At 65.7% G+C, this 57,671-nt stretch carries 48 protein-coding genes (1 of these 48 running past the window's edge); 13 read left to right on the top strand and 35 right to left on the bottom strand.

The features are described from left to right. Together Y887_RS03670 and gloA2 are read right to left on the bottom strand one after the other, a co-directional pair. A protein-coding gene (locus tag Y887_RS03670) for an ABC transporter ATP-binding protein (protein ID WP_046963061.1) crosses the window boundary here: on the bottom strand, positions 1-884 show its 5' portion. It extends 10 nt beyond the left edge of the window; the window shows 884 of its 894 coding nt (coding positions 1-884); it begins with the start codon at positions 882-884; its stop codon lies off the left edge, out of view. A gap of 151 nt (positions 885-1,035) precedes the next feature. Next, complete coding sequence (gene gloA2, locus Y887_RS03665; RefSeq protein WP_046963060.1) at positions 1,036-1,425, bottom strand: SMU1112c/YaeR family gloxylase I-like metalloprotein; 390 nt, start codon at positions 1,423-1,425, stop codon at positions 1,036-1,038. Between the two features lie 305 nt (positions 1,426-1,730). On the opposite strand from gloA2, the gene mmuP reads away from it, so the two are divergent. Both mmuP and mmuM read left to right on the top strand, forming a co-directional pair. Then, a complete protein-coding gene (mmuP, locus tag Y887_RS03660) occupies positions 1,731-3,128 on the top strand; it encodes an S-methylmethionine permease (RefSeq protein WP_046963096.1) in 1,398 nt (465 codons plus the stop codon). Continuing rightward, positions 3,125-4,087 carry a homocysteine S-methyltransferase gene (gene mmuM / locus Y887_RS03655; protein WP_046963059.1) on the top strand — a complete coding sequence of 321 codons (963 nt, stop codon included), beginning with the start codon at positions 3,125-3,127 and terminating at the stop codon, positions 4,085-4,087. Before mmuP ends, mmuM begins: the two co-directional genes overlap by 4 nt. A gap of 75 nt (positions 4,088-4,162) precedes the next feature. On the opposite strand, the gene Y887_RS03650 is transcribed toward mmuM, so the two are convergent. The 5 genes from Y887_RS03650 to Y887_RS03630 all read right to left on the bottom strand — a co-directional run bounded on the left by Y887_RS03650 (position 4,163) and on the right by Y887_RS03630 (position 11,269). Beyond that, positions 4,163-5,014, bottom strand: coding sequence for an APH(3') family aminoglycoside O-phosphotransferase (locus tag Y887_RS03650; RefSeq protein WP_046963058.1), 852 nt, complete (start codon positions 5,012-5,014; stop codon positions 4,163-4,165). Between the two features lie 104 nt (positions 5,015-5,118). Continuing rightward, complete coding sequence (locus Y887_RS03645) at positions 5,119-7,068, bottom strand: DUF885 domain-containing protein (RefSeq protein WP_046963057.1); 1,950 nt, start codon at positions 7,066-7,068, stop codon at positions 5,119-5,121. Positions 7,069-7,426: 358 nt separating this feature from the next. Then, positions 7,427-8,203, bottom strand: coding sequence for a queuosine precursor transporter (locus Y887_RS03640; RefSeq protein WP_046963056.1), 777 nt, complete (start codon positions 8,201-8,203; stop codon positions 7,427-7,429). A gap of 5 nt (positions 8,204-8,208) precedes the next feature. Next, entirely contained in the window at positions 8,209-8,883 is a 675-nt protein-coding gene (locus Y887_RS03635; protein WP_046963055.1) for a DUF502 domain-containing protein, read from the bottom strand. An 832-nt stretch (positions 8,884-9,715) separates the two neighbouring features. Beyond that, positions 9,716-11,269, bottom strand: a complete 1,554-nt coding sequence (locus Y887_RS03630; RefSeq protein ID WP_046963054.1) for an alginate export family protein — start codon at positions 11,267-11,269, stop codon at positions 9,716-9,718. Between the two features lie 377 nt (positions 11,270-11,646). Between Y887_RS03630 and Y887_RS03625 the strand changes: the two genes are divergently transcribed. Together Y887_RS03625 and Y887_RS03620 are read left to right on the top strand one after the other, a co-directional pair. Continuing rightward, on the top strand, positions 11,647-12,009 hold the full coding sequence (locus Y887_RS03625; protein ID WP_046963053.1) for a PadR family transcriptional regulator: 363 nt from the start codon (positions 11,647-11,649) through the stop codon (positions 12,007-12,009). Further along, on the top strand, positions 12,006-12,917 hold the full coding sequence (locus Y887_RS03620) for a sensor domain-containing protein (protein WP_046963052.1): 912 nt from the start codon (positions 12,006-12,008) through the stop codon (positions 12,915-12,917). The genes Y887_RS03625 and Y887_RS03620 overlap by 4 nt, the downstream gene beginning before the upstream one ends. A 184-nt stretch (positions 12,918-13,101) precedes the next feature. On the opposite strand, the gene Y887_RS03615 is transcribed toward Y887_RS03620, so the two are convergent. Both Y887_RS03615 and Y887_RS03610 read right to left on the bottom strand, forming a co-directional pair. Further along, positions 13,102-14,445: a polyhydroxyalkanoate depolymerase gene (locus tag Y887_RS03615; RefSeq protein WP_005993627.1), complete on the bottom strand. Its 1,344-nt coding sequence runs from the start codon at positions 14,443-14,445 to the stop codon at positions 13,102-13,104. Between the two features lie 545 nt (positions 14,446-14,990). Beyond that, positions 14,991-15,593: a methyltransferase gene (locus Y887_RS03610; RefSeq protein WP_084725917.1), complete on the bottom strand. Its 603-nt coding sequence runs from the start codon at positions 15,591-15,593 to the stop codon at positions 14,991-14,993. Positions 15,594-15,667: 74 nt separating this feature from the next. Here Y887_RS03610 and Y887_RS03605 point away from each other — a divergent pair, with 74 nt between their 5' ends. Further along, entirely contained in the window at positions 15,668-16,114 is a 447-nt protein-coding gene (locus tag Y887_RS03605; RefSeq protein ID WP_046963050.1) for a HemJ family protein, read from the top strand. 151 nt (positions 16,115-16,265) lie between these two features. Here the strand turns inward: Y887_RS03605 and Y887_RS03600 are convergent, their stop codons facing one another. From Y887_RS03600 to lpxD, 8 genes are all read right to left on the bottom strand, one after another. Then, positions 16,266-17,021 (bottom strand): tetratricopeptide repeat protein, encoded by a 756-nt coding sequence (locus Y887_RS03600; RefSeq protein WP_046963049.1) that lies wholly within the window; start codon positions 17,019-17,021, stop codon positions 16,266-16,268. 64 nt (positions 17,022-17,085) lie between these two features. Continuing rightward, the gene (locus tag Y887_RS03595; protein WP_046963048.1) at positions 17,086-18,045 is read right to left on the bottom strand and encodes an acetyl-CoA carboxylase carboxyltransferase subunit alpha; all 960 of its coding nucleotides are present in this window, start codon (positions 18,043-18,045) and stop codon (positions 17,086-17,088) included. A gap of 191 nt (positions 18,046-18,236) precedes the next feature. Then, positions 18,237-21,824 (bottom strand): DNA polymerase III subunit alpha, encoded by a 3,588-nt coding sequence (dnaE, locus tag Y887_RS03590; protein WP_046963047.1) that lies wholly within the window; start codon positions 21,822-21,824, stop codon positions 18,237-18,239. A gap of 348 nt (positions 21,825-22,172) precedes the next feature. After that, positions 22,173-22,910 carry a ribonuclease HII gene (rnhB, locus tag Y887_RS03585; protein ID WP_046963046.1) on the bottom strand — a complete coding sequence of 246 codons (738 nt, stop codon included), beginning with the start codon at positions 22,908-22,910 and terminating at the stop codon, positions 22,173-22,175. After that, on the bottom strand, positions 22,907-24,178 hold the full coding sequence (lpxB, locus tag Y887_RS03580) for a lipid-A-disaccharide synthase (protein ID WP_046963045.1): 1,272 nt from the start codon (positions 24,176-24,178) through the stop codon (positions 22,907-22,909). Before lpxB ends, rnhB begins: the two co-directional genes overlap by 4 nt. Positions 24,179-24,207: 29 nt before the next feature. Beyond that, positions 24,208-24,999, bottom strand: coding sequence for an acyl-ACP--UDP-N-acetylglucosamine O-acyltransferase (gene lpxA, locus Y887_RS03575; RefSeq protein WP_046963044.1), 792 nt, complete (start codon positions 24,997-24,999; stop codon positions 24,208-24,210). Positions 25,000-25,020: 21 nt separating this feature from the next. Next, the gene (fabZ, locus tag Y887_RS03570) at positions 25,021-25,482 is read right to left on the bottom strand and encodes a 3-hydroxyacyl-ACP dehydratase FabZ (RefSeq protein WP_046963043.1); all 462 of its coding nucleotides are present in this window, start codon (positions 25,480-25,482) and stop codon (positions 25,021-25,023) included. Beyond that, positions 25,479-26,492, bottom strand: a complete 1,014-nt coding sequence (gene lpxD, locus Y887_RS03565; protein ID WP_046963042.1) for a UDP-3-O-(3-hydroxymyristoyl)glucosamine N-acyltransferase — start codon at positions 26,490-26,492, stop codon at positions 25,479-25,481. The genes fabZ and lpxD overlap by 4 nt, the downstream gene beginning before the upstream one ends. Positions 26,493-26,619: 127 nt before the next feature. Here lpxD and Y887_RS03560 point away from each other — a divergent pair, with 127 nt between their 5' ends. Further along, positions 26,620-26,811 (top strand): hypothetical protein, encoded by a 192-nt coding sequence (locus Y887_RS03560; RefSeq protein WP_046963041.1) that lies wholly within the window; start codon positions 26,620-26,622, stop codon positions 26,809-26,811. A gap of 75 nt (positions 26,812-26,886) precedes the next feature. Here the strand turns inward: Y887_RS03560 and bamA are convergent, their stop codons facing one another. The 16 genes from bamA to Y887_RS03480 all read right to left on the bottom strand — a co-directional run bounded on the left by bamA (position 26,887) and on the right by Y887_RS03480 (position 44,854). Then, positions 26,887-29,253 carry an outer membrane protein assembly factor BamA gene (gene bamA / locus Y887_RS03555; protein ID WP_046963040.1) on the bottom strand — a complete coding sequence of 789 codons (2,367 nt, stop codon included), beginning with the start codon at positions 29,251-29,253 and terminating at the stop codon, positions 26,887-26,889. A gap of 83 nt (positions 29,254-29,336) precedes the next feature. Further along, entirely contained in the window at positions 29,337-30,683 is a 1,347-nt protein-coding gene (gene rseP, locus Y887_RS03550) for an RIP metalloprotease RseP (protein ID WP_046963039.1), read from the bottom strand. Between the two features lie 26 nt (positions 30,684-30,709). After that, a complete protein-coding gene (locus Y887_RS03545) occupies positions 30,710-31,900 on the bottom strand; it encodes a 1-deoxy-D-xylulose-5-phosphate reductoisomerase (protein ID WP_046963038.1) in 1,191 nt (396 codons plus the stop codon). Positions 31,901-31,902: 2 nt separating this feature from the next. Continuing rightward, entirely contained in the window at positions 31,903-32,730 is an 828-nt protein-coding gene (locus Y887_RS03540) for a phosphatidate cytidylyltransferase (protein ID WP_039423350.1), read from the bottom strand. Beyond that, positions 32,727-33,488, bottom strand: a complete 762-nt coding sequence (uppS, locus tag Y887_RS03535; RefSeq protein ID WP_046963037.1) for a polyprenyl diphosphate synthase — start codon at positions 33,486-33,488, stop codon at positions 32,727-32,729. The genes Y887_RS03540 and uppS overlap by 4 nt, the downstream gene beginning before the upstream one ends. A gap of 17 nt (positions 33,489-33,505) precedes the next feature. After that, entirely contained in the window at positions 33,506-34,063 is a 558-nt protein-coding gene (gene frr, locus Y887_RS03530) for a ribosome recycling factor (protein ID WP_046963036.1), read from the bottom strand. Between the two features lie 191 nt (positions 34,064-34,254). Next, positions 34,255-34,977, bottom strand: a complete 723-nt coding sequence (gene pyrH / locus Y887_RS03525) for a UMP kinase (RefSeq protein WP_046963035.1) — start codon at positions 34,975-34,977, stop codon at positions 34,255-34,257. 106 nt (positions 34,978-35,083) lie between these two features. After that, positions 35,084-36,607 (bottom strand): sensor domain-containing diguanylate cyclase, encoded by a 1,524-nt coding sequence (locus Y887_RS03520; RefSeq protein WP_046963034.1) that lies wholly within the window; start codon positions 36,605-36,607, stop codon positions 35,084-35,086. 282 nt (positions 36,608-36,889) lie between these two features. Continuing rightward, positions 36,890-37,768: a translation elongation factor Ts gene (gene tsf / locus Y887_RS03515; protein ID WP_046963033.1), complete on the bottom strand. Its 879-nt coding sequence runs from the start codon at positions 37,766-37,768 to the stop codon at positions 36,890-36,892. 170 nt (positions 37,769-37,938) lie between these two features. Continuing rightward, complete coding sequence (gene rpsB, locus Y887_RS03510) at positions 37,939-38,751, bottom strand: 30S ribosomal protein S2 (RefSeq protein ID WP_046963032.1); 813 nt, start codon at positions 38,749-38,751, stop codon at positions 37,939-37,941. A 321-nt stretch (positions 38,752-39,072) separates the two neighbouring features. Next, positions 39,073-39,780 carry a fimbrial biogenesis chaperone gene (locus tag Y887_RS03505; protein WP_046963031.1) on the bottom strand — a complete coding sequence of 236 codons (708 nt, stop codon included), beginning with the start codon at positions 39,778-39,780 and terminating at the stop codon, positions 39,073-39,075. Positions 39,781-39,782: 2 nt separating this feature from the next. Next, positions 39,783-40,109, bottom strand: a complete 327-nt coding sequence (locus Y887_RS03500; protein ID WP_046963030.1) for a hypothetical protein — start codon at positions 40,107-40,109, stop codon at positions 39,783-39,785. Between the two features lie 48 nt (positions 40,110-40,157). Beyond that, positions 40,158-41,192 carry a Csu type fimbrial protein gene (locus Y887_RS03495; protein WP_046963029.1) on the bottom strand — a complete coding sequence of 345 codons (1,035 nt, stop codon included), beginning with the start codon at positions 41,190-41,192 and terminating at the stop codon, positions 40,158-40,160. After that, positions 41,189-43,537 (bottom strand): fimbria/pilus outer membrane usher protein, encoded by a 2,349-nt coding sequence (locus Y887_RS03490; protein WP_046963028.1) that lies wholly within the window; start codon positions 43,535-43,537, stop codon positions 41,189-41,191. Before Y887_RS03490 ends, Y887_RS03495 begins: the two co-directional genes overlap by 4 nt. A gap of 16 nt (positions 43,538-43,553) precedes the next feature. Further along, positions 43,554-44,321: a fimbrial biogenesis chaperone gene (locus tag Y887_RS03485; RefSeq protein ID WP_046963095.1), complete on the bottom strand. Its 768-nt coding sequence runs from the start codon at positions 44,319-44,321 to the stop codon at positions 43,554-43,556. A gap of 8 nt (positions 44,322-44,329) precedes the next feature. Further along, positions 44,330-44,854: a Csu type fimbrial protein gene (locus tag Y887_RS03480; RefSeq protein ID WP_046963094.1), complete on the bottom strand. Its 525-nt coding sequence runs from the start codon at positions 44,852-44,854 to the stop codon at positions 44,330-44,332. Between the two features lie 318 nt (positions 44,855-45,172). On the opposite strand from Y887_RS03480, the gene map reads away from it, so the two are divergent. The 7 genes from map to asnB all read left to right on the top strand — a co-directional run bounded on the left by map (position 45,173) and on the right by asnB (position 53,792). Beyond that, entirely contained in the window at positions 45,173-45,949 is a 777-nt protein-coding gene (map, locus tag Y887_RS03475; protein ID WP_046963027.1) for a type I methionyl aminopeptidase, read from the top strand. Beyond that, positions 45,946-48,555, top strand: a complete 2,610-nt coding sequence (locus Y887_RS03470; RefSeq protein ID WP_046963026.1) for a [protein-PII] uridylyltransferase — start codon at positions 45,946-45,948, stop codon at positions 48,553-48,555. Before map ends, Y887_RS03470 begins: the two co-directional genes overlap by 4 nt. Before the next feature lie 18 nt (positions 48,556-48,573). Beyond that, entirely contained in the window at positions 48,574-49,737 is a 1,164-nt protein-coding gene (gene dapD, locus Y887_RS03465; RefSeq protein ID WP_046963025.1) for a 2,3,4,5-tetrahydropyridine-2,6-dicarboxylate N-succinyltransferase, read from the top strand. Next, positions 49,734-50,207 (top strand): pseudouridine synthase family protein, encoded by a 474-nt coding sequence (locus Y887_RS03460; protein WP_084725915.1) that lies wholly within the window; start codon positions 49,734-49,736, stop codon positions 50,205-50,207. The genes dapD and Y887_RS03460 overlap by 4 nt, the downstream gene beginning before the upstream one ends. Further along, positions 50,204-50,560 carry an arsenate reductase gene (locus Y887_RS03455; RefSeq protein ID WP_046963024.1) on the top strand — a complete coding sequence of 119 codons (357 nt, stop codon included), beginning with the start codon at positions 50,204-50,206 and terminating at the stop codon, positions 50,558-50,560. The genes Y887_RS03460 and Y887_RS03455 overlap by 4 nt, the downstream gene beginning before the upstream one ends. A 111-nt stretch (positions 50,561-50,671) precedes the next feature. Beyond that, positions 50,672-51,802, top strand: a complete 1,131-nt coding sequence (gene dapE, locus Y887_RS03450; protein WP_046963023.1) for a succinyl-diaminopimelate desuccinylase — start codon at positions 50,672-50,674, stop codon at positions 51,800-51,802. A gap of 295 nt (positions 51,803-52,097) precedes the next feature. After that, positions 52,098-53,792: an asparagine synthase B gene (gene asnB / locus Y887_RS03445; protein ID WP_046963022.1), complete on the top strand. Its 1,695-nt coding sequence runs from the start codon at positions 52,098-52,100 to the stop codon at positions 53,790-53,792. 67 nt (positions 53,793-53,859) lie between these two features. On the opposite strand, the gene hpaM is transcribed toward asnB, so the two are convergent. Then, the gene (gene hpaM, locus Y887_RS03440; RefSeq protein WP_046963021.1) at positions 53,860-54,912 is read right to left on the bottom strand and encodes a type III secretion-associated outer membrane-bound protein HpaM; all 1,053 of its coding nucleotides are present in this window, start codon (positions 54,910-54,912) and stop codon (positions 53,860-53,862) included. Positions 54,913-55,190: 278 nt separating this feature from the next. Continuing rightward, a complete protein-coding gene (locus tag Y887_RS03435) occupies positions 55,191-57,335 on the bottom strand; it encodes a TonB-dependent siderophore receptor (RefSeq protein WP_046963020.1) in 2,145 nt (714 codons plus the stop codon). Between the last annotated feature and the right edge of the window lie 336 nt (positions 57,336-57,671).

Genomic DNA, 57,671 nt, shown 5'->3' with positions numbered 1-57,671 from the left:
AGCGCTTGCTTGCGCAGGCGCTGGAAATAGACATCCTCAAGATCGGGCGCGACTTGTTCGAAGCCCGGCTCCGGACAGTCCGCGCTGAACACGTGGATGACCGGATGCCCGGCGATCAGGCGCGTGGACAGGACGGTGAAGCGCGCTTCGTAATCGGGCAAGGTGTTCTTGCTGACCTGTTTGCGCCAGACCTGCTGGTTGAGCATGTCGATCGCATCGGCTGGCTTCCCGGTCAGCAGCACCTGCCCCTTGTTCATGATGGCCATCGTCGGGCACAGGTCGGTGACGTCTTCGACGATGTGGGTGGACAGGATCACCACCACGTTCTCGCCGATTTCGGCCAGCAGGTTCAAGAAACGGTTGCGCTCTTCCGGGTCCAGCCCGGCGGTGGGTTCGTCGACGATGACCAGCTGCGGGTTGCCCAGCAGCGCCTGCGCAATGCCGAAGCGTTGGCGCATGCCGCCGGAATAGGTGCCCAGCTTGCGCTTGCGCGCGTCCCACAGATTGACCTGCTGCAGCAAACGTTCGACCACCTCCTTGCGCTGTGCACGGTTGGTCAGCCCTTTGAGCACGGCGAAATGATCGAGCATGTCCAGCGCACTGACCTTCGGGTACACGCCGAAATCCTGCGGCAGATAGCCGAGCCGGCGGCGCAATGCGTCCTTGTCCCTGAGCACGTCGATGCTGCTGCCATCGGCGCAGCCGAGGCTGACGCTGCCGGCATCGGGTTCCTGCAACGTGGCCAGCGTGCGCATCAAGGACGACTTGCCGGCCCCGTTTGGACCGAGCAGTCCGAACATGCCGCGAGGAATATCCAACGTGACGCCTTGCAATGCATGCACGCCATTGGCGTAGGTCTTGGACAACGCACGAATCTGCAGCATGGACGTTCCTGTGTCCTGGGGTGCTTAGATCTTCATTGCGTTACCGCGGCGCCGCATCGGCCGGAAGTCATGTGGAGGATCGATTCGCGAAGCGCCGCTGAGTGGAGATGCAACCGATGCGCGTCGAGCCGATGCCCGGCGTGGTGGTTCCTCAACCGACCTCGTACAGCTCCAGTGGCAGATCGTCCGGATCGGCGAAGAAGGTGAAGCGGCGTCCTGTGTATTCGTCGATGCGGATGTCTTCGGTGATGACGCCATGGGCGTTGAGATGCGTCACTGCGCTATCCAGGTCTTCTACGCGAAAGGCCAGGTGACGCAGGCCGCGTGCTTCCGGGCGGCTGGGTCGCAGCGGAGCGTTGGGGAACGAGAACAGCTCGATCTGGCTGCCGTCGGGCAGCGCCAGATCCAGCTTCCACGAATCGCGTGCCTGGCGGTAATGCTCGGCCAGCACGCGCAGACCGAGAATCTCGCAATAAAATTGTTTGGAGGCCGCGTAGTCGCCCGCGATGATCGCCACATGGTGGATGCCGGCCAGCATCATGCTGCGTACCCCCGCGGTACCGGCAGGCCTCGTTGCCGGCCTCGATCAACCGCCGTCACCGCCGCGCGCAGATCCCGCGCGCGGCGGTGCGGCGCCTGCGCACCTGGCGCATAGCGTGCGCGAGTCGGCAGCATTGCCGGTGGGCGTGGGTAAGCTTTGTCAGACATGGTGGATGTCCAGGATCGGCACGCGAGCATACCCGCACCTGCCTGAAGTGCTTGTACAGCGTCACAGCTCGCCAACGCGTGGCTGTGCTCGCCATGCATGCGCATGGCACGATGGTGCGCCGCCCACCACGCCTGCCCATGCCCGAGCCCTCGTCCGCCACCACGCCGCAGTTCCAGCGCAGCATGCAGGTGCGCCATCTGGTGATGCTCTCGCTGGGCGGGGTGATCGGCACCGGGCTGTTCTTCAACACCGGCTACATCATCGCCAGCACCGGTGCGTTGGGCACGGTGATCGCCTATCTGATCGGCGCGCTGGTGGTGTATCTGGTGATGCAGTGCCTGGGCGAACTGGCGGTGGCGATGCCGCAGACCGGTGCATTTCATGTCTATGCGGCACGTTATCTGGGGCCGGCCACCGGCTACGTGGTGGCATGGTTGTACTGGCTGACCTGGACGGTGGCATTGGGCTCAAGCCTCACCGCCGCGGCGTTCTGCATGCAGTACTGGTTTCCGCATAGCCCGGCGTGGCCATGGTGTCTGTTGTTCTGTGCGCTGATCTTCGGCTTGAATACGGTGTCGGCGCGTTGGTTTGCCGAGGGCGAATTCTGGTTTTCGTTGATCAAGGTGATCACGATCCTGGTGTTCATCGTACTGGGTGGCGCGGCGGTGGTCGGCCTGCTGCCGTTGGCCGATGGCTCGCCCGCACCCGGGCTGCGGCATCTGCGTGCCGATGGCTGGTTTGCGCATGGCACCTTGCCGATCCTGATGACGATGGTGGCGGTCAATTTCGCGTTCTCCGGTACGGAGTTGATCGGCGTGGCCGCCGGCGAAACCGCGCAGCCGGCGCGTGCGATTCCCTTGGCGATTCGCACGACCCTGGTACGGCTGGTGGTGTTGTTCGTCGGGACCGTGCTGGTGCTGGCCGCGCTGCTGCCGGCCAGCCAGGCGGTGGTGGAGACAAGTCCCTTCGTGCGTGCGTTCGAGCTGCTGGGCATTCCGTATGCGGCAGAAATCTTGAACGCCGTGATCCTGACCGCGATCCTGTCGGCGGCCAATTCGGGCCTGTATGCGGCCGCGCGCATGTTGTGGTCGCTGGCCAACGAGGGCACGCTGCCGGCGCGGCTTGCCCGCCTGACCCGGCGCGGCATTCCGTTGCCGGCACTGGCCTTGAGCATGCTGGGTGGCCTGCTGGCCTTGCTCACCGGCGTGTATGCAGCCGATACCGTCTTCGTTGCGATCTCGGCGGTTTCGGGATTTGCGGTGGTCGTGGTATGGCTGAGCATCTGCGCGGCGCATTACCGCTTTCGCCGACAGTTGCTGCGCGATGGAATCGGGGTGGAGACGCTGGCCTATCGCGCGCCGTGGTATCCGTGGACGCCGATCCTGGGCTTTACGCTCTGTCTGCTGGCCTGTGTCGGGCTGGCGTTCGACCCGCAGCAGCGCATCGCGCTGTGGTGCGGGATCCCGTTCGTGGCGCTGTGTTACGGCGCCTATGCACTGACCCAATGGCTCGCAGCCAGGAGACTGCACGCATGACGATCGCTTCCCGCCAGCCGCGCGCAGATGCGCCTTTCAGTGCGGCGCTCCGGCACGATGGGTATGTGCTGCTGGATGGCGCGCTTGCCACCGAACTGGAACAACGCGGCTGCGATCTCAACGATGCGCTGTGGTCGGCGCGCGTGCTGATGGAGCAACCGGAGCTGATCTATCAGGTGCATCGCGACTACTTCGCTGCCGGCGCGCAGTGCGCGATCACTGCCAGTTATCAGGCCACCCCGCTGGGATTTGCCGCGCGCGGCCTGGATCTGGCGCAATCGCAGGCGTTGATCGCGCGCAGCGTGGCCCTGGCCGCGCAGGCGCGCGCCGATCATCTGCAGGTGCAACCGCAGGATGCACCGTTATGGGTGGCCGGGTCGGTCGGGCCGTATGGCGCGTATCTGGCCGATGGCTCGGAATACCGCGGCGACTACACGTTGCCTTTGGCGCAACTGATGGACTTCCATCGCCCGCGCATCGCTGCGCTGGCGGAGGCGGGCGTGGATCTGCTGGCCTGCGAGACGCTGCCCTCGGCGAACGAGATCGTGGCGTTACGCCTGCTGCTGGAAGAATTTCCGCAATTGCATGCATGGTTCTCTTTCACGTTGCGCGATGCCGATCATCTGAGCGACGGCACACCGTTGGCGCAGGTGATTCCGGCGCTGGATGCGTGCGCGCAGGTGATCGCGGTGGGGATCAACTGCATTGCGCTGGATCGGGTCACCGCCGCATTGCAGAGTCTGTCGGCGCTGACCGCCTTGCCGCTGGTGGTGTACCCCAACTCGGGCGAGCACTACGACGCTGGCGATAAACGCTGGCATGCCGGCGATACGCCTGCCTGCAGTCTGGCAGACCAGCACGCGCAGTGGCTGTCTGCAGGCGCGCGCCTGATCGGCGGCTGCTGCCGCACCACTCCGCGCGATATCGCCGCGTTGGCGGCCGCGCGGGCGCAGGCGTGATTCGATTCGCGCGGTCATCCATCCAGAGCAGCGGATGTGGCAGGCCTGGCGCGTGGCGGGAGGAGCAGCCGGCGGTCAGAAGCACTCGTCCAGGTACAGGTGGAAGGTGAGACGGTGTAGGTCCAGCTCGGTGGCATAGGCCGTCAGCAGCGCCTGCTGTAGCTCGGCGCCGAACTCCGACAGGCAGTTCCAGAGGATGGCCAGGTCCTGATACGGATCGGCGATGCCGGCTTTGCCCACATCGATGATGCCGGTGACCTGGCCTTGCGCATCGAGCAGGATGTTGTCCAGCGAATAGTCGCCATGGGTCACCACGCGCTCGGCCCGCAGCGGCAGCAGCGCCTGCATCGCCGCCCAGACCTGCGCAGGCGTCCAGCCGGCGCGGGCATCGTCGAAATCGTCGGCATCGATCAGTCCGGCGTCCAGGCGTCGACGGGCGTGGGCCAGCCGCAGCATGTGATCGGCGTTGAACGGGCAGCAGTGCACCGGTAACGCATGCCAGCGCCGCAGCGCTGCAGCCAGGGACTGCACGATGGCCACGCCACGTCCGGGATCGTCCTGCAGCCAGGCGTAGGCAGTGCGGCCCGGCATGGCGCTGGTCAGCAACCAGGTGCGACCGCCCATGGTTTCGGCGTGCACGATGGCCGGCACCGGCGGCAGGTTGCCCGCATCCAGGCGCGACAACCACGCCAGGCGAACCATCTCGTCGATCAGCGCCTGCGCGTCGTCGCCGTCAGCCTGCTTGAGGAAAACGTCCGGGCCGGTGGGGAGCTGCACGCGGAACACCTCTGCGCCGGCCTCTCCGATCAGATTGCGCCACCACCGGCCGTTGCGCAGACGCTCGGTCAGGCTGGGCGACAGCAAGGGCGCCTGGGAGGGAATCTCGCGCGGTGATGCGGCATGCGTGCGGTCATCGTCAGAAGGCATCGGGACACGTCCTGTGGGCGGCAGCGCAGGCGCCCCGCCTGCGGATGGCTAGCACAGCCTCCAGCATACCAAGCGCCGCAGCCGCGGCCTGCAGCCCGCGGCGGTCAGCCCTTTTGCGTGGCGATCCAGCGTTGCACTTTTTCCTGCAGGATCTCCAGCGGCACCGAGCCATCCTTGAGCACTTCGGTATGGAAGGCACGTACGTCGAAGCGCGGCCCCAGCTCGCGCTGGGCCTGCTCGCGCAGCTGCGCGATCTTCATCTCGCCGACCTTGTAGGCCAGCGCCTGGCCGGGGATGGCCATGTAGCGGTCGACTTCGGCTTCGGCATCGGTGCGGCTCATCGCCGAGTTGTCCAGCATGTAGTCGATGGCCTGGGTCCGCGTCCAGCCCTTGCTGTGCAGGCCGGTATCGGCAACCAGCCGGATCGAGCGCCACAATGCGTTTTGCAGGTAGCCGTAGTAGTTGTAGGGGTCCTGATACAGCCCCAACTCGCGCCCCAGCGATTCGGCGTACAGCCCCCAGCCCTCGATGTAGGCGGTCTCGCCTCCGAGGCGGCGGAACTTGGGCAGGTCGGTCAACTGCTGCTGCAGCCCGAGCTGGTAGTGATGGCCCGGAATCGCTTCGTGCAGGTACAGGCTCTCCGCTTCCCAGGTCTTGCGCGAGGGCAGGTCGGAGGTGTTGACGTAGAAGATGCCCGGCGTGCCGCCATTGCTGCCGGTGACGCCGGGACGCATGTATGAGCCGCTGGCAGCCGATTGCGCGCGTTGCGGTTCCACCGCGCGCACTTCCAGCGCCGGGATGCCCTGCAGGGCGAACAGCCGCGGCACCGCGCCTTGTACGCGCCCCTGCAGGCCACGGTAATACCCCAGCAGCTCGGTGTCGCTGCGGAAGCCGAAGCGCTTGTCGGTCTGCATGAACTTGTAGAACTTGGGCAGGTTGCCGCGGAACTTGACCTGCTTGGTCAGCGCGGTGATCTCGCCCTGCAGGCGCGCGACCTCCTCCAGCCCGATCTGATGGATCTGCTCCGGGCTCAGGTCGGAGGTGGTGCTTTGCCGCACGTCATAGGCGTACCACGCCGCGCCGTTGGGCAGCGCGGCCAGGCCATCGCTGTCGCGGCAGGCAGGCAGGTATTCGGTGGCGATGAAACCGCGCAGGGCGCGATAGGCCGGCAGGATGCGCACTTCGATCAGCCGCTTGTACTCGGCGGTGAGGCGCTGCTTGTCGGCCTCGGGCATGTCGGCCGGCAGGTTGCGGATCGGCCCCCAGAACAGGCTGTCTTCGGCGCTGCGCGCGATGATCGCATCCAGCTGCGGCAATACCTTCTGCATCAGTACCTTGGGCTGCACCACGCCGGCCTGCATGCCGGCGCGCATGTTGGTGATGGCCTGGTCGAACAGGTCGGGAATGCCCAGCGCACGCCGCGACCAGTTGTCGTAATCCTTGACCGTCTTGAACGGCTGCGCGCCGGTGCCCGAGCCCAGCACCACCGTGATGCTGGCGATGTTGTAGAACTGGTTGATCGGCAGCATCCAGCTGGGGAACTGCTCGGCCGCCAGGGCGCTGCGCGCATCGCGCACGAAGATCTGGTAGCTGAGCAGGTCCTGCCCGCTCAGGCCGTCCGGCCCCAGCGCCTCGGCCTTGCCCAGCCACAGCACGGTGAAATCATGCGACTGCTGGCGGAACGCCGGCGACAGGAAATTGGGCAACTGGTCGTTGTAGCGGCTCTCGCCCTGGAAGGTCGCCTGCAGCGGGTTGAGCTTGAGCGAAGCGTCCCAGTACTGGTCGTAGAGCAGGTTGAGCTGCTGCGCCTTGGTCAACACCACCGGCGCGGCCACTGCGCGCGGCCTGGCCCTGGCGGCCTTGCTGCCTTTGGCCGTCTTCGAGGCCTTGGCCGCCGGCTTGGTGGTCTTCTTGCCTTTGCTCGCCTTCGCGCGCGTCTGCGTGGTCTGTGCCTTGGCGGTCTTCTTCTTGGCCGCATCGGCGGGCGCTGCCACTGACAGGCTCAACACAGCGGCGAGGGCCAGCGACAGCAGGCGGGAAAAGCTGAGGGGCATTACCGGCTCCGGAAACAAGCGAGCGGGGAGCTTGCCCGATCCGCACCGCTACGGCCAGCCGTGCGGCGCATGCGCCGCACATGCAATTCAGATGCGGCACGGGCAGGGTAGGGTGCCTGGCTGCAATGGTGCGCTGCGATAACCCGTCGCGCAGCGTGCTGCTACGGGTGCTGCCGGCCTTGGTCAGGCACCGTGTGGGCACCGCGCCGTCTCAAAGAGCCGCCAACACAACGACGGTGCTCACCGCCAGACGGGCGCTGCCGCGACTTGGCTCCACAGGGGCACGCGTGTGTATTCCGATGCCGAGTGCGCCGTCCGCAGCCAGCCGACGACTGCTCGCTAGGTCTGTTGGCCGCTCCTAGTCGGCAGCGGCTTCTTCGCGCAACTGCTCGGCGCGTTCGGCACCCAGATATGCGCTGATGGCGCGGCGCGCGAGGTAGAGCAGTGGAATCAAGGCGATCGCAAAACCCATCTTGTAGACGTAGTTGAGTGTGCTCACCGCCAGGAACTGGTCGGTGGACCAATGCTGAGGGCCAAGCACGAAGGCGATGTAGATCACCACGAAGCTGTCCACCAACTGCGACACCGCCGTGGAGCCGGTGGCACGCAGCCAGACGTGTTTTTCGCCGGTGACCTTGCGGATGCGATGGAACACCGACACGTCGATCAACTGGCCGAACAGGAAGGCCACCAGCGAGCCGCCGATCGTCCACAAGCCCTGCCCGAACACCGCCGCGAATGCGGCCTGGTAGTCGGGCACGCCCTGGCTCTGCGCTGCGGTCACCCACCAGCCTGCCGGCGCCAATGCGATGGCGGCAAATGCGAACACGAAGCCGTAGCCGATCAGCGCCACCGCCACCCACGAGATGAAACGCACCCCGCGGCTTCCGAAGAATTCGTTGATGGTGTCGGTCATGATGAACACCACCGGCCACAACAAGGTGCCGGCGGTGAAACTGAGCGAACCGGTCTGGCCGAACAGGTTCCAGTTCAGCGGCGCGATGCCGAGCGTGTCTTCCAGCGCGAAGATCTTCACGCCGATGAACTCGGCCAGGGCCGCGTTGACGCAGAAGAATGCCGCCAAGGCAATGAACAGGCGGACCGCACGATCGTCGAGGGTACGCGTGTGTGTCATGGGCTTCAGCGATCCGCAGTACGGGTGAAGGGAACCGACTCCGGCGCAACCGCGCCACCGGAGATGATGAAACTCATCGCCTGGTCCACGCTCCAGTCGGTGGGCGTGAGCAGTTCGACCGGCACGATTTCCAGATAGCCGGAGGTGGGGTTGGGCGTGGTCGGCACATACACCGCCGCCAGCTCGCGGCCGGTGCCTTGCTCCTTGATCACGCGCGTGACCAGGCCGACCGACTTCATATCGCGATGCGGGAAGTCGATCAGTACCACGCGCTGCGTACTGCCGGGCTGGGTCTGCAGGATGTCGAGCAACTTGCGGGCGCTCTCATAGACCACGCTGGCCAGCGGGATGCGCCGCATGATCGCCTCGAACCAGCGCAGCAAACGTTGGCCGATCACCCGCCGGCTCAGGATGCCGACGAACAGGATCGCCCCCACCGTGGCGACCAGGGCGATGGTGTTCTGCACCCAAAGCGCCTTGATCCAGCCAAGGTAATCGGGAAACGAGGCAGCGATGCGCTCGGACAATGGCACCACCCACGGGCTGCTGATGCCTGAGAGCAGTGAAAAGACGAACTTCACCACCACCCAGGTCAGCCAGACCGGCAGCAGGGTCAGCAACCCGGTCAGGAACACGCGTTGCAGGGAAGGGCGGGGATGCGGAGTGGGGGATTCGGACATCTGCGTAGTGTAGGCATTCGGCCGCGTCCGGTGCAGGTGGGGCGGGGATTCGGGATTGGGCATTGGGGATTGGTAACAAGACGCGCTGCTGCCCGGTGCAGCCTCGCCATCCAGCAGCGGCTCGTCGAGTGCCCAAGGCTGCACCAGCTCGATCCCGGCTCTTGCCAGGAGAGGGCGCGTCGCTGGAGGCGCGTACGACAGCCGCGACGGTCTGGCGAGTGGCGCTGAGATCGCGTCGTTCAAGCCGGACATGGGCCTGCAGCGGGGGCAGTGGCGTGCGGTGTTGGTCGAGCGGTGTGCGGCTGTCAGTCGAACGGCTATCGATACTTTTGCATACTGAAATATCCCGCCTTCTTGGTGTCGATGCGCGTTTGCTTGTCTGCCGATGCGCGCAGGGGGCACTGAAAGGCGTCACTCTCCAGGGGATGTCCGCAAACCGGAAATAGCTGCGGCTGACGACCGCTGGCCGTTGGCAGGCAGTGCGCTTGCGGCAGAGCGCAGGGCGCCGTTGATCAGTAAGGACAGCGCCTTTTCGATGTGCCCGGTACAGGCAGGCCGATGACGGATGCGGACCGCGTTTGCGTGTGCAATACAGCCGGTTGCGGCATTGTCGACCGGCCGGGCAGCGCGACAATCCGTCGCCACAAGTGACCGCAGGCGACGCTTGTCTGTTGCGTGCAGCATGCGAAAAGCGCTGTGTCATCAGACCAGCGCTGAAAACCAACATGCCGCGTCCCGGCCGGACGCGGCATGTGATCCAACAGCAACGCGTCAGACCAAAACCCACGCACATCGCGTCAGCCGATTGCAGCGCGCCGACCAACCGCCGCGTTTAGAACCGGAAATTCAACCAGCCCATCACGAAGGTCGAATCGCCGTAACCGGCCTTTTCCAGGGCAGGCCCTGCCATCAGATGCTCGGCGCGGAAGGTCACCGACCAGTTCGGATCGATATTCCACGTCGCGTTGATGCGCGGCATGGTGCCGATGCGACGTTCGCCGGTGCTCTGGGTGCGTGCATAGGCGCGCGCCTGATTGTTGTAGATCGCATCGCTGGTGGTCTGCCGCCACAGGGTTTCCCATTCCAGGTTCACGGTGAGCTTGGACGTGGGCGAGAACGTGAATGTCGGCGCGGCAGTGACCAGGTTCACCGGGCCGAAGAAGGTGGCCCAGCTGAAGTAGATCGTGTTGCCATAAAGGAAGTTGTTGTTGCGCAGCGTGCCGGTGCCGGACGTGCCGCCACCGCCGGAGGCGATTTCGCTATGGAAGCCCAGGCGCGGCTTCCAGCCGTTGTCGCTCAGCGTCCACGCATTGGAGGTGCTGGCCATGTAGGCGCGCAGGTCGCGTCCGCCGAAGCTGCCGCGCTGCACGGTCACGAACGAGTCGGTACGCAGCTTGCCCACGTTGCCCCACAACCGCAGTCCGTAGTAGTTGCGGTTTTCTTCCGCGGTCTGGCGGCCCCACACCTGGTTGTCGTTGCGGAACTGATAGAAGAACGGTTCCAGATACATCGGTTTGGCGGTCGGCAACCGATAGCCGCCCACCACGCCGCGGAAATGCCGCGAGCGGTCGATGCGGTCATCACCCAGGCCTTCGGTGCCATCCAGGTTGAAATTGAAATCGAACACGTCCACGCGGGTCTTTTCGCCGATGGCCCAGGCGCGCGCACCGTTGAAGGTCACGAAGATATCGGTGTTGTCGCGCAGCGCCATCAAGGTGGTGGGCCCGTCGACGAACACCTGGCGGCCGACACGCAGACCGGTATCGGCGCCGCCGATGTTGCCCTTCACGTCGAAGAACACCTGTTGCAGGATCGCGTTGTTTTCCTGGGTACCGGTCTTGGTGCCCTCGTTGCGGCCATCCAGGCTGCCGTGCGCCAGTTCCGTATACAGACGGAAGTGTTCGCCCACATGCAGGTCCGCACCGAAGAACGCGCGCAACAGGTATTGCTGCTGCGAATGGCTGCCGGGAATCAGTCCCGGGTTGGTGATGGTATTGCTGCGCACGCGCAGCTCGTTGCTGAGCGACACGTAGACATCGCCCGACGCATTGAGCGGGATGTACTTGAGCGGGTCGAACGGGCTCTTGCGCTTGGACGGGTCCTTCAAATACGACCAGTCCTCGGCCCAACGCACCTGCCACATGTTGCCACCCTGCTTGGCGCCCCAGCCCTGCGCTTCGAGCGGGTAGCCCTTGGCGGTGGCGGGTGCGGCGGTGACCGGTGGCTTGGCAGGCTCCGGCTGGGTCTGTTCGGCATTGGCGGGCGCAGGTTGTGTCTGCGCAAAGCCCAGTACCGGCAGCGCCAACCCGATCGCGAGGCACAGGCGCCGGGTGGCTCCAAAGGAAGTTTCAGCCATGGCCGGCTGCGCCAAGCGTGTCAATTGCATCGTATTGCCCCATCGAAAAGTGAAAAACCCCTGAGCGAAACTTATCGGCACGGGGGACGTCGACTGTAGTTAAGCCGTGCCAGAAAGGCAGTAACCCAAAGGTTCTAAGCTCATGAACGCACTGGGGTTTGCACAGGCGGGCGCGAGTGGGGCGGGGATTGGGGATTCGGCATTGGGGGATTAGCGAAGGCGACGCTGCGTCTGCGGTCGACCGCATTGCGATGCCAACGATTGCTCCAGCGAGCCGGCGGCCCCGCCTTTGTCTTTGCTTTCGCGAATCCCCAATGCCGAATCCCCAATCCCCGCCCATGACTACCGGCACATTCGCTATAGCTAGGTTCTACATAGCATGAGCTTCGACCTAGCGGAGATGGCCGATGAGCGAGCCGGATGTCCACCTGCGCAAATTTCAGAAGGAGCTGAGTGCAGGCACCGTGTCGCTGGCCTTGCTGGCGGTGCTGGCCCAGGCCGAAGAACCTCTGTACGGCTATTTGATCGCCAAGCGGCTCGAGCGGCTGGAGGGTGTGCTCAGCGGCAAACAGAGCGCCTTGTATCCGGTGTTGCGCAATCTGGAGGGGGCGGGGCTGTTGCACAGCCATATCGAGCCGTCCGCATCGGGACCACCGCGACGCTACTACCGCATTACCGACAGCGGGCATGACTGCCTGCGCCAATGGATCGCCGCCTGGCGCGCCACCCGTGATTCCGTTGATTCCGTGCTGGAGGGGACCCACTCATGATGACGATCGCACAGACACGTCCGTTGCCGACCACCATTGCCGATTACCTGACGCAACTGCGGCAGGCGCTGGCCGGTGCCGACCCGGCGATGGTCCAGGATGCGCTTTACGACGCCGAGGAATATCTGCGCGCCGAGCTTGCCGAACACCGTGACAAGAGCGAGGCGGAGGTCATCGCAGGCGTCGCCGGCAGCTATGGCGCGCCGGATGAAGTGGCCGAGATCTATCGCGAAACCGAAGTCACCGTCAGTCGTGCGCTGCGCCCGCCGCTGCCGCCTCGGCGTGCCTCATGGATCGGCAAGTTCTTCGGTGTGGCCGCCGACCCGCGCACCTACGGCGCGCTGTTCTACATGTTGCTGTCGCTGCTGACCGGCATCTTCTATTTCACCTGGGTGGTCGCCGGGGGCAGCCTGTCGTTGGGCCTGCTGATCCTGATCATCGGCGTGCCGCTGCTGGTGCTGTTCTTCGGGTCGGTGCGGATGCTGTCCTTGGTGGAAGGACGCGTGGTGGAAACCTTGCTGGGGGTGCGCATGCCGCGCCGACCGTCCCATCCGGGCTCGCAGGGCGGCTGGCTGCAGCGGATCGGCGAGATGTTCACCGACCTGCGCACCTGGAGCACCATGCTGTACTTCCTGCTGATGCTGCCGCTGGGCATCGTGTACTTCACGGTATTCGTCACGCTGCTGGCGATTTCGCTGGGGTTCGTCTTCGCGCCCGTGCTGTCACTGTTCGACTCCGGCGTGGTGATGACCTTCGATGGTGTGGACGTCGTCAATGGATGGCTGACGCTGCCGATCTGCGCGCTCGGTGTGCTGCTGCTGTTCGTGACCCTGCACCTGGCGCGTGCGATCGGCGCCGTGCACGGCATGCTGGCCAAGCATCTGCTGGTCAAGAGCGGTGCGATCTGAGTCGCACGATGCAGGCGGCCTCGCGCAGGCGGTCACGCTGAGCGGGCCTGCGTCCTGCGCGAGCGGTTCGACGGGGACGGCCACACGCATGCGTTCCTGCAGCGATGGATGAGGCAATCACGCGCATAAAAAAAACGCTCCCGGTCGACGACGACCGGGAGCGTTTGTCCTTGCGCTCAGGCGCTCAGGCGCGCTTGCCGCGCTTGCGGATGGGCGTGACGGTGGCGGGGTCGCGGCTGCCGACCGGGTCTGCGTCATAGCGCGCGATGAACTCGCGCACCTGCGGGTAGACCACTTCGCGCCAGCGACGGCCACTGAAGATGCCGTAATGGCCGGCACCTTCCACCACCAGGTGGCGACGGTGCGCCGCATCGATACCGGTGCACAGATCGTGCACCGCTTCGGTCTGGCCGAGTCCGGCGATATCGTCCAGTTCGCCTTCGATGCTCAACAGGGCGGTGTTGCGGATCGCCGACGGCTTGACCAGCTGGCCGTCCACTTTCCACTTGCCCTGCGGCAGCAGGAAGTCCTGAAACACCACGCGGATCGTGTCCAGGTAATACTCGGCCGGCATGTCGAGCACGGCGTTGTACTCGTCGTAGAACTGCCGGTGCGCCTGCGCATCCTGCAGGTCGCCCTTGACCAGGTCGGTGTAGAAATCCCAGTGCGACATCACATGCCGATTGGGGTTCATCGACAGGAAGCCGGCGTGCTGCAGAAAGCCCGGGTACACCTGGCGGCCATGCCCCGGATACGGGAACGGCACGGTGTGGATCAGGTTGTTCTGGAACCACTCGATGCCGTTTTCCGTCGCCAGGTTATTGACCTGGGTGGGGCTGCGGCGTGCATCGATCGGCCCGCCCATCATCACCAACGAGCGCGGCGTGGGTTCGTCGTTGGTCGCCATCAGCGACACCGCCGCCAACACCGGCACGGTGGGCTGGCACACGCTCACCACATGCAGGCGCTCGGCGCCGATATGGCGGATGAAGTCCTGGATATAGGTGATGTAGTCCTCGAGCCGGAACGCACCGGCTTCCAGCGGCACCATGCGCGCATCCACCCAGTCGGTCACATAGACCTTGTGGTTGCGCAGCAGGGTGCGCACGGTGTCGCGCAGCAAGGTGGCGTGATGGCCGGACAACGGCGCCACCACCAGCACGGCCGGCTGCTCCTTCATCTTGCCGATCAGCTCGACGTGGTCGCTGAAGCGCTTGAAGCGCAGCAGGCGACAGAATGGCTTGCTCAGCACCTCGCGTTCGATGATCGGCAGCGAATGGCCATCGACCTCGACATCGTCCAGTGCCCAGGCCGGCTTTTCGTATTCCTTGCCCAGCCGATGGAACAGCTCGTTGCTGGCCGCCATGCGTTCGGCGCCGGGAAGCGAGGCCCACAGGCTGTCGGGGTCGGAGAACATCTTGGCGTTCGCCTGGGCCTGATGCACCCAGGGGGCTAGCAGATTGCGGGTCAGCTCATGCAGTTGATAAAGCATTCCACCCATCCGTGCGGTTTTGCTGCCGCGCAGCATACCGGGTTTGGCGCATTTGCACCTTAATGGGGCTGCGGACGGTAGAGGCTGTCATAGGAGCTATGGCGGGCGTCAGTAGCTTGAGCTAGCGCTATTTGTGATCTTCCGAACGGCTTCGCCCGGGAAGATCGCGACTATTAAAGCCCCTCTCCCTCCGGGGCGAGAAGGCACTGCTTGCGCGCCATGGCGCGCGTGCCTTGGAGCGCCCGCGCCGCAAGCGCGGGCCGGGGCGCGGAGCGGGGGTGAGGGTACGGAGCGAAGCTATATGCACTCGAACTCCACCAAGCTTCGCCCGTACCCTCATCCGCCCCTGCGGGGCACCTTCTCCCGGTGGGAGAAGGAACAGCTCCGTGCGGATGGTAGACCGCGTTCGCCGGTACGCTATGGACGGCCTGCGCAAAACTGCAGAAACAAGCCCCTGAACCTGCGGGGCGAGAAGGCACTGCTTGCGCGCCATGGTGCGCGTGCCTTGGAGCGCCCGCGCCGCTGGCGCGGTAAGGAGCCAAGCTACACGCGATCAGTGCCGCAAGCAGCCAACGTAGTGGTCAACCGCGCTCCAGCGCCGATGCCTCACCAGCCAGCTGCGGCGACAACCAGCAGTGCGACCCCAACGCCGCGAATCCGACGCTGGCAAAGCGCTTGCGGTACCAGCGTGCGGGGCGTGGCTGAAAGCCGTCGTGGTCGCCTTCGAATGCATCTTCCTGCGCAAAGGTCTCCAGAAACGCCACGCCCGCACACATCTCCGCCAGCCCCGGCAGGCCCTGGTTGAATTCACGCGTTGGCACGTAATGCAGCACGTCCGAGCAGATCAACAGGTCCACCGGTGCGCCGGGGCGCAGCCAGGCGAAATCGCCGAAGCGGGCAGGGTGGATCTGACGGCTGCGTCCGTAGCGCTGCACGGCGTACGCGCTGCTGTCGAAGCCCAGGTAACTGAGCTTGGGCCGCAGCGCCAACAAGGGCGCGCGCCAGGCAGCTTCGCCGCAGCCGATATCCAGCACGCTGCGGATCGGTCGCTCCAGGTAGTACTCGGCCTGTGCGACGGCGAGTGCGACCTTGCGTCGCAGGCGGGCGGGGTCGGCCAACCCCGCATCGCGGTACCAGCGGCGGAAATACTGGGCGTCGTACTGTTTTTCGTCTGACTGCTGCATGGGGCTCAGCTGCTTTCGCGTGCGCGGATAGGTGAAAATGCGGGCCATCCTACGCGAGCCAGCGGAGCCAGCGCATGACCCTGTATTTGTGGATCAAGACCTTCCATTTGCTGTTCGTGATCGCCTGGATGGCGGCGGTGTTCTATCTGCCGCGCATTCTGGTCAATATCGCCGAAGCCGGCAGCGAGCCGTCCGTGCGTGCGCGGCTGGTGCTGATGGGCCGCCGCCTCTACACGTTCGGCCACAGCATGCTCGGTCTGGCGCTGCTGCTGGGAGCGGTGCTATGGCAAGGCTATCGCGTGATCCCCGACTTCCCGACGATGGTGACCGGCGGCTGGCTGCACGCCAAGCTGTTGGCGGTGGCCTTGATCCTGGCGCACTACATCGTGGCCGGGCGCTGGTTGAAGGGCGTGGACCAGGGCCGCGCGGTCCCGAGCGGACGGGCGTTGCGCTTGTTCAACGAGGTGCCGGTGATCCTGCTGGTCGGCGTGATCTGGCTGGTGCTGGCCAAGCCTTTTTAAGCCGTGATGCCGACAAGGCGGCGCAGCGTCGCCTTGTCGGCGCGCGCCACTCCGGTGCGGTCGCTGCATGGAGCGCTGTTCGCTGTCGCCGCATGGCGCCAGTGCGTGGGAAGGAGCAGATTTGCGCAGATGGCGCAGACCCCGGCCTGACTCAGGCGATCGAATCCAAGTCGCGTAGGCCCTTGCGCGCCTGATCGATCCAGCCGCGTTGCTCGCGCTGGTAATGCTTGGGCGAAGCGGCGGCGCGACGCACCACCTGGTCGAACACGGCCCTGGCTTCCCCCGGACGCGCAGCGCGTTGCAATAACTGCGCATAGCGCACGCGTGCCTCTTCGCCAGGATAGCCCTGCACCAGCGTCTGGTATTCGTGCAGCGCTTCTTCGATGGTGCCGCTGCTTTCCACCGCACGCGCGTACAGCAGATGCCCGTCATGCGAGCGGAAGCTGGGGTTTGCGGCGATCAAGGCATCCAGGGTCTGGCGTGCCTGCGCGGCATTGCCAAGACCGAACTGCGCCTGTGCCAGCCCCAGCATCAGGTCCGGGTCGTCGCGATACAGCCCGCGCAAGGCGCCTTCGTAGACCTCGGCGGCCTGCGCATAGTTGCGCTGTTCGAGCAGGGTGCGGGCCAGCTGGCGGCGGTTTTCCGGAGTGTCGGAGACATCCAGTTTGCGTGCGGCATCGCGCTGGTCGCGCTGCGGGTCCAGCGTCCGGCGCACGCGCTGCAGGCCGCGGCGTGCGGTCGGGTCGTTACGCATGTCCGGGATGACGGCGACAAAGGCGTAGATCAACACCGCCAGATACGAAAATGTCAGCAGGATCAGGATCCAGTACAGCGGCCGTCCGCTGCGCACGACATGCACGCAGCAGGCGATTTGCAACACGATCGACAGAAGAATGAGGGGGCTCATGCCGGTAGGAGTCCTTGTCCCTGGTGCAAGTTCCTCGGGGCTCCGCCAGGCGGAGCCGCAGGATTCAGTTTCCTTCGTAGGCACCGTAGCTGCGCAGGCGCTCGTAACGCTGCTGCAGCAGCGCTTCGACCGGGATTTTCTCCAGCGCGCCGAGCTCGTTGAGCAGCACCGCTTTCAGCCGCTTGCCCATCTGCTCGGGGTTGCGGTGTGCGCCGCCGGTGGGTTCGCGGATCACCTTGTCGACCAGGCCCAGGCCCTTGAGTCGCCTGGCGGTCAGGCCGAGCTGTTCGGCGGCGTCCTTGGCCTTGGCCGCGTCCTTCCACAGGATCGAGGCGCAGCCTTCGGGCGAAATCACCGAGTAGGTGCCGTATTCCAGCATCAAGGTGCGGTCGCCCACGCCGATCGCCAGCGCGCCGCCGGAGCCGCCTTCGCCGATCACGGTGCAGATCACCGGGACCTTCAGCTCTGCCATTTCCAGCAGGTTGCGCGCGATCGCCTCGGACTGGCCGCGTTCTTCGGCGCCGATGCCCGGGTAGGCGCCGGGGGTATCGATGAAGGTCAGCAACGGCAGCCGGAAGCGCTCGGCCAGCTTCATCAGGCGCAGCGCCTTGCGGTAGCCCTCCGGGCGCGGCATGCCGAAGTTGCGCGCCACCTTGGTCTTGGTATCGCGGCCCTTCTGGTGGCCGATGATGACCACCGGGCGGCCGTCGATGCGGCCCAGGCCACCGACGATGGCCTTGTCGTCGGCATAGGCGCGGTCGCCGGCCAGCTCCTGGAATTGGTCGCAGATGGTGTTGATGTAGTCCAGCGTGTACGGGCGCTGCGGGTGGCGCGCCAGCTGCGAGATCTGCCACGAAGACAGGTCGCGGAAGATCTGTGCGGTGCGCACGCGTGCCTTGTCGCGCAGCGCCCGCACCTCGGTCTCCACGTTGACCGCAGGGCCGGTACTGGCGTTGCGCAGTTCCTGGATCTTGGCTTCCAGATCGGCGATGGGTTGCTCGAAGTCGAGGTAGTTAGGATTCATGCAATGGCGTCGTCAACGTAAGGCGGGGAGTGTAGCGGAAGCGCTGCCTTCGGCCCGTACGGGGCCGTTCGGATGCACGGCAGGGATTGGAGATTCGGGATTCGGGATTCGCAAGAGCACTATCGAGGCTTCGACGTGCCGGTAGACCGCCGTTGCAAATCCCCACTCCCGAATGCCCCAATCCCGGCCCCTCACGCCCACGGAGGGCTGTACTTGATCTTCAGGGTCCGCACCGCCGGGTCGGCGCGCAGGCTGTCCATCAGGTGCTGGTCGATGCGCACCGAGTGGCTGCCGTTGAGGTCGAGCATGCCGGCCACGCCGCCGCTGGGCGCGCGCAGCAGCAGGTCCAGGCGCAGCGGCGTCTTGCCGGGGCGGTGCTTGGCCAGCAACGCGTCGATGCGCTTGAAGGCCTGCTTCTCGCGCAGGTCCAGGCGCAGCGACAGGCGTTGCGCATGCTCGGCGCAGATCTGTTCGTAGTCCCAGCACTGGCGGATGCGCAGGCTGTAGCCGCCGTTGAATTCATCCTCGCGCAGGCCACCCTTGACGATCAGGATGCGGTCGCGGGTCAGCAGATGCCCGAACTCGGCCATGGCATCGGAGAACGCACTGCATTCCACCCGCCCGCGTCCGTCTTCGAGCTGCACGAACACCTGGCTGTCGCCCTTGCGGCGTACGCCGATCACCTGGCCGGCCAGGATGGCGCTGACCTCCGGGCGCCAGGCGCGTTTTTCGCCATCGCCACCGCCGCCGCCGCCGCGTTGTTGCGAGGCCAGGATCTTTTCCAGCGCGCCCAGGTCGCAGCCGACCAGCTCGCGCACTTCGTCGCGATGCGGGTCGAACGGGTGGCCGCTGAGGTAAAAGCCCAGCGTTTCGCGCTCGCCGGTGAGCAACTGGCCCAGCGGCCATTCCTTGCTTTCGGGCAGGTCCAGGCGCATCGCCGGCGCGCTGGGGTCCGGCCCGCCGAACAGCGAGTTCTGCCCCGAGGCGCGTTCGCGCGCCATCTGCTCGGTGGCCTTCATCACTTCCGGCAATTGCAGCATCAGCGAGGCGCGATTCTTGCCCAGCCCATCCATCGCGCCGGCATTGATCATCGCTTCCAGCGTGCGGCGGTTGAGCTTTGCGGTGCCCACACGCGTGCAGAAATCCAGCAGCGTGGTGTAGGGGCCGCCGCGCTGGCGTTCCTCGACGATCGCCTCGCAGGCGCCCTGGCCGACGCCCTTGATCGCGCCCAGGCCGTATTGAATCGTGTCCGGGCTGGCGGCCTCGAACATGTAGGCAGATTCGTTGACCCGCGGCGGCTTGACGGTGAGGCCGAGGTTGCGCACCTCATCGAGAAAGCCGACCACCTTGTCGGTGTTGTCCATGTCCGAGGACAAGGTCGCGGCCATGAATTCGGCCGGATAATGTCGCTTCAGCCAGGCGGTCTGGTAGCTGACCAGGGCGTAGGCGGCGGCGTGCGACTTGTTGAAGCCGTAGCCGGCGAACTTCTCCATCAGGTCGAAGATTTCGTCGGCCTTGGCCGCGCTCACTCCGCCCTTGGCCGCGCCTTCGCGGAAGATTTCGCGGTGCTTGGCCATTTCGGCCGGCACTTTTTTACCCATCGCGCGGCGCAACAGGTCGGCGCCGCCCAGCGAATAATCGCCGACGATCTGCGCCATCTGCATCACCTGCTCCTGGTACACCATGATGCCGTAGGTGTCTTTCAGGATGACTTCGGTGCGCGGATCGGGATACACGATCTCCTGCTGGCCGTGCTTACGCGCGTTGAAGTCCGGGATCAGGTCCATCGGGCCGGGGCGGTACAGCGACACCAGCGCGATCAGGTCTTCGAAGCGGTCCGGGCGCGCGTCCTTGAGCAGGCGGCGCATGCCCGAGGATTCGAACTGGAACACCGCACCGGTGTTGCCCGAGGCGAACACGCCCTTGTAGGTGGGCACGTCGTCGAGCGGAATGGTGGTGATGTCGACCGGGTCGATGCCGGCGCGCGCGTGGCGCACGTTGATCGCCTTGACCGCCCAGTCGATGATGGTCAGCGTACGCAGGCCGAGGAAGTCGAACTTCACCAGGCCGACCGCTTCGACGTCGTCCTTGTCGAACTGGGTGACCGGATTCTTGCCGCGCCCGTCTTCGTCGTGTTCGGCGAACAGCGGGCAGAACTCGGACAGCGGATCGGGCGCGATCACCACGCCGCCGGCATGCTTGCCGGCGTTGCGGGTGAGGTCTTCGAGCTGGCGCGCCAGGTCCATCAGGTCGCGCACGTCGTCTTCGACCTGATAGCGCTGGATCAGGTCCGGCGAGGCCATCTCCGAATCCTTGCCTTCGCCCATCGCATCCTTGAGCGTGATGCCCAGGATGTTGGGGATCAGCTTGGCGACGCTGTCGACCAACCCGTACGTGAAGCCGAGCACGCGCCCGGCGTCGCGCACCACCGCCTTGGCGGCCATGGTGCCGTAGGTGATGATCTGGCTGACCCGCTCGCGGCCGTACTTGCGCGCCACGTAGTCGATGACTTCGTCGCGGCGATCCATGCAGAAGTCGATGTCGAAGTCGGGCATCGACACGCGCTCTGGGTTCAAGAAGCGCTCGAACAGCAGGTTGTACGGCAGCGGGTCCAGGTCGGTGATCTGCAGCGCCCAGGCCACCAGCGAGCCGGCACCGGAACCGCGGCCCGGGCCGATCGGGATGCCTTGATTTTTGCCCCACTGGATGAAGTCGGCCACGATCAGGAAGTAGCCGGGGAAGCCCATCTTGATGATGGTGTCCAGCTCGAATTCGAGCCGGTCCACATAGTCCTGGCGGGTCTTGCCGGGCGCGATCGGGCTCTTTTCCAGGCGTGCGGCCAGACCGTCGCGCGACTGGCTGCGGATCCAGCTGTCCAGCGTCTCGTCTTCGGGCACCGGATAGGCGGGCAGGAAGTAGGTGCCCAGGCGCATCTCGATGTTGCAGCGCTGCGCCAGCGCGTGGGTGTTGTCGATCGCATCGGGGATGTCGGCGAACAGCGCCGCCATCTCCTCGCTGGACTTCATGTATTGCTGGTCGCTGTAGTCGCGCGGGCGCTTGGGGTCGTCGAGCACGCGGCCGGAGGAAATGCACACGCGCGCTTCGTGCGCGTTGAAGTCGCTGGCGTAGAGAAAGCGCACATCGTTGCTGGCCACCACCGGCAGGCCGCGCACGCCGGCGGCATGCAGGGCGAACTGGTTGAAGCGTTCCTCGCCCTCGCGCCCGGTGCGGGTCAGCTCCAGGTGCAGGCCATCGCCGAACACGCGCTGCCAGTCGGCCAGCTGTTGCTCGGCCAGGTCGGCGCGACCCTCGGAAAACAGACGGCCCGCCAGGCTGTCGCGGCCGGCCAGGGCAAACAGGTTGGCGTGCCCGGCCTGCAGCCATTCCGGATGGATCGCCACGCCGCCTTCGGGGCGGTGGCCTTCCATCCAGGCGCGCGTCAGCAGCCGCGACAGGCTCAGATAGCCCTCGCGGTCGCGGCACAGCAGGGTCATGCGCCAGGGCGTCATGTCCGGGGTGGCGATCATCACGTCGGCGCCGGCGATCGGCTTGATGCCGACGCCTTCGGCCGCCTTGTAGAACTTGACCAGCGCGAACAGGTTATTGAGGTCGGTGACAGCCAGGGAAGGCATGTCGAGCTCGACCGCCCGGCTCAGCAGGTTGGCCTGCTTGGCCTTTTTCGGGTCAGCCTGATCCGGTTTCTCGGGCACGCGGATAGTGGAATCCGCCAACGAGAACTCGGTGTGGACGTGCAGATGGACGAAACGGGAAGTGGACATGCGAGACCGGAATAATGCGCGGTCAGGGTACCGGCGGGGGCGGGGACGAACAAGGCTTGACAGGTGGCTGCCGGGGCTGGGGACTCGGGATCGGGAGCCGGGAAAACGCCCAGGATCGCTTGTCGGGGCGCGTTGGACAGCCGATCGGCGCCACTCCCGGCAGCGGCCGACCGATGCGGACAAGACACTGCGTGGCTTCGATGGCCTGTGCCAACGGCAGTCTGTGCGGCTGTTTCCGGCGCCTGGATCGACCACGACAGTCAGTCGCCCACTGGCCGAGCCCGTGGGCCCAGCGACAGGCAACGCGTCGCCGGTTGCCATGCCCAGGCTGCTTGGACCTTCTGCGTCTCAAAGCGGCGCGGCGAACTGCACGACCTGCAGCTGTTCCCCGTCTTCGGTCACCGGTACCGGGTTCCGGCCTTCCAGCGCCATCCGTACCGGCGCGAAGCTGCGGCGGTGCTGCGGGCACGGTCCGTGGCTGCGCAGCGCGGCCAGATGCACCGGCGTGGCGTAGCCCTTGTGCTGATCGAAGCGGTATTCCGGGTGCTGGACGTGCAGGGCGTGCATCAGCCGGTCGCGGGTGACCTTGGCCACGATCGAGGCGGCCATGATGGCGCGGTCCAGCGCATCGCCGCCGACCAAGGCCTCGGCCGGGCAGGGCAGGCCCTTGGGCACCCGGTTGCCGTCGATGCGCGCAAACCCGGCCACATGCGCCACGCCTTCCACCGCCCGCCGCATGCCGAGCATGGTGGCCTGGTAGATGTTGATGCGGTCGATCTCCTCGCTGTCGATCAACACCACCGACCACGCCAGCGCCCGCTCGACGATGCGCGCGTACAGCTGCTCGCGGCGCTGCGCGGTCAGTTGCTTGGAATCGTCCAGCCCGTTGATGCGCGGCTTGGCAGGATCGAACACCACTGCAGCGACCGCCACCGGCCCGGCGAGCGGACCGCGACCGGCTTCGTCGACACCGGCGATCAAACGCCGGGATTCGGCATTCGGGATTTGGGATTGGCCAAACAAGGGCGACTGGCGCGCCTCGGCGCTGGCGCTATCGGCTTGGGTGCCCGAAGCAATGATCTTCACGCTTTTGCCCCTGACGAATCCCCAATCCCCACTCCCGAATCCCGGCCCTCCAGCAGCCCGGCCACCGCATCGGCCGCACGCGCCGACGCATCGCGGCGCAGCTCGGCGTGCAGGGCGAGGTAGCGCGGTTGCAGGGCGGCGACCTTTTCCGGGTGTTTGAACCAGTCCAGCAGCGCCACGCATAGCCGCTCCGGGGTGCAGTCGTCCTGCATCAGCTCCGGGGCGAGGTCGTCGTTGGCCAGGATGTTGGGCAGCGCGTAGCGGTTGACCTTGAGCAGGCCCAGCGTCCTGACGATGCGGTAGGTCAGCGGCGCGACCTTGTAGCCGACCACCATCGGTCGCTTGACCAGCATCGCCTCCAGCGTGGCGGTACCCGACGCCAGCAGCACCACGTCGGCGGCCAGCATCGCGGTACGCGCCTGGCCGTCGAGCAGATGCGAGCGCATCACCGGCAACGAACTGCGCGATAGCTGCTCGGCCAGCAGTTGCTTGCAGCCCGGGTTGGCCGCGGGTACCAGCACATGCAGGTTGGGCAGGTGCTCGGAGACCAGCCAGGCGGCCTGGAAAAAGGTGTCGCCCAGCTTGCTGATCTCGCCGTGCCGGCTGCCCGGCAGCACCGCCAGCACGGTGCTGGAGGCGGAGATGCCCAGGGTCGCGCGGGCCGCCTCGCGGTCGGCCTTGTAGGCGATGTCGTCGGCCATCGGGTGGCCGACGAAGCGCGCGTCCACGCCGTGTCTGGCGTAGATCGGCGGCTCCATCGGAAACAGGCACAGCACCAGGTCGGCGCTGGCGCCGATCTTCTCGGCACGTTTTTCGCGCCATGCCCAGACCGACGGGCTGACGTAATGCACGGTGCGCACGCCGCGCTGCTTGAGCCAGCGCTCGACCGGCAGATTGAAATCCGGCGCATCGATGCCGATGAACACGTCCGGCTTCCACGCCAGCACCCGCTCGCGGAAGGCGCGGCGCAGCTTCAACAGCCGCGGCAGGTGCTGCAGCACTTCGGTCAGCCCCATCACCGCCAGCTCGCTGGCATCGAACCATGTCTGGCAGCCGGCACCGCGCATTGCATCGCCGCCGATACCCACGAATTCCGCATCGGGATAGCGCAGCCGCAACTGCGCAATCAGCCCGGCCCCCAGGATGTCGCCGGAGGCTTCGCCGGCGATCAGGGCGATGCGTGGGGCGCGGAGATTGGGGATTGGGGATTGGGGATTGGCTAGCGCGTCATGCACGACTTCGCCCGGTGTGGTGTGGACGCTTTGCATCCCCAATCCCGAATCCCGAATCCCGGCCGTCATCGCAACAACGGCCGTTCCGCCGCTTCGATGAACTCGAGCATGCCGCGGACATCGTCGCTGTCCTTGGCCTGTTCGGCCAGCTGCGCCTTGGCGTCTGCCAGCGGCAGGCCGGCGACGTACAGCGTGCGGTAGGCGCGCTTGATCGCGGTGATGCGTTCGGCATCGAAGCCGCGGCGCTTGAGGCCTTCGCTGTTGATGCCGCGCGGGCGGCCCAGCGACTCGCTGCCGACCATGGTGAACGGCGGCACGTCGCCGTTGGTCAGCGCGCCCATGCCCAGGAACGCGTGCGCGCCGATGCGGCAGAACTGATGCGCGCCGGCAAAGCCGCTGATGATCACGTAGTCGCCCACGGTGACGTGGCCGGCCAGGGTGGTGTTGTTGGAGAACACGCAGTGGTTGCCGACATGGCAGTCGTGCGCCACGTGCGTGTAGGCCAGCATCCAGTTGTCGTCGCCGACCACGGTGATGCCACCGCCGCCACCGGTGCCGCGGTTGATGGTGACGAATTCGCGGATCACGTTGCCGTGCCCGATCACCAGTTCGGTGCGCTCGCCGGCGTACTTCTTGTCCTGCGGTTCCCCGCCGATTGCGGCATGACCGATGAACCGGTTGTTGCGGCCGATCCGGGTCGGGCCGTGGATCGAGCAATGCGGCCCCACTTCGGTGCCGGCGCCGATCTGCACGTCGGCGCCGATCAGCGAAAACGCGCCAACGCGCACGTCGTCGGCCAGTTGCGCCGACGGGTCGATGACGGCGGTGGGATGAATCAAGGGTGCTTGATCACGCATCGTGTCTCACCTCCAAAACGGTTATTCCTTGGCGCCGGCGCACATGACTTCGGCGCTGGCCACGATTTCGCCGTTGACCTTGGCCTCGCCGTAATAGCATCCCATGTTGCGGATCAGGCGCTTCATCTGCACCTCCAGGATCAGCACATCGCCCGGCACCACCTGCTTGTTGAAGCGCGCGTTGTCGACCTTGACCATGTAGAACAGCTTGGACAGCGCATCGCGGCCCAGGCCGAGCTGGGTCATCACACCGCCGGCCTGCGCCAGCGCCTCGATGATCAGCACGCCCGGCATCACCGGACGGCTCGGGAAGTGCCCCTGGAAGAACGGCTCGTTGATGCTGACGTTCTTCTGCCCGACGATGCGCTTGGCTTCCAGATCCAGTTCGATGACCCGGTCGATCAGCAGGAACGGGTAGCGGTGCGGGATCAGCGTCTGGATCTGGTTGACGTCGATCGGCAGCTCGTAAACGGGGTGACTCATGCGTTCTCCTTGCCCACAGCCAGAATGCGCCTTGCCAGCGCATCGAGTTGTTTGAAGCGCGCGGCATTCTTGCGCCACGTGCGATTGTCGGTGAGAGGGGTGCCGGACGAATACTCGCCCGGCTCGTGGATGGAATTGCGCACCACCGACTTGCCGGTGATCACGACCTTGTCGCAGATCTCCAGGTGGCCGACCACACCGACGTGCCCGCCGAGCAGGCAATACCGGCCGATCTTGGCGCTGCCGGCAATGCCGGTGCAGCCGGCGATCGCGCTGTGCGCGCCGATCCGGCAGTTGTGGGCGATCTGCACCAGGTTGTCCACGCGCACGTCTTCTTCGAGCACGGTATCTTCCAGCGCACCACGGTCGATGCAGGTGTTGGCGCCGATCTCGCAATCGTCGCCGATCACCACGCCGCCCAGCTGCGGCACCTTGATCCAGTGGCCGGCATCCATCGCCAGGCCGAAGCCATCGGCGCCGATCACCGCGCCGGGATGGATCCGCACGCGCTTGCCCAGCCGCACGCGGGTGACCAGGGTGACGCGGGCGATCAGCTCGCTGCCGTCGTCCACCACGCAGTCTTCGCCGATGATGCTGCCGGTGCCGATGATGCAGCCATCGCCCACGCGGCTGCGCGCACCGATGCTGACGAACGGCCCGACATGCGCACCGGGCGACACCTGCGCGCTGGGGTCGATCACCGCCAGGGGATGAATGCCGGGCTCGCGGACCGGCGCCACGTCGAACAACGCGGCGATCTTGGCGAATGCGGTGTACGGGTCCTTGGCAACCAGCACGGTGCCGTGCGCCGCCTCAGCGTCATCGGCGCGTACCACCACCACCGCCGCTTGCGTGTCGGCAAGCTGCGGCCGGTAGCGCGGGTTGGACAGGAAGCTCAGCTGGCCCGCACCGGCATGCGCCAGCGTCGCCACCCCGGTGACTTCGGTTGCGCCGTCGCCGACGACGGTCAGACCAAATTGTTCGGCAATCGCAGTAGCGGTCAGGGCCATCAGGTGAACCTCGCGTAAACAGTAAGTGGCTGTTTTTACGGAAAAAAAACATAGCCAAGAATCCGCTAAACAGTCAGGCGTATCTGTTGCCTGGCCGCAACCGAGCGGCTAACCCAGGAAGAAGCATATGAAAACTCTCCTCTCCATGTTCGCCGGCATCGTCCTGCTTGGCGCAGTCAGCAGCGCCTCGGCCGACGACTTCGCGCAGCAGCAGGCCGACGCTAAGAGCTTCTGGGACCAGCAGGTCCAGTGTGTCGATCCGTCCGATTGGAGCGGTACGGCGAGCTGCCTGAGCACGCTGTTCCAGAGCTACTTCTGAACCTGTAACGCCTCAGGTACGACAGATAAACAATGGCGGCCCGATCGATCGGGCCGCCATTGTTTTGCGTGCGTCTTAGAACTGGCCGCCGAAGGTGAACTGCAGGCGTTCGATCTCGTCGTTGTCTTCCTTCTTCAGCGGGAACGCGTAGCTGATCGAGATGGGGCCGACCGGGGCGCGCCACAACAGCGCCACACCGGTGGAGGCGCGCAGCTCGTTGGCCTTGAAGTTGTCCACGCCGTCGTAGACGTTACCGAAGTCGAAGAACGCCGACACGCGCGCCGACGGGCTGTCGAACAGCTTGGGGAAATACATTTCCACCGAACCGACGGTCTTGAACGAACCACCCAGCGGCTGGCCGCGGTTGAAGCCGTTGATCGGCTCCGAACGCGGGCCTAGGGTGTTGTCTTCGAAGCCGCGCACCGAGTTGGTACCGCCGGCGTAGAAGTTCTCGTAGAACGGCAGGCCGGTGGCGGTGATGGTGCGCGAGGTGCCGTTGGGACTGGTGACCACGCGGGTGCTGTCGTTGCCGTAGCTGTCGCCGTAACCCAGCTCGAAGCGCGTGTTCAACACCAGCGCCGGGATGATCGGCCAGTAGTTGGAGATCTGGTAGTTGAGCTTGTAGTACTCGACGGTCGAGCCGGGCAGGGTGGTTTCCAGGCCGACGCGCTGGTACATGCCGCGGGTCGGCATGAAGAAGTCGTTGCGGGTATCGCGCGCCCAACCCAGCTCGCTGCGCCAGGCATGGAAGGTGCGCGTGCCGATCGCATCGATGTAGTCGACGATCGCCTGCGGCGTGGTGCCCGGGAAGGTGGTGATCTGGTTGCTGTCGATGCCCACCATTGCCGAGACAGTGTCGTTCTCGGTGATCGGCACGCCGAACACCACCTGCGCCGAGCCGTTCTTGCTGTTGAACTGCGCGGTGTTGAAGTCCGAGTAATCCAGCGAACGCCACGACAGGTTGTAGCCCAGCGACACGCCGTCGTCGGTAAAGAACGGGTTGGTATAGGAGAACGCGTAACGCTGCTGGAAGGTGCTGCGCGAGGCTTCCACCGCCACCCGGTTACCGCCGCCCAGGAAGTTGTTCTGCGACAACTGCACCGAGGTGGTCACACCGAAGCTTTGCGAATAACCCAGACCGAACACGAAGCTGCCGGAGGTGGTTTCCTTGACGTCGTAGATCACGTCGACCTGGTCGTTGCTGCCAGGCACCGCCGGAGTCTCCACGTTCACCGACTCGAAATAGCCCAGACGCTGCAGGCGGATCTTGGAACGGTCGATCGCCGCCTGCGAGTACCAGGTGTTTTCGAACTGGCGCATTTCGCGGCGCAAGACCTCGTCGGAGGTGCGGCTGTTGCCCTTGTAGAGGATGCGGCGCACGGTCACGCGCGGGCCCGGCACCACCTGCAGGTTCACCGCAACGGTGCGGTCCTCGCGGTTGGGGGTTGGAATCGGGTTGACCTTGGCGAATGCGTAACCGACGTTGCTCAGCGTGTTGGTGATCGCATCGGAGGTGTACTCCAGCAGCGCGCGCGAGAAGATGTCGCCGGCCTTGGGAATCACCAGGCGCTCGATGTCGGCCTGCGGCAGCACGGTGTCGCCGGTGACCTTGATCTCGGAAATCTTGTACTGCTCGCCCTCGGTGACGCCGGCGCTGACGAACATGTCGCGCTTGTCGGGGCTGATCGAGACCTGGGTGGAGTCGATGCTGAAATCGACATAGCCGCGGTCCAGGTACCACGAGTTGAGCTTCTCCAGGTCGCCGGACATCTTTTCCTTGGAGTACTGGTCGTCGCGGCGATACCACGAGGCCCAGTTGTGCTCCTTGGACTCCCAGTTCTCCAGGATGTCCTCGTTGGCGAACTTCTCGGTGCCGATCAGGTTGACGTGGCGGATCTTGGCCGCCTTGCCTTCCTTGATCGCGATGGCCACGTCGACGCGGTTGCGGTCCAGCGGGCTCACCGTCGGGGTGATCTCGACGTTGTACTTGCCGCGGTTGTTGTACTGGCGGGTCAGTTCCTGGGTCACGCGGTCCAGGCTCAGGCGATCGAAGGTGCCACCCTCGGTCAGGCCGATGTCGCCCAGGCCCTTGAGCAGTTCCTCGGACTTGATGTCCTTGTTGCCGGTCACGGTGAGCTTGTTGATCGCCGGGCGTTCCTTGACCGTGATCACCAGGATGTTGCCCTGGCGGTCCAGCTGCACGTCCTCGAAGAAACCGGTGCGGTACAGCGCCCGGATCGAGTCGGCCACCTTGGCGTCGTCCACGGTGTCGCCGCGGTTCACCGGCAGATACGTGAACACGGTGCCGGAAGCGATGCGCTGCAGGCCGTCGACGCGGATGTCGCTGGCAACGAACGGCTCTGCGGCCAGGGCAACGGCTGGCAGGCTGAGGCCGGCGGCAAGAGCGAGGGCAAGCAGGCGGCGAGTGGGAAGACGCGTCATGTCACATCCGGTTGGAGTCGATTTCGGGTGTTGCTGGGTGCCGGCGTATGACGACGACAACAGGCGGAAAGAGTGGAGCAGTTTCATCGTGGAACCAGGCCGAGGATGTCGTTGTAGAACGCCAGTCCCATCAACCCGGCCAGGACTGCCAGGCCGACATATTGCCCGGCAATCATGGCCCGTTCGCTGATCGGGCTGCCCTTGACCAACTCGATAAGGTAATACAGCAGATGCCCACCGTCCAAGATCGGGATGGGCATCAGGTTGATGATCGCCAGGCTGAGCGACAGCAATCCCAGGAAATACAGGAACCAGTCGAGCCCGCGTTCGGCGGAGGCATTGGCGGCACGCGCAATGGTGACCGGGCCGGAAATGTTCTTGACCGAGGCCTGGCCGGTCAGCATGCGCTTCATCATGCCCAGCGAATCGGCGGTCATCTTGCCGGTTTCGCGGATCGCCGCAGGCACCGCCGCGAAGATGCCGTACTGCTGGCGGCTGTCGTATTGCGGCGCCGGTGCGGCGGCGGGGCGGACCCCGATCATCCACTGGCCCTGCGGCGATCTGCGCGGTGCGATTTCCAGCGCCAGGCGGTCTTCGCCGCGCGCCACTTCGATCATGCCCGGCCCGCCGTGCGCGCCCAGCGCCTGCACCTGCGGAATGATGTCGTCGGCCGAGCGGATCGGCTGGCCATCGATGGCCACGATGCGATCGCCCGGCTTGAGCAGGCCATCGGACACCGAACCGGGCACCACTTCGGCGATCACCGGTGGCTGCAACATGAACTGCCAGCCGATGCCGGCCAGGGATGCCACGCGGCGCTCGTCGAAACCGACCGGCAGCTGCGAAAGACGCAGGGTGTGTTCGCGGTTGCCGCCACCCTCGGCGGCGGTGAGCACCTGGATGTCGCGCTTGTCCATGGCCGCGGTGGTGAGCTGCATGCTGGCATCGCTCCAGCTGCTCACGCTGCGTCCGTCGATGCGCACGATGCGCTCGCCCGGTGTCAGCCCGGCTTCGGCGGCCAGGCCGTCGGCGCGGCCGACGGTGGCCGAATAATCCTGCTTGCCGACCACGAACATCGCCCACAGCATCGCCATGCACAGCAACAGGTTGGCGATCGGGCCGGCCGCGACGATGGCGATGCGCTGCCACACCGTCTTGCGATTGAACGCTTGGTCCTGCTCGGCCGGGTGCACGTCGCCTTCGCGCTCGTCGAGCATCTTGACGTAACCGCCCAGCGGGATCGCGGCTACCACGAACTCGGTGCCGTGGCGGTCGCGGCGCATCCACAACGGCCCGCCGAAGCCCACCGAAAAACGCAGCACCTTGACGCCGCAGCGGCGCGCGACCCAGAAGTGTCCGAATTCGTGGAACGTCACCAACAGACCCAGGCTGACGATCATCCACCAGACCGAACCGATGAAATCACCCATGGATGCAACTCGGCTGCGTGGATCGATCAGGCATGAAGGGCGTGGTTGGCGAGGGCGCGTTCGGTGGTTTGCCGGGCTTGCGCGTCGGCAAAAAGCAGGGTGTCGAGGGAGTCGGCATTGTGCCGTGGGAGCGTTGTCAGCGTGTGTTCGACCAACGCAGGGATCGCTAGGAAACCTATTTGGCCCTGAAGAAACGCTGAAACAGCCACTTCGTTGGCCGCGTTCAGGATCGCCGGCGCGGTGCCGCCGGCGCGCAAGGCCTCCCAGGCCAGGCGCAGGCAGGGGAATGCGGCGGTATCGGGCGCCTCGAAATCCAGCCGGCCCTGTTGCAGCAGATCCAGGCCCGCCACCCCCGATTCGACCCGCTCCGGCCATGCCAGGCCCACCGCCAGGGTGGTGCGCATGTCCGGCAGGCCGAGCTGGGCCAGGGTTGAGCCGTCGACGAATTCCACCAGCGAATGCACCAGGCTTTGCGGATGCACCAGTACGTCGATCTGCTCGCCGGGCAAGCCGAACAGGTGGTGCGCCTCGATGACTTCCAGGCCCTTGTTCATCAAGGTGGCCGAGTCCACCGAGATCTTCGGGCCCATCGACCACTTCGGGTGCGCAACCGCCTGCGCCGGCGTCACTGCCGACAGCGCGCTGCGATCCCAGCCACGGAAGGGGCCGCCTGACGCGGTCAGGATCACCCGGCGCACGCCGCGACTGGCGTCGCAGGAACGCAGGCACTGGAAGATCGCGCTGTGTTCGCTGTCGATCGGGATGATGTCCGCGCCGGCGGACGCCGCAGTCCGGGTCAGCAGCTCGCCGGCCAGCACCAACGATTCCTTGTTGGCCAGCAGCAGGCGCTTGCCGGCGCGCGCGGCGGCCAGCGTGGAGGGCAAGCCAGCCGCTCCCACGATCGCGGCCACCACGGTATCGCAGGCATCGCTGCCGGCCAGCGCATCCAGCGCCGCCGTCCCGGCATGCGCCTGGGTGGCCAGGCCGGCCGCACGCAGCCCGTCGCGCAGGGCCGGGTACAGGGTCTCGTCGGCAATCACCGCGTGCGCGGGGCGATGCGTGGCGCACAGCGCCAGCAGCGCATCCACCTGGCTGCCCGCAGACAGCACGCTGGCGCGCAGCCGCTGCGGATGGCGGGCGATCACGTCCAATGCCGACGTGCCGATCGAGCCGGTCGCGCCGAACACGGCGACCTGGCGGGGAGAAGAGCCAGCCATGCTTAGAATCCGAGAATTTCCTTGCCGAGTGCGAACACCGGCAGAGCGGCGAGCACGCCATCGATGCGATCCAGGACGCCGCCGTGCCCGGGAATGACCGTGCCCGAATCCTTGGCGCCGGCATGGCGCTTGAGCAGGCTCTCGAACAGGTCGCCGAGCACCGACGCCAGCACCGCCACCGCTGCGACCAGGACCAGCTGCGGCACATGCGCCAGGGTCAGTCCGGCCAGCCAGCCGAAGGCGCAGGCCACTGCGATACCGGCGACCATCCCGCCGAGCAGGCCTTCGATGGTCTTGTTCGGGCTGATGCGCGGCGCCAGCTTGTGCTTGCCGAACGCGCGCCCGGCGAAATACGCCCCCGAGTCGGCCGCCCAGACCATGGTCAGCGCGGTCAGCAGCCACAGGTTGCCCTTGTCCGGGTTGGCATGCAGCAGCACCAGCGCGGCCCAGGCCGGAAGCACTGCCAGCGTGCCGGCAGCGAGCTTGAGCGCGCGCGCCTGGCCGTTGCCATGATCGGCGCCGAAGGTGAAAAAGCGCAGCCACAGCAGCGCCAGCACCCACCAGACCACCCCCACCAGGGCGGCGATCTGGAACAGCACCATGGAGCCGGCCGACGCCCACACCATCAACACCATCAGCAGCAGGTTGAGCATCAGCAGCACGGTGCGCGGCAGGCTGTCGTCGATGCCGGAGAGCTTGAGCCACTCCCACAGACCGGTCAGGAACAGGATCGCCGCCAGCGCTGCCAGCCACTGGGTGGGCAGCAGCACGATCGCGCAGATGGCGAGCGGCGCCATGATCAGCGCGGCAATCACGCGGGTCTTGGTCATGCGGAGGACGTCTCCGTCGCCTTGTCGGCGATCTGGGCACTGGTCAGGCCAAACCGGCGTTCGCGCCCGGCATAGTCGTCCAGCGCCTGCTGCAGCACGCCGGCATCGAACTCCGGCCACAGGGTTTCGGTGAACCACAGCTCGGTATAGGCCAGCTGCCACAACAGGAAATTGCTGATGCGGGTATCGCCACCGGTACGGATGAACAGATCCGGCGCCGGCAGGTCCGACAGTGCGACCCGGCTGGACAGCAGGGCCTCGTCGATCTGGTGCGGTTGCAGGCGTCCGGCCGCCACCTCTTCGGCCAGCGCACGCGCGGCCAGCGCGATGTCCTGACGGCCGCCGTAGCTGGCCGCGATGCTGAGCACCAGGCGCGTGTTGCCGGCAGTGGTGCGCTCGGCAGCGGCCATGCGTTCGCGCAGCGGTGCGGCGAAGCGGCTGCGTTCGCCGATAAAGCGCACCTGCACCCCGCGCCGTTGCAGTTCTTCGACCTCGCGGTCCAGCGCATGCAGGAACAGCTTCATCAGCGCATCGACTTCCTCCTGCGGGCGGCCCCAGTTTTCACTGGAAAACGCGAACAGGGTGAGCGCCGATACGCCTTTTTCCAGGCAGAAATCGATGGTGCGATTGACCGCCCGCGCACCGGCGCGATGGCCGATCATGCGCGGACGTCGCCGACGCTGCGCCCAACGCCCGTTGCCATCCATGATGATGGCAATGTGGCGCGGTATCGCGTCGGTAGAAGGGACTGGATGCATGGCAGGAGATGCCACGATCAGACCGTCATCAATTCCTGTTCCTTGCCCTTGACGACCTCATCCACATCCTTGATGGCCTTGTCGGTCAACTTCTGGATGTCGTCTTCGGCGCTGCGGGCTTCGTCTTCGGTGACCTTCTTGTCTTTCAGCAGATCCTTGACCTGCTGATTGGCATCGCGGCGGATGTTGCGGATGGCCACCTTGCTGTCTTCGCCTTCGCCATGCACGGACTTGCTGAGCTCCTTGCGGCGCTCCTCGGTCAGCGGCGGCAGGTTCAGACGGATCACCGTGCCCACCACGGTCGGGGTCAGGCCCAGATCCGAGGCGTACAGGGCTTTTTCCACGTCCTTGATCATGCCCTTGTCGAACAGGCTGATCACCAGCGAGCGGCCTTCGGAGACGCTGATGCTGGCAACCTGATTGAGGGGGGTGTCGGTACCGTAGGCCTTGACCTTGATGCCGTCCAGCAGCGCCGGCGAAGCGCGGCCGGTACGCACGGTGGTCAATGAATGGCGCAGAGCATCGATGCTCTTGGTCATGCGCGTGAGCGCGTCTTGTTTGATCTGGTTGAGCATCGCCGGAATCCGTGTGGAGCTGAATCCGGGGATTATAGCCGGGACTGGGGTTTCACGACTCGCAGGTCGTCAGGACCCGCGCGGCCGGTTCACTTGCCGCCGCCGCTTGCCGCTGGAGGCGCTCGACGGACAGGCGTCAACGCAGGCGTCAGTACTGCGCTTTAACGAATCCCCAATCCCGATTCCCGCCCTCAGCTCCGGCCCTGCACCAGGGTGCCGATCTGCTCTCCACGCAGGATGCGCAGCAGCACGCCGGGCTCGCTCATGCCGAAGATGCGCAGCGGCAGGTCGCTGTCGCGCGCCAGTGCGAAAGCGGCGGTATCCATCACTTCCAGGCCCTGCATGATGACTTCGTCGTAGGTCAGGCTGTCGTAGCGCACCGCGTCGGTGTGCTTCTTCGGGTCCTTGTCGTACACGCCATCGACCTTGGTTGCCTTGAGCAGCAGGTCGGCACCGATTTCGATCGCGCGCAGCGCCGCGCCCGAGTCGGTGGTGAAGAACGGATTGCCGGTACCGGCGGCGAAGATCGCGATGCGGCCCTTTTCCAGGTGGCGCATGGCGCGGCGGCGGATGAAATCCTCGCAGACGTCGTTGATCTTGATCGCGCTCATCACGCGCACCTTGGCGCCGAGCTTTTCCAGTGCGTCCTGCATGGCCAGCGCATTGATCACGGTGGCCAGCATGCCCATGTGGTCGCCGGTGACGCGGTCCATGCCGCTGGCAGCCAGGCCGGCGCCGCGGAAGATGTTGCCGCCACCGATCACCAGCGCGACCTGCGCGCCGGCCTGCTGGGCTTCGATCACTTCATGGGCAAGGCGGTTGATGACCTTGGGGTCGATGCCGTAATCCCCGTCTCCCATCAGCGCCTCCCCGGAAAGTTTGAGAAGAATGCGGCGATAGGAAAGTTCGGACATGGGGGAGACCTCGGGGGTGGGGGACGGCAAACGCCGGCAATTCTAGCGGAAGCCTGCCACCGGGCGTGGTAAAAATTCCTTTGTCGGCATCGACGTGACGGCTTGCTCAGTGTGCCCGCAGGTTCGGCGGCGTCGAGACATCGGTCGCATCGTAGGCGGTGACGCGGTTGCGGCCGCGATGCTTGGAGCGGTACAGCGTGCTGTCGGCCGCCTGCAACAGATGCTCGATGCTTTCGAACTGGCGCTCGACCCCGCCATGCGTGGCCAGGCCGGCGGAGAAGGTGATGTGCAGCGGGCCGCCCTGCAATTGCGCCATCGGCGTGCGCGCGGTCTCGGCAAGGATGCGCTCGATCACCATCAATGCCGCGTCGGCAGGCGTGTTGGGCAGGATCACCAGGAATTCTTCGCCGCCATAGCGCGCCACCAGGTCGCTGGTACGCACCATGCGCTGCAGCGTCTGCGCGAAGTTGCGCAACACCTCGTCGCCGACCAGATGGCCGTGCGCATCGTTGACGCGCTTGAAGTCGTCCAGATCGATGAAGGCGATCGACAGCGGCCAGCCCTGTCGCGATGCCAGTTCGAATTCATGCGCCAATGCGGTGCCGAGCTGATGCCGGTTGAACACGCCGGTCAGCGCATCGCGGCTGGCCTGTTCGGCCAGATGACGCATGCGGTTTTCCGATTCGTCGGCGTGTCGGCGCGCTTCGGCCACATCCTGCAGTTCGCGCAGGCTGCGCAGCATCGCCAGCTCGCGCGCCTGTTCGAAGATCAGCTGGATGTGCTCGGGTTGCGGCACGCGGATATCGAACAGCGCTTCGAGCTCGGGCAGCGATTCGGCGATGCGTTCGATCACTTTTTCGAAGCGTTCGGCATCCAGTTCCAGCACGTCCTGCGCCTGGCGCTGCGCATGCTCGGTCGCGGTGACGGCGCTGGCGGAGAGCCAGATGTCGGCCAGGTGCCCGGACAGCGCCACGCAGGCCATGAACGGCTCCAGCCCTGCCGGCTCCTCTTCGCTCTGCGCGATCGCATTCTGCAGGTAGTGCGGCAACTGCCACTGGTGCGCAAGCCAGGCGCCGATCTCGGCGTGGGTGGCGCCCAGGTGCTGGCGCTCGGCATCCAGCAGCGATGCGTTGTCGGGCGCCTGTTCCAGCAATGGGGCGTACAGCGCGGGTGCGCCTTGCAGCAGCGCCAGCTTGCCGATGTCCTGCAGCAGGCCGGCCAGCATCAATTCTTCGGGTTTGCGGATCCCGTAGGCCTGGCCCAGGATGCGGCTTGCCAGGGCGCACAGGCCGGCGCGACGCCAGATGCGCTCATGCAACGGATGCGCGGTGAAGGTGCTGCGCACGCCGTGCACCATCGAAAATCCCAGCGCCAGGCTCAGGGTCGCATTGAGGCCGAGCATGGTCAGCGCCTGGCCCAGGTTGTCGACGCGGCGGCGACTGGCGTACAGCGGCGAGTTGGCCACGCGCAGCATGCGTGCGCTCAGGGCCATGTCCATGCCGATGACCTTCGCGGTGGTGGTCATGTCCACATCCGGGTCCTGCGCCAGTTCGATGATGCGCAGCGCGACGCCCGGAGGCGAGGGCGGGTTACGGCAGTAGTGCAGGGCGGCCTGGAGATCTGGTTGCATGAGTCATCGCCAACAGTGAACACAAGCATACAGCTGCGTTCGGTGAGTTTGAGCACGCCACGGCTCGCAGTCGCCGCGCTGGGATGCAGGCGCGGCGGGTTCCGAGAGTGTGGTTGGCATCCAGGTTTAGCGGCAACTTCGACGACATCTATAGCGTCGAGGCCGGCTGAAGCGGCGACGGATGTGTGCGCTTCAGTTTGCTGCGCTTGCATGCAGCACGCGGTGGCGGGCCAAAAAAAAAGCCGCGGCATGGCCGCGGCTTTCTTCACGCTGTGGCGTAGATCAGGCCAGGCCGGCCTGCTTCATCACTTCGGCGGCGTAGTCTTCCACCACCTTCTCGATGCCTTCGCCAACGGCCAGGCGCTGGAAGCCGATCACCTCGGCGCCAGCGGCCTTGACGGCCTGCTCGACGGTCTGATCGGTGTTCAGCACGTACGGCTGGCCGTACAGCGTCACTTCGTTGACGATCTTGCTGATCTTGCCGCTGATGATCTTTTCCAGGATTTCGGCCGGCTTGGACTTGTCCTTCTCGGACATCTTGGCCAGTTCGATTTCCTTTTCCTTGGCGACAAACTCGGCCGGGACGTCGGATGCCTTGACGTGCGGCGGGTTCATGGCAGCGATGTGCATCGCAATGCCGCGCGCCAGTTCGATGTCGCCGCCCTTCAGCTCGACCAGCACGCCGATGCGGCCGCCGTGCACATAGGCTGCGACGTTGTTGGCGCTGTCGACACGGACCAGGCGACGCACCTGCAGGTTCTCGCCGACCTTGGCGATGACCGCAGCGCGACGCTCTTCGATGGTCTCGCCGCTGTCCAGCTTGACGCTCTTCAGCGCATCGGCATCGGCGACGTCGGAGCTCAGTGCGGCATTGGCGACGACTTCGGTGAAGGCCAGGAAGTTCTCGTCCTTGGCCACGAAGTCGGTCTCGGAATTGACTTCGACCAGCACGGCCTTGCCGCCGGCCTGTGCGGTGGCGATGCGGCCTTCGGCAGCAACGCGGTCAGCCTTCTTGTCGGCCTTGGCCAGGCCCGACTTGCGCAGCCACTCGGCCGCAGCGTCGATGTCGCCAGCGTTTTCGACGAGTGCCTTCTTGCACTCCATCATGCCGGCGCCGGTGCGCTCGCGCAGTTCCTTGACCAGGGAAGCAGTGATTTCCATGGAATTACCTCGTATGGACGAATGCGTACGGCGGAAGTGTTCCGCCAGTGAGGAGGCGGTGCAGCGTGCGCGCCGTCTCCGTAAGAATTTTTGGTGGCCTCAGCGACGGGGCGCGATGGGCCCGCCGGGGCTGCGGCCGCCCAGCATGGAGCGGCCGCATTGCATGCCGATTACTCGGCAGCCGGTGCTGCAGGTGCGTCGGCCTTCTTGTCGGCCTTCTTGGCCGGAGCGCGACGGCCCTTGCCTTCGTCGCCGGCTTCGGCCGAGAACTCTTCTTCGCGAACCGACGCCGAGTTCGGCGCAGCAGCCTTGCCTTCCAGCACGGCATCGGCGGCGGCACGTGCGTACAGCTGCACGGCGCGGATGGCGTCGTCGTTACCCGGGATGGCGTAGTCGACCAGGGCCGGATCGTAGTTGGTGTCGACCACGGCGATCACCGGGATGCCGAGCTTCTTGGCTTCCTTGATGGCGATGTCTTCATGGCCGATGTCGATCACGAAGATCGCGTCGGGCAGGCGGTTCATTTCCTTGATGCCGCCCAGCGATGCGTCCAGCTTCTCGCGCTCGCGACGCAGGCCCAGCACTTCGTGCTTGACCAGCTTTTCGAAGGTGCCGTCGGTTTCGGCGGCTTCCAGTTCCTTCAGGCGGGCAACCGACTGCTTGACGGTACGGAAGTTGGTCAGCGTGCCGCCCAGCCAGCGCTGGGTCATGAACGGCATGTTGCAACGCTCGGCTTCTTCCTTGATCGACTCGCGCGCGCTGCGCTTGGTGCCCAGGAACAGCACGGTACCGCGCTTCTGCGCGATCGAGGAGAGGAAGTTCATCGCGTCGTTGAAGAGCGGAACGGTCTTCTCGAGGTTGATGATGTGGATCTTGCCGCGCGCGCCGAAGATGTACGGCGCCATCTTGGGGTTCCAGTAGCGGGTCTGGTGGCCGAAATGGACGCCGGCTTCCAGCATCTGACGCATGGTGACCTGAGGCATTGAAAAAACTCCTGATAGCGGAATCGCCGTGCGCGGCTTGTTGTTGAAAAGTCCGCACATGGATGTGCGGGCTGTTGCGAGGGACTCGCATCAAAACGCACAAGATTCCGGGGTTGGGCTTCCCTGTTGCCTCCGCGACGAACCCTGTGTGAGGGCACCCCGGCACGGATGGCGGCAGCAGGTGTGGATTCGTCGGTGACGTCCGACGTGGACGACGCAATGCGGCAGAGACGCAAAACAGCCGGCGGAGTATAGCCGGCTGGTGGGGTGTATGCAATCTGCATTGCCGGCGGCGGCGCTGCGGGCTGGCTGGCGCCGAACTCAGGGCTGCAGGGCGAGGGTGGTTTCGGTATCGCTGTTGACGCGGGCCACGAAGCGGCCCAGACCGGCCGATAGCGTCGCCGGCAGCAGCCATTGCCGGGTCTGGCCGGGCAGCACATAGCCGGCCAGATCGTTGCCGATGCTGTGGCGGGTCCCGCCGGCGTCGATGAAGGCCAGGTCGGCCAGGCGGGCGTGGTGCACGCCGGCATTGTAGATGCGCAAGCTGCGGCCGCCGCCCTGGCCGGACAGCGTCGCCTGCAACTGCGGATGCGGCTCGCCCGGCTCGCTCGGCATCGCGAACACTGGCGTGGAGTAGCGCAGCAGCTCGGTTTCATCGCCGATCGCATGCTGGGTCACCACCAGCCGATAGCTGTCTTCGATCCTGGCCGGGCTGGGGCCGAGGCGGATGACCCGCAACAGCTGGCGGCCTTGCGAGGGGATTTCGAACTGGCTGGGGCTGACGGTGGCGCCGGTGGCCGGCTCCAGTAGTTCGCGCCCGCCTTCCTGACGCCAGCGGTAGAGCTTGGCGTCGGCGCGCCAGGGTTGCGCGGCCTGGTTGTAAAGCCACACGGCCGCCTGGTTGCTGTCGGCCGGGATGTGGGCGGTGGTCGGGGCGATGGCGATCTCGGCAGCGCCGGCGTGGCCGCTGGCAGCCATGCATAGCAGGCCCAGGATCGGCCAGCTCCAGCGCGGGCGGGCGGCGGCCATGCTCAGAATGCGATGGTGGTGATGCGCGTCGCACCGCTGGGCGCAGGCCCTGCAAGTGCGCTGGCGTCCTGGCCGGTGCTGGTGGTCGATGGGGTGTCGATCGTGCGCGACGGTTGTGCAACCGCGACCGGCGTGCCGCGCGAGCAGCTGGCGCGCGGCGGGCTGGTGCGCAGTTCGCAACCGCTGAGCAGCCGCAGGCCGATATGCAGGCTGGAGTTGTCCGGGCCGCGGTTGTTGGACGCAGTGGCCGCAGCGGCACTGCAAGCGAGGGCGACCAGCGTGAAGCACTTCAGGAAGGTGACCGGCGTCATGAAGGCAATCGGTTGCATTGGAGACGCTACAGATAGCGACGCCCCCGATGCGAACTTAATTAACGCTCAGTAAGTGATCGAGACGGTCACCGTATCGGTGTAGGCGCCGGCGATGGGGAGCTGCGGCGCCGGCGCACGGCCGTAGACCGTGACCGTCTGCGCCACGCCGTTGCCGGTGCCGGCGAGGGTATCGACCCCGATCGTGGTGCCCCAGCGGCTGCTGCGGCCTGGGTCCTTGTAGAGCTCGTAGCTGATGAAGTTGGCGCTGCTGGCATGGCGCATGCGGCGGGTGCTGCCGCTGGCATTGCTACCGACATCCAGGCCGATGTTCCAGGCGGTGCGGTTGGTGCAGGCCAGGCTGATGGTCGAGCTGCGGTCGATCTGGGTATCGATGCTGCCGGCGATGCTGCCGAAATCCAGATCGGTGGTGACATAGGTATTGCAGCGCGCCGGCACATTGGCCGAGGCGGTGAACGGAAAGGCGTTGCTTGCGGTCTTGGCGCCACTGCCGCCGGTGTTGCAGTCGGCAGGCTGCTGGATGCCGCCGATGATGCTTTCGTTATAGGCGTAGCGCACCACGGCGTCGGCGCCGCCGAAGGTGCTGGTGTGGTTGCCCACCGACAGCGTCTGGCTGCCCGGGATGCGCCCGTACAAGGTGACGGTGGTGGTCTGCGAGCCGCCGGTGATGACCGGCACCCCGTAGGCAAAGGTCAGCACCACCGGCGATGGCGCGGCCGAGCCTGCCGCGCCCCAGATCTGGGTGCGTGCCGGGTCGCTGTAGATCTGGTAGCCCAGGCTGTCGCCGGTGCCATTGTTCATGCGGCGCGGCGTGTAGACGCCGGCACTGGCGCTGCCCGGGCCAAGGTCCAGGCAGAGCGTCACGCGTGCGTTGCCCAGCACGCTGAGTGCGGCGGTGGCGCAGGACACGTTGAAACTTGCGACCGCATCGGTGGCGCCGTTGGCAGCCACGTTGCCGAAGATCAGTGGCGTCCCCAACGTCACCGTGCAGGTGGTGTCGGCGTGCGCCGGCGGGCTGGGCGTCAGCCAGAGCAGTGCAACGCTCAGCGCAAGCAAGACACGCCAGAGCGCATGCACGCTCACGGTGCCGGCTCCACGGTGCAGCGCAACGGGCCGACCCGCGGAATGCGGCCGGCGTCGGCCGGATACGCGAACTGCGCCACGCAGTGGCCTTCCGGCAACTCCACCAGGATGCGGTTGTCGTTCTGCAGATTGTCCAGATAGGTTTCGCCGTCGTAGCCGACCACCACGCGTTCGGCATCGCCCTGGCGCTGCGCCACGCTGCCCACCGGCAGCGGCGCGCCGTTTGCGTCGTGCAGGACGATCAGGGCAGCCCGCACGCGGGTGATGCCGAAGCGCACCGCCACTCCGGATTGCTGACGCGGCGTCACCGTGGTGTCGACGCGATCCACGCGAAGGTCCGCCGGCAGGCTCAGCGTGTCGATCGATAACTGATTGCGCTGCCACGATTGCAATGGGGTCACCAGCAAGGTGCCGCGCGCGTCGGTGACCCCGATCAGGCGGTTCTCCAGCCGGACCGGAATACCGGCCTGGCCGTCGGTGGACACCACCGCGAACGCGTCCTGGACGTCGCGTGCGGCAAAGCCGCGGCCGTCCATCCACACCAGGCTGCCGCTGGCGCTGGCATAGCCGAAATGGTCGCCGTCCTGGGTGGCCGCGCCGAAGTTGTAGCGGCCGACGCGATTCAACCAGCCAAGCTCGGCCAGCCCGCCGCTGGCATCGTCGCCACTGCGTGCCTGTACGCGCCAGCCGATGCCGCCCAGGTCGCCGTCGCCGGGTAGCGGCTGGCTGACATCGGCCACGAATCCGGTGCGATTGCCGTTGCGCTGCATCGAGGCGCTGGCCTGGCGTAACTCGCCGAAGGTGGTGGACAGCGACAGATACAGGCTGCGATCGCTGCCGATGTCCAGGTTCTGGTTGCCGGACAGGTTGGCGGCCCAGTTGCGCCCGAAACTGCGCGACCAGAACACGCTGGCGTAGCGCGAGGTATCGCCTTGCGGATAGCTCAGGCGCACGTAGCTGGTGCCCAGCGAGCCGATCGGGTCGATGTTGACGCCGAATGCGGCGCGGTCGCTGACGCGCGCCGGCAGGCTGCCCTGCAGTGCGCCCAGGTCGCGGTAATCGCCATGGGTGCGCTGGGTGCCCAGATTGACGTTGAAGCGCCGGTTGTTCCAGGCGTAGCCCAGTACGGACTGGCCGCCACGCAATGCGTGCATGCGGCTGTGTGCGTAGGCTGCATTGAAGACGCCACCGGCGCCGAGCAACCACACCCCGCCGGCGCCGGCATTGATCACCCCGCCGCCGGCCTCGGTGTGCGCCTCGATGGTGAAGTCGTCGCGCAGGCCCTTGCGCAAGCTGGCGCTGGCGACCGGCTGCGAGGCATAGGAAAACGAACGCACGCCGTAGTCGCGGCGCAGGTGGCCGATGCCGGCCGACCACTCGGAAATGCCGCGCGCCAGCAGTTGCGGGGTGCCGTAGAACGCGAAATCCAGCCGGCGCACCTGGCCGAAGGCATCGGTCACCACGATCTGCGCCTGCCCGGTGCCGCTGATGCCCGGCTGCGCGGCCAGTTGGAACGGCCCGGCCGGCACCTGGCCGCTGTATTGACGCAGGCCATCGACATACAGCTCCACCGTGGACGGCACCGCCGCTTCGCCCAGAAAGCTGGGGGTCGGGGTCAGTACGCGATAGGGCTGCAGCGCGTAATTGCGGCCGATCTGCACGCCGCCCAGCCGCAGCGATCGGCTCCAGTCGACGAAGCCGCTGTAGAAATCGCCCACCCGCAGGCTGGTGGCGCTGTCGGGGAAATCCATCTGCCAGGCGCTGTCCAGGCGCACGGCCTCGCTGCGCCAGCGTTGGTCCTGCGGGCGGTCGTAGGCCAGGAAAATGGCCGTGGTATCGAACATGCCGCGGCCCAGGCCGAAGCCGCGCAGTTCGGTGGCCAGCGACATGCTGCTGGAACCGGCATTGCGCGTGGCATAGAAGTCGTAATTGAGCAGCATGCCCGGCGAGGCGGTGGCGCTGGGCGGAGCGACTTCTTCGGGCTTGAGGACCGTGGTGGACAGCGACAGCTGCGCCAGCGGCACCTGCAGGGCGAGCCGCTGCAATGCGGCGTCGTAGCGCACTTCCACATCGGGGAGCCGATCCAGGTCGACCAAGTCGTCCGGGCTGCGATCGGCCAGGATGAAGCCGAGTTTGCGCAGCGTTTCCACCGATCCGCGCAAGTGGCCATCGACCAGTTCGAACGGCGCCAGGCCGCGATCGGCCTGATTCAGGGTGACGTCCAGATACAGCGACTGCGGTTGCGCGGCGGCGCCTTGTGCGCTCTGGTCGGGCAACGTTGCGACATCGGCCAGGTCGACGGCCATGGCGTTCGCCAACCCGATGGCGTTCGCAAGCAGGGTCATCGCCAGCAGGGCCGCATCACGGCGCCGCGGGCGCGTCCAACAGGATGCGTTCGTCGGCCTCACCATTGATCCTTGCGACGATGGAGCCGCGGCCGAACTGCGCCAGCGGTGCGCCCAGCGACCAGCGCATGGTCTGGCCCGGCAGCACATAGCCCACCAGCCCGTTCAGGCTGGTCTTGGCTGCGCCATCGACGCGGTGCTGCAGATCGGCCACCTGCGCATGCCCGGAGCCGCTGTTGCTGATCTGGATCTGCGCATTGCCGTCGGTGCCGGCGACCAGCTGCGCGCTCAGGGTGGGCGTGGGTTCGGCCTTGCCGGGCGGCAGGACGAAGATCGGCACCGAATAGCGCAGGACGAACTGCATGCCCTTGCGGTCGGCATCGGCGCTGGGCAGTTCGTCGACGATGATGCGGTAGCAGGCCTCCTGGCGCGTGGGCGCAGGCCCGGCGCGGATCACGCGAATCAGTTGGCGCTCGCCTGCAGCCAGGGTGCGCATCGGCGGGCTGATCAGGATTTCCTGGGTCGGGTCGAGCTGGTCCTGCCCATCGCGTTGGGTCCAGCGATAAGCGCGGGTCTGCACCTGCACCGGCGCGCCGCCACTGTTGCTCAGCCACAGGCCATCGGCGGTCTGTTCGGCGCTCAGCGTCAGCGAGGTCGGCGCCAGCTGCAGGCTGGCCGCCTGTGCAGGCGGCAACAGCCAGGCGCCGCTCAGCGACAGGCTCAGGGCCAGTCCCAGCGGGGCCAGCCGCGCACGGAGGCGGGACGGCAACTGTTGCGATGGCATGCGCAGGCTCAATAGACGATGGTCGCGGTGATCGTGTCCTGGTAGCTACCGGTCGCGGCGTTGTTGACCGACGGATTGGTCACGCGGCCGTAGACCGGGTAGACCTGGTTGAGGCCGGTGGCGGTGCGGCTCAGGGTATTGGTGCCGGTGGTGCTGCCCCAGACCGTGCTGCGGCCCAGGTCCTGGTAGAGCTGGTAGGCGATGAAGTTGTTGGTGGTGACCAGCGGGTCGGCGTTCTTCATGCGACGGGTGGTCACATCGTTGGCAGTGCCCGCGTTGCTGCCGGCGCTGAGCGCGATGTTGTAGGGCGTCAGCGCGGTGCACTGGGCGGTCACGCTGCCGTTCGCATCGGCATTGGCGGTCGAGGTGGAGAGCACCGAACCGAAGTCGACGTCCGTGGCGGAGGCGGCGGTGATGGTGCAGGCCTTGGTGACGGCGATCTTGACGTTGAATGTGGTGGTATCTGCTGCACTCGCCATGCCGATGGTCGAGAGCAGGCCGAGGGAAAGCAGGACAGGACGGACAGTGCGCATGGACATTTCCTTGACCGGTCAGGTCTTTGGTGACGCGACAAGGTGTCGCCCTCCCTGCAATGCATCAGCTGTGCCAAACATAACGGCGAATTCATCCTGTATCTAGCTGTTTCGCTTGGTTGTTTTGCCAAGTTTGCGATGTCCTGCGGATGACTTCGCTCATGCAATTATTGACGCGCGGGGAACTGCGTCACACATGAATAGGCGCTTGCGCCGGTTTCCTGTTGCCCGGTCCGCTTGCGCCATCGACACAGCGTCCTGCAAAAAACGCTGGCGCGGGTCGTTCAGATTCAGCCCGAATCGGCGATAATCGCGGTCATGAGCGTCAATCTGAAAACCAAAGAAGAAATCGAACTGATGCGCGTCGCCGGCCGTCTGGCCGCCGAGGTGCTCGACATCGTTGGCCCGCACGTCAAGCCGGGCGTGACCACTGCCGAGCTGGACCGCATCTGCCACGACCACATCGTCAACGTGCAGGGCACCATTCCTGCCAATGTCGGCTATCGCGGCTTCCCCAAGAGCGTATGCACCTCGGTCAACAACGTGATCTGCCACGGCATTCCGAGCGCGGCCAAGGTGTTGAAGGACGGCGACATCGTCAATATCGATGTCACCGTGATCAAGGATGGCTGGCACGGCGACACCAGCCGCATGTACTACGTGGGCACCCCGTCGGTGATGGCCAAGCGCCTGGTGGATACCACTTATGAAGCGATGTGGCGCGGCATCCGTGCGGTCAAGCCGGGCGCCACGCTGGGCGACGTGGGCCACGCCATCCAGAAGTTTGCCGAGGCCGAGCGTTTCAGCGTGGTGCGCGACTACTGCGGCCACGGCATCGGCAAGGTCTATCACGACGAACCGCAGGTGATGCACTACGGACGTCCGGGCGAGGGGTTGGTGCTCAAGCCGGGCATGACCTTCACCATCGAACCGATGATCAACGAAGGCACCTATCACCATAAGACCCTGCCCGATGGCTGGACCGTGGTGACCAAGGACCGCAAGTTGTCCGCGCAGTGGGAGCACATGGTCGCGGTGACCGAAGACGGCGTGGATGTGCTGACGCTGTCGGCCAATTCGCCCGCGCCGGTATGACGGACGCGCCGGCGGATCGACCCGACCCGGGCGTCGCCGGCGACGCGGAGTGGGCCGCACAGGCCCGTCCGCTGCTGGTGCACGCGGACATGCGGCTGTGCAAACGCTTCGATCAGGGCGAGCCGATCGAACGGCTGGTGGCGCTACGCGCACGCGCGGTCGACCAGTTGATGCGCAACGCCTGGGCGCGTTGCATTTCGGCCGATAGCGGCCTGTCGTTGCATGCGGTCGGTGGGTACGGCCGCGGCGAGCTGTTTCCGCGCTCGGACGTGGACGTGCTGGTGTTGGGCGACACCGCCGCGCAGCAGCGCCATGAGCAGGCGCTGGCCCGCCTGTTTGCGTTGTTGTGGGATGTGGGTCTGCCGATCAGTCATGCAGTGCGCTCGCCGGCGCAGTGCACTGCTGCTGCGATCGATCAGACCGTGCTCACCGCCCTGATCGAGTCGCGGCCGTTGGTGGCCGATGGCGAAGCGCGAGCAGCGTTGGCCGCGGCGATCGCGCCGCAATGGGTATGGCCGCCACGCGATTTCTTCCAGGCCAAGCGGGAAGAATTGCTGGCGCGGCATCAGCGGTTTGGCGATACCGCCGATAACCTCGAACCCGACATCAAGGATGGCCCGGGAGGCCTGCGCGATCTGCAGACCCTGGGCTGGATGGCGTTGCGCGCGTTCGGGGTCAAGGATCTGGAAGCCTTGGTCGGGTTGGGCCATGTCGGCTTCGATGAAGCGGCCGCGTTGCGGCGCGAGCGCGAAGAACTGGCGCGGCTGCGGTTCGGGCTGCACATCGTGGCCAACCGGCCGGAAGAGCGGCTGCGTTTCGATTACCAAAAGACCCTGGCGCAGCGATTGGGCTTTGCCGACGACCCGGAAAGCCTGGGCGTGGAAAAAATGATGCAGCGCTTTTATCGCAGCGCTGCGTTGATCCGCCGGATCAGCGACCGGCTGCTGCAGCGCTTCGAAGAACAGTTCGATGGCGAAGCGGTACCGGAGCCGCTGGGCGATGGTTTCAGCCTGCGCCGCGGCTACCTTGCCGCCGATGCCGAGAGCTGGCCGGATGGCGATGTGCTGCAGGTGTTCGCGCTGTTTGCGCAGTGGGCTGCGCATCGCGATGTGCGCGGCCTGCATTCGTTGACCGCGCGTGCGCTGGCCGAGGTGCTGCAGCAACTGCCGGCCTACGACGTGGCCGATGCCGCCACGCGCGACCGCTTCATGGCGCTGCTGCGCGGCCCGCGCGCGGTGGAAACGCTCAATCGCATGGCGCGGCTGGGCGTGCTGGGACAGTGGATTCCCGCCTTTGCCAGCGTGTCCGGACGTATGCAGTTCGATCTGTTCCACGTCTACACGGTGGACCAGCACACGCTGATGGTGCTGCGAAACATCGCGCTGTTCGCTGCCGGCCGCGCCGACGAGCGTTTTTCGATCACCCACGAAGTCTGGCCGCGCCTGCGCAAGCCGGAATTGCTGCTGCTGGCCGGTCTGTTTCACGACATCGCCAAGGGCCGCGGCGGCGATCATTCCGAACTGGGCGCGGTCGATGCGCGCGCATTCTGTCTCGCGCACCGGTTGAGCGAAGGCGATACCCAACTGGTGACCTGGCTGGTGGAGCAGCACTTGCGCATGTCGGTCACCGCGCAAAAGCAGGACATCTCCGACCCGGAGGTGATCCATCGTTTCGCCACCCTGGTCGGCACGCGCGAACGGCTGGATTATCTATATCTGCTGACCTGCGCCGATATCGCCGGCACCAGCCCCAAGCTGTGGAACGCGTGGAAGGACCGCCTGCTGGCGGACCTGTATTTCGCTGCGCGGCGCGCGCTGCGCGAGGGCCTGGAACATCCGCCGCCGCGCGAAGAGCGCCTGCGCGAAGCGCGCGAATCCGCGCGCGCGCTGATGCAGGCGCAAGGGCATGACGATGCCACCATCGACCGCCAGTTCGCCGGCATGCCGGACGAAAACTTCCTGCGCTTCCGCCCCGAGCAGCTTGCCTGGCAGGCCGTCTCGCTGATCGAAGTGCAGATCGGCCAGACCCTGGTCAAGGCGCGTCGTGCGGTGCCGGACAACGACGCGCTGGAACTGTTCGTCTATTCGCCGGACCGCGATGGACTGTTTTCGGCGATCGTGGCCACCCTGGATCGCAAGGGCTACGGCATCCATCGTGCGCGCGTGCTGGATGCGCCGCACGATGCGATCTTCGACGTGTTCGAGGTGCTGCCGCAGGAAGGCTATGCCGATGGCGATCCGCAGCGTCTTGCCGCAGCGCTACGACAGGTACTGGCCGGCGACCTGCAGAAAGTGCGGCCATCGCGGCGTGCGGTGCCGCGCCAGTTGCGGCATTTCCGCTTTGCGCCACGCGTGGAATTCAGCGAAAGCGCCGGCGGCCGCCGCACCCGCATCAGTCTGGTCGCCCCCGATCGCCCCGGCCTGCTGGCCGATGTGGCGTATGTCCTGCGCATGCAACATCTGCGCGTGCACGATGCGCGCATCGCCACCTTCGGCGAGCGTGCGGAAGATCAGTTCCAGATCACCGACGAACACGATCGCCCGTTGTCCGAATCCGCCCGGCAGGCCCTGCGCGATGCGTTGCGCGCCTGTCTCGACCCCGCCTAGTACGTCCGGAGACCCCCCATGGCCACCACCAAGAAGACTGCGCGCAAGCCCGCCGCCACCACTGCCAGCGCCGCACCCAAGCGCGCAGCCGCCTCCACCAAGGCCGGCAAGACGCTTGCAGCAGACCAGAGCAAGCCGGCAGCGAGCGTCGCCAAGAAGGCTGCCGTCAAGACGGCTGCGGTCAAGAAAACCGCTGTAACGAAGACCTCTGCAACGAAGCCAGCCGGCGCACCGCGTGTGGCCAAACAGGCGACTGGCGTGGTGTCGGCGCCGGCTGCAAGGAAGGCTGCCGCTGCGAAGAAGCTGCCGATTGCCGAGCAGGCCGTGCAGAGCGCTGCCACCCAGGTGGGCAGCGATGAACTCAGGTTCGGCATCGAAAGCGCCTTCGAACGTCGCGCCACCTTGACCATGGACGAGATCGACGGGTCCACCCGCGCCATCGTCAATCGCGTGATCGACGGCCTGGAAAGCGGCCAGTTGCGCGTGGCCGAGCCGGACGGGCAGGGCGGCTGGACCGTCAACGAGTGGCTGAAGAAGGCCGTGCTGCTGTATTTCCGCGTCAACGAGATGGCGGTGATCGACGCGCAGCCGGCGCCGTTCTGGGACAAGGTGGAATCGCGCTTTGCCGGCTTCCATGAAGCGCAGTTCCGCAAGGCCGGCGTGCGCGTGGTGCCCGGTGCGGTGGCGCGTCGCGGCACCTATTTCGGCAGGGATGTGGTGCTGATGCCGAGCTTCACCAACATCGGTGCGTATGTCGGCGAAGGCACCATGGTCGATACCTGGGCCACGGTGGGCTCGTGCGCGCAGATCGGCAAGCACTGCCATCTGTCCGGCGGTGCCGGCATCGGTGGCGTGCTCGAACCGCTGCAGGCCAGCCCGACCATCATCGAAGACCACTGCTTTATCGGTGCGCGTTCGGAAGTGGTCGAAGGCGTGGTCATCGGCCATCACAGCGTGATCGGCATGGGCGTGTTCATTTCGCAGAGCACGCGCATCTACAACCGCGCCACCGGCGAGATCTCCTACGGCTATGTGCCGCCGTACAGCGTGGTGGTGTCCGGCCAATTGCCGTCCAAGGACGGCTCGCATTCGCTGTATTGCGCAGTGATCGTCAAGCAGGTGGATGCCAGGACGCGCAGCAAGACCAGCGTCAACGAGCTGTTGCGCGGTTTGGCCGATTGAGTACCGCACACGCGCCTGCCGGCGCCCTGCTATCGCGTCCGGCCAGTGGCTGGATGCGGTGGGGCATTCCCGCCCTGTGGCTGGGATGGGCTGCGCTCTACGTGGTGGGCTCGCTGGTGCGCGACGGCGTTCCGCAGCAGCTGGATGTGCTGCGCTGGCTGGCGCCTGTCGTGCTGGTAGGGCTGACCGTGCGGCACCTCGTGTCATGCAGGCGATGGGCGCAGGTGCGCGATGCCGGCGATGCGCTGGAGATCACCCGGCAGGGGCGATCGCAGCGCGTGGACCTTGCGCAATTGCGTGCGGCCGCTCCTGCCTGGCTGGTCCCACCGATGCGGCTGGCATTGAAATTCCACGGTGAGCGCGCACAGGTGGTGTTCCTGCCCGCACACGGGCTGGACCCCGCCGAGTTGGCCACCACCTTGCTGGCGCGTGCAGGCGCGCGCCAGGCAGTTGAAGAGAGCACGACATGACCACGCTATATGGATTGAAGAACTGCGATACCTGCAAGAAAGCCACCAAGTGGCTGGACCGCTTCGGTGTGGCCTATACGTTCGTGGATTACCGCGACAACAAGCCGTCGCCGGAGACGCTGCTGGAGTGGGCCGGCAAGGCCGGCGGATTCGATGCCTTGATCAACAAGTCGTCCACCACCTGGCGGCAGTTGCCCGACAACAAGAAGGCGCCCGGCTCGGAGGCGGAGTGGAAGCTGCTGTTGCGCGAGTATCCGCAACTGATCCGTCGTCCGGTGGTGGTGAGCGACGACGGAGCACTGACCCAGGGGTTTTCCGATAACGGCTTCAAGCAGCGCTTCGGCGTGGGCTGAGTCGCGCCGCTGCATGCAGCCTGCGGCGACGCTGCAGGCCTGCGCCTGCTGTTTCGATAGTGCAGGATCAACTCACGCCGCGCTCGGCGGCCTCCACGCAGGTGATGCTCCATGAACGATGTGCTGGATTTGACCCGCGATCTGATTGCACGCGCGTCGGTAACGCCGGTCGACGCCGGGTGTCAGGCAATGCTTGCGCAACGTCTGGAAGCGGCCGGTTTCAGCTGCGAACACCTGCGTCTGGGCGAGGTCGATAATCTATGGGCCACGCACGGCAGCGGTGCGCCGGTGCTCGTGCTGCTCGGGCATACCGATGTGGTGCCGCCCGGCCCGCGCGAGGCGTGGACCAGCGATCCGTTCGATCCGCAGATCCGCGATGGCGTGCTGTACGGGCGCGGTGCGGCCGACATGAAGGGAAGCGTGGCTGCGTTCGTGGTGGCGGCCGAGCAGTTCGTCGCCGCGCATCCGCAGCACCCGGGCACGCTCGCCGTGCTGCTGACCAGCGACGAAGAGGGCGATGCCATCGACGGTGTGCGGCATGTGGCACGCCTGTTCGCCGAGCGTGGCCAGCAGATCGATTGGTGCATCACCGGCGAGCCATCCTCCACCGAGCGGCTGGGCGATCTGCTGCGGGTTGGCCGCCGCGGCAGCCTGTCCGGCAACCTGGTCGTCAACGGCGTGCAGGGCCACGTGGCGTATCCGCACAAGGCACGCAACCCGATCCACCTGGCGGCACCGGCGCTGGCCGAACTGATCGCGCGCCGATGGGACGAGGGCTTTGAAAGTTTCCCGCCCACCAGCCTGCAGATTTCCAATATCCACGCCGGCACCGGCGCCAACAACGTGATCCCCGGCGAGCTGCACGTGGCCTTCAATCTGCGTTACACCCCGCATTGGGATGCGCCGCGTCTGGAGGCGGAAATCGCCGCAGTGCTGGAGCGCCATGCACTGGATTACACACTGCGCTGGCACCGCAGCGGCGAGCCGTTCTACACGCCGGAGGGGCGCCTGCGCAGTGTCGCGCGCGAGGTGCTGGGCCAGTTTGCCGGGGCACCACCGGAGGAGAGCACCGGCGGTGGCACCTCCGATGCACGCTTCATCGCCCCGCTTGGCGCGCAATGCATCGAGGTCGGCCCGGTCAACGCGTCGATCCATCAGGTCGACGAGCATGTGCGCGTGGCCGACCTGGAGGCGCTGCCGTCGCTGTATCGCACGCTTGTCGAGCGCTTGTTTATCGGCTGAGCAGGCGCCGCGCCGCCGTCGTTGCCGCTGAAACAGTTGCGCCGGCGACAACGAACGGTTAGCGTCGGCTGCATGGTCATCCGCCTCGCCAACGTCAATAACGCCAACCGCAACACGCTGCGCGCGAATAATCGTGCGCGGTCGATGCGGGTCTGCGACTAGGCGAAGTCACACCAAACGCCCAGAATTCAGAAAACCCGCATCGGCCGATGCGGGTTTTTTTTTGGGCGTCACTTGCACGCAGCATGCTCATCCATCGGCCATCCATCCCCGCAGTTTCATCAGGAGTGTTTCCATGTGTTCCATCTTCGGCATTTTCGGCTTGCAACCCGGCGACGATCTGCAGGCCTTGCGCCGGCAGGCGCTGGAATGTTCGCAGCGACAGAGGCATCGCGGTCCGGACTGGAGCGGTGTGTATGTCGACAGCGGCGCGATCCTGGTGCACGAGCGGCTGGCCATCGTCGATCCGGCTGGCGGCTCGCAGCCATTGCTCTCCGAAGATGGGCAGCTCGCATTGGCGGTGAATGGCGAAATCTATAACCATCGCGAACTCAAGCAGGAGCTGGTGCAGCCGTATGCCTTCCAGACCGGCTCCGATTGCGAGGTGATCAACGCGCTGTATCGCGAAGATGCGCCGGCCTCCTACCTCAACCGCCTCAACGGCATCTTTGCGTTCGCACTGTGGGACAAGGCGGCCGGGCGGGTAATCATCGCGCGCGATCCGATCGGCGTGGTGCCGTTGTACTGGGGCCACGACCGCGAAGGCCGGCTGCGGGTGGCCTCGGAATTGAAGTCGCTGGTAGACGAGTGCGCCGATGCCGCGCAGTTCCCGCCCGGTCATTGGTACGACAGCGCTACCGGTGCACTGAGCCGCTACTACGAGCGTTCCTGGCGCGAATACGCCGAAGTGGAAGGCGTGCAGGTGCAGTTGCAGGAGTTGCGCGAGGCCTTCGAGCGCGCGGTGCATCGTCAGTTGATGACCGATGTGCCGTACGGCGTGTTGCTGTCCGGCGGGCTGGATTCGTCGCTGGTCGCAGCCGTTGCCGCGCGCTACGCACGCCATCGCATCGAAGAGAACGACACCACCGAAGCCTGGTGGCCACGCCTGCATTCGTTCGCGATCGGGTTGAAGGGCTCGCCGGATCTGGCCGCCGCCGAGGTGGCCGCCGCCGCGTTGGGGACTGTGCATCATGGGTTCGAATACACCTTCGAAGAAGGCCTGGATGCCTTGCCGGAAGTGATCCGTCATATCGAGACCTACGACGTCACCACCATTCGTGCGTCCACGCCGATGTTCCTGCTGGCGCGGCGGATCAAGGCGATGGGCGTGAAGATGGTGCTGTCGGGCGAAGGCAGCGACGAAATCTTCGGCGGCTATCTGTATTTCCACAAGGCGCCGAATGCGCGCGAGTTCCATGAAGAGCTGGTGCGCAAGCTCGACGCGCTCAACAACTACGATTGCCTGCGCGCCAACAAGTCGATGATGGCCTGGGGCGTGGAGCCGCGCGTCCCGTTCCTGGATCGCGAGTTCCTGGACGTGGCCATGCGCATGGATGCCAGCTTCAAGATGATCGACAAGACCAGCACGGGCGCCACGCGCATGGAAAAGGGCGTGTTGCGCGAAGCCTTCGCCGGCTATCTGCCCGAATCGATCCTGTGGCGGCAGAAGGAGCAGTTCAGCGATGGCGTGGGCTATGGCTGGATCGATGGCCTCAAGGCGCATGCCGCCGCGCATGTGAGCGACCGCGAGTTGGCAGCGGCCGATCGGCGTTTCCCGGTCAATCCACCGCAGACCAAGGAAGCGTATTTCTATCGCAGCCTGTTCGAGCAGTTTTTCCCGAGCCAGGCGGCCGCAGAAACCGTGCCCGGCGGCAAGTCGATTGCATGCTCGTCGCCGACCGCGATTGCCTGGGATGCCAGTTTTGCGGCGATGGCCGACCCGTCGGGTCGTGCGATCGCCGGCGTGCACGAACAGGCACTGGCCTCGTAACGCACAGTGCGGAGGCAGCGGCCGGCATGCGCGCACGCGCTGCCGGCCGCTGTGGTATCGCCCGTGCTTATTGCTCGTGGCGCACGCAATAGCCGTAGCGCTGCGGATCGATATCCACACCGGCCACATCGGCCTGGTTGTTACGCCACAGGTTCGGTTTGAAGTCGCCCGCGGTGCAATTGGCCGCACGGTCCACACCGATGGTGTAGGTGAACGGCGTATTGGAGAAACGGTTGTTCTCGAACACGTTGTCCTGGCTCATGCTGTTGTCCCAGCACAGGATTTCCGGCGTGCGATAGCGGATCGCGCAGGCCAGGAACACGCCGGCCACCTTGTTGCCATCGAACACGTTGTTGCTGAAGCGGTTGCGCCGCGCATCGGACAAGTAGATGCCCTGGCTGCCGTTACGCTCGAAGCGGTTGTTGCGGATTTCGCTGTCTTCCAGGTGTTCGGTGGTCAACCCGGCCGCCACGTTGTCGTGGATGTAGTTGTTGACCATGGTGACCTTGGCGGTGCGGTTGAACGACACGCCGTCCCAGATCGCACCGGACACGTCGTTGTTCTCGATGGTGATCTCGCGTGTGTCGTATTCGCTCAGCAGGCAGGCGCTACGGCACTTGTTGACCTGCAGGCCGGCCAGCCGGATGCCCTGGCCGGAGCGCACCACCACAGCGCTATTGCTCAGGTACGGGCGCTCGGGCATGAACTCCTTGTCGCCGGTGCTGGCGACGATCTGCATGTCTTCGATGCTGACATTGCGGATCACCCCGGTCGGCTGCTGGTTCTCGTAGTCGCCCACCACCAGTGCGGGTTGCTGCACGCCATCGGCCATGCGCACTACCGTGCTCGGGCCTTTGCCGCGCAAGGTCAGGTTGCCACGGTGGATCGAGACCAGCCCGCTCAGCGGAAATTCGCCTTTTTCCAGGCACAACACCGACGGCGTATCGCTTTGCGGCAGTTTGTCGATGGCCTTTTGCAGGTCCTGTCCTGGCTTGACCTTGGCGGTGCAGCTGGCGACAGGTGCATCGGGTGGGCCGGATTTGGCCGGTGGCGCGGCCGAGCACGCGGCTGCAAACACCAGCGGCAACAGGGCGGAAACGGAGCGGGCAAGCTGAGGCATGCGGATTCCGGTCAGTGAGGGGAGGGGGGCGATCGGTGCGGAGAAATCTCCAGATCGCGACGGCCTCTAGTGTGTCCCACCGAGCGTTAAGTTCCAGCCCATGACAGCCTGCGCGATTCGGCGCAGGTTCATTGCGTGGCGAATGCCTGCACCGCAACTGTGCGTCAACGCGCAGTTGCGGTGATGGTGAGTGCGTGTTGCATGGACGCACCGGTGGTGGCGATGTCCTGCCGGATGGCGGCGCCGGTTACAGGTGCCTGGGCGAGGATGACTCGCGCTCAGAATGTATAGGCCAACTGCGCATAGATGCGTCGCGGTTCGCCCGGAAAGTGCCCGCCACGTGCGTTGAAGCCGCTGACCGCATACACCTTGTCGAACAGATTCTTGACGTTGATCTGCAGCTTCCATGCATCCCACTGCGTCTGCCAGCTGATGTCGTAGATGGCGTACGGTTTGACGCGCTGGCCATCCAGGCTGACGCGCTCGTCGACATAGTCGGCACCGAAGGCCACCGCCGAGCGCCAGGCCGGCAGGTCGTAGCGGGTCCATAGCCCGAGCGTGTTGCGCGGCGCATTGGCGAAGCGATCGCCCGATGCATTGGTGATGCCGTTGGTACCGGCATCGAGAACGCGCGCATCGTTGTAGGCGTAGGTCAGGTTGAGCACCCAGCGCTGGGTCAGGTCGGCCAGCAGGTCGACCTCCAACCCTTCGCTGCGCACCAGGCCCAGCGCCGACAGTTGGTTGACGCCATCGACGACGCTGCCATTGGCCTGCACGATGTTGCTGCGTTCGATGCGGTACAGCGCGGTGTTGAGCGTCAGGCCGCCATCGTTGAGCGCGGTCTTCAGGCCGAGCTCCCACTGTTTGCTGCGCTCCGGGTCGAACGGCCCGCCGACGCTCGCATCCTGGTTTGCCGCGTCCTGCGGCACAAAACCGCTGGCGTAACTGGCATAGGCATTGACGCCGTCGCGCAGCACGAAGGTGCTGCCCACGCGCCAGCTGAGGTCGTTGCCGGTGATGCGCGAGCCATCCAGCAGGTTGTCGTCCTTGAAGCCATCCCAGCGCAATCCGGCCATCGCATGCCAGCGTGGCGTCAGCGTCAGTTCGTCCTGCAGATACGCGCCATAGCGCAGGCTGCGCGTGCTGGTGGCACGCCAGGGCAGCGCGTCCAGACCGTAACCGTAAAAGCCGCTGCGCCCGTAGACCGGATTGAACAAGTCGATGCCCGGCACCGGTCCGCGCACGCGTCCGGTATCTGCGGTATTGGCCGTTTGTGCGCGGAAATCGGCATCCAGGCGATAGTAATCGGCGCCCATCAGTAGCTTGTGTGCGATGGCACCGGTGCTGGTGCGGAACACCGCATTGACGTTGCTGGAAATCGCATCGTTGTCGCGGTATTGGTTGCGCAACTGCCGTGTCATCCACTCGGCGGTGCCGTCGCGATCACGGTCGATCAAGCCCATCGGCTCGTGATAGATCTGGTGCTCGTCGTTCTTGAACCAGCGTAGCGCCATGTCCACGTCCCACGCATCCGACGGCGCAAAGCGATATTGCGCGAATGCCACCTTGGCGCGCATGTCGAGAAAATCGGTGGGCTCGTTGTGGTTCCAGCGACGGTCGGTGAGGAAGTTGCCGTCGTCATCGACCGGCACACCGCGCAAGCGATTGCCGCCCAGGTTCTGGGTGATGTCGGTGTATTGCAGGGTGAGCTCGCCGGTGTCGCCAACATCGAAGGCCACCGATGCATCGCCAATCTGGCTCTGGCTATCGGTGTTCCGGCGAAAGCCATCCTCGCCATCGGCATAGGCGCCGATGCGATAGCGGATGCGGCCGTCTTCGCGCGCAGGGCCGGTGGCTTCGAACGACGCCGCGCCGAACGATTGATTGCCCAGCTGCAGCTCCACGCGCCGCTGCGCCTGGTGCGCAGGCTTGCGGGTGACGTAGTTGATGACACCGCCCGGTTCGCCGCCGCCATACAGCGCACCTGCCGGGCCTTTGAGCACTTCCACGCGTTCGATGTTGAACAGCTGCGGCACCGAGAAGCCGGCATACGGGTCGCCACGCAGACCGTCGTAGAGCACGTTTTCCTGGCGAAAACCACGCAAGGTGACGCCCGCGTAGCTGAAGAAACTGATGCCGCTGATGCTGCGATACAGATCGGTGATCTGGCGCGCGGCCTGGTCGTCGATCAACTCGCGCGGCAGCACCTGCACCGATTGCGGCACCAGCGACAGTGGCGTGTCGGTGCGCGTGGCGACCGCTGCATCGTCGGATTTGTACAAGGTCTGCGCACGGCCGACGACATCGACGCCGTCCAGGTCAGTGACAGCTGCCGAGGTGCCTGTGTGGTGCTGGGCAACGGCGCGGGGCGAGGGTAAAGCCAAGACTGCGGCGAGCGCGGTGACAAGGAGCGTGGGGCGCATTGGTCATTAATGGGAATGGTTATCAAATGCATCTTAGCATGTTGTGCTCGCTTGATCGGGTAGATCGGTAGGCGGGCGTCGTTGCGGATACCTGGATGTGCAGATGTGTGTGGGGGGCGGGATCTGCAGGACGCAGGCACAGACAACGAAGAAACTCAGAAGTGCAAAGCATCCCTTCTCCCATCGGCAGAAGGTGCCCGCAGGGCGGATGAGGGTACGAGCGAAGCCTCGTGCCGTCTGTATGCAGGAGGCCCTTCTGCGATGCAGAAAGCCGCTTGAAGTCAGCGCAGGCTGGACCACATCGCATGTCATCGGGCGCATGACGTGCGCCCGTAC

It is taken from the genome of Xanthomonas pisi DSM 18956, assembly GCF_001010415.1.
Lineage (GTDB): Bacteria > Pseudomonadota > Gammaproteobacteria > Xanthomonadales > Xanthomonadaceae > Xanthomonas > Xanthomonas pisi.
Note: the sequence above shows the minus strand (reverse complement) of the source record. Positions and strands in the feature narration are given on the sequence as shown.

Coding starts and splice junctions, on each gene's coding strand:
- bamA (WP_046963040.1), bottom strand. CDS start 29,253: ATGACGCGTCTTCCCACTCGCCGCCTGCTTGCCCTCGCTCTTGCCGCC.
- Y887_RS03635 (WP_046963055.1), bottom strand. CDS start 8,883: ATGTCCGAATCCCCCACTCCGCATCCCCGCCCTTCCCTGCAACGCGTG.
- Y887_RS03480 (WP_046963094.1), bottom strand. CDS start 44,854: ATGCGCACTGTCCGTCCTGTCCTGCTTTCCCTCGGCCTGCTCTCGACC.
- Y887_RS03640 (WP_046963056.1), bottom strand. CDS start 8,203: ATGACACACACGCGTACCCTCGACGATCGTGCGGTCCGCCTGTTCATT.
- Y887_RS03435 (WP_046963020.1), bottom strand. CDS start 57,335: ATGCGCCCCACGCTCCTTGTCACCGCGCTCGCCGCAGTCTTGGCTTTA.
- dapD (WP_046963025.1), top strand. CDS start 48,574: ATGGCCACCACCAAGAAGACTGCGCGCAAGCCCGCCGCCACCACTGCC.
- Y887_RS03545 (WP_046963038.1), bottom strand. CDS start 31,900: ATGGCTGGCTCTTCTCCCCGCCAGGTCGCCGTGTTCGGCGCGACCGGC.
- dnaE (WP_046963047.1), bottom strand. CDS start 21,824: ATGTCCACTTCCCGTTTCGTCCATCTGCACGTCCACACCGAGTTCTCG.
- Y887_RS03520 (WP_046963034.1), bottom strand. CDS start 36,607: ATGCAACCAGATCTCCAGGCCGCCCTGCACTACTGCCGTAACCCGCCC.
- tsf (WP_046963033.1), bottom strand. CDS start 37,768: ATGGAAATCACTGCTTCCCTGGTCAAGGAACTGCGCGAGCGCACCGGC.
- Y887_RS03620 (WP_046963052.1), top strand. CDS start 12,006: ATGATGACGATCGCACAGACACGTCCGTTGCCGACCACCATTGCCGAT.
- Y887_RS03615 (WP_005993627.1), bottom strand. CDS start 14,445: ATGCTGCGCGGCAGCAAAACCGCACGGATGGGTGGAATGCTTTATCAA.
- Y887_RS03560 (WP_046963041.1), top strand. CDS start 26,620: ATGAAAACTCTCCTCTCCATGTTCGCCGGCATCGTCCTGCTTGGCGCA.
- Y887_RS03485 (WP_046963095.1), bottom strand. CDS start 44,321: ATGCCATCGCAACAGTTGCCGTCCCGCCTCCGTGCGCGGCTGGCCCCG.
- pyrH (WP_046963035.1), bottom strand. CDS start 34,977: ATGTCCGAACTTTCCTATCGCCGCATTCTTCTCAAACTTTCCGGGGAG.
- Y887_RS03490 (WP_046963028.1), bottom strand. CDS start 43,537: ATGACCCTGCTTGCGAACGCCATCGGGTTGGCGAACGCCATGGCCGTC.
- Y887_RS03630 (WP_046963054.1), bottom strand. CDS start 11,269: ATGCAATTGACACGCTTGGCGCAGCCGGCCATGGCTGAAACTTCCTTT.
- frr (WP_046963036.1), bottom strand. CDS start 34,063: ATGCTCAACCAGATCAAACAAGACGCGCTCACGCGCATGACCAAGAGC.
- gloA2 (WP_046963060.1), bottom strand. CDS start 1,425: ATGATGCTGGCCGGCATCCACCATGTGGCGATCATCGCGGGCGACTAC.
- Y887_RS03455 (WP_046963024.1), top strand. CDS start 50,204: ATGACCACGCTATATGGATTGAAGAACTGCGATACCTGCAAGAAAGCC.
- mmuM (WP_046963059.1), top strand. CDS start 3,125: ATGACGATCGCTTCCCGCCAGCCGCGCGCAGATGCGCCTTTCAGTGCG.
- Y887_RS03645 (WP_046963057.1), bottom strand. CDS start 7,068: ATGCCCCTCAGCTTTTCCCGCCTGCTGTCGCTGGCCCTCGCCGCTGTG.
- uppS (WP_046963037.1), bottom strand. CDS start 33,488: ATGCATCCAGTCCCTTCTACCGACGCGATACCGCGCCACATTGCCATC.
- Y887_RS03650 (WP_046963058.1), bottom strand. CDS start 5,014: ATGCCTTCTGACGATGACCGCACGCATGCCGCATCACCGCGCGAGATT.
- hpaM (WP_046963021.1), bottom strand. CDS start 54,912: ATGCCTCAGCTTGCCCGCTCCGTTTCCGCCCTGTTGCCGCTGGTGTTT.
- mmuP (WP_046963096.1), top strand. CDS start 1,731: ATGCCCGAGCCCTCGTCCGCCACCACGCCGCAGTTCCAGCGCAGCATG.
- map (WP_046963027.1), top strand. CDS start 45,173: ATGAGCGTCAATCTGAAAACCAAAGAAGAAATCGAACTGATGCGCGTC.
- Y887_RS03540 (WP_039423350.1), bottom strand. CDS start 32,730: ATGACCAAGACCCGCGTGATTGCCGCGCTGATCATGGCGCCGCTCGCC.
- rseP (WP_046963039.1), bottom strand. CDS start 30,683: ATGGGTGATTTCATCGGTTCGGTCTGGTGGATGATCGTCAGCCTGGGT.
- asnB (WP_046963022.1), top strand. CDS start 52,098: ATGTGTTCCATCTTCGGCATTTTCGGCTTGCAACCCGGCGACGATCTG.
- Y887_RS03610 (WP_084725917.1), bottom strand. CDS start 15,593: ATGCAGCAGTCAGACGAAAAACAGTACGACGCCCAGTATTTCCGCCGC.
- Y887_RS03505 (WP_046963031.1), bottom strand. CDS start 39,780: ATGGCCGCCGCCCGCCCGCGCTGGAGCTGGCCGATCCTGGGCCTGCTA.
- Y887_RS03625 (WP_046963053.1), top strand. CDS start 11,647: ATGAGCGAGCCGGATGTCCACCTGCGCAAATTTCAGAAGGAGCTGAGT.
- Y887_RS03500 (WP_046963030.1), bottom strand. CDS start 40,109: ATGCAACCGATTGCCTTCATGACGCCGGTCACCTTCCTGAAGTGCTTC.
- lpxA (WP_046963044.1), bottom strand. CDS start 24,999: ATGCGTGATCAAGCACCCTTGATTCATCCCACCGCCGTCATCGACCCG.
- lpxB (WP_046963045.1), bottom strand. CDS start 24,178: ATGCAAAGCGTCCACACCACACCGGGCGAAGTCGTGCATGACGCGCTA.
- lpxD (WP_046963042.1), bottom strand. CDS start 26,492: ATGGCCCTGACCGCTACTGCGATTGCCGAACAATTTGGTCTGACCGTC.
- Y887_RS03470 (WP_046963026.1), top strand. CDS start 45,946: ATGACGGACGCGCCGGCGGATCGACCCGACCCGGGCGTCGCCGGCGAC.
- dapE (WP_046963023.1), top strand. CDS start 50,672: ATGAACGATGTGCTGGATTTGACCCGCGATCTGATTGCACGCGCGTCG.
- Y887_RS03600 (WP_046963049.1), bottom strand. CDS start 17,021: ATGAGCCCCCTCATTCTTCTGTCGATCGTGTTGCAAATCGCCTGCTGC.
- Y887_RS03595 (WP_046963048.1), bottom strand. CDS start 18,045: ATGAATCCTAACTACCTCGACTTCGAGCAACCCATCGCCGATCTGGAA.
- Y887_RS03605 (WP_046963050.1), top strand. CDS start 15,668: ATGACCCTGTATTTGTGGATCAAGACCTTCCATTTGCTGTTCGTGATC.
- rpsB (WP_046963032.1), bottom strand. CDS start 38,751: ATGCCTCAGGTCACCATGCGTCAGATGCTGGAAGCCGGCGTCCATTTC.
- fabZ (WP_046963043.1), bottom strand. CDS start 25,482: ATGAGTCACCCCGTTTACGAGCTGCCGATCGACGTCAACCAGATCCAG.